Raw genomic sequence first — 50,220 nt, forward strand, 5'->3', positions numbered from 1 at the left:
GCCGGTCTCTTCCATCAGCAGACGGTCCAGGTCGCGCAACAGTGCGCCACCACCGGTCAGCATCATGCCTTTTTCAGCAATGTCCGCGCCCAGTTCCGGCGGGGTCTGCTCCAGCGCGTTCTTCACGGCGGACACGATGTTGTTCAGCGGGTCGGTCAGCGCTTCCAGGATTTCGTTGGACGAAATCGTGAACGAACGCGGGATACCTTCCGACAGGTTACGGCCCTTGACTTCCATTTCCTTGACTTCGGAGCCAGGGAAGGCGGAACCGATGGCTTTCTTGATGGCTTCCGCAGTCTGTTCGCCGATCAGCATGCCGTAGTTGCGGCGGATGTAGTTGACGATGGCTTCATCGAACTTGTCGCCGCCCACGCGCACGGAACCTTTGTACACCATGCCGCCCAGCGAAATGATGCCCACTTCCGTGGTGCCGCCGCCGATGTCGACCACCATCGAACCCGTTGCATCCGACACCGGCAAGCCGGCGCCGATCGCCGCCGCCATCGGCTCTTCGATCAGGTACACCTGCGACGCGCCCGCGCCCAGCGCGGATTCGCGGATCGCGCGGCGTTCCACCTGGGTCGAACCGCAAGGCACGCAAATGATGATGCGCGGGGAAGGACGGAAGAATTTCGAATCGTGCACCATGCGGATGAATTGCTTCAGCATTTGCTCGGTGACGGTAAAGTCGGCGATCACGCCGTCTTTCATCGGGCGGATCGCCTCGATGTTGCCAGGTACTTTACCCAGCATCTGCTTTGCTTCCTTACCGACTGCCTGGATCGTTTTCTTGCCGTTCGGGCCGCCTTCCTGGCGGATCGCAACGACCGACGGTTCATCCAGCACGATGCCGGAACCGCGTACATAAATCAGCGTGTTGGCAGTGCCCAAGTCAATTGCCAGATCGGAGGAAATATACCTGCGTAAAAAACCAAACATGAGTATCCTGTGGCGCGGCGCATGCGCGTATAAACAGTTATAGGGAGTATCCGTGGATGCGGCGGCCGCCGGTAGTCGGCGCCAGCCACGCATCAACCCGCCATTCTACCTTATAATTTGGATGGCATTTACCAAAAATCCATTCTAATGTGCGGCCGCACCAACGGTGAATTGCACGGGAATTACTGGATTTTCCCTGCGAAATAGCAGGAATTATAAGTTCTTTATCAATACTACAACGGCGCGCCCAGCGCGCAATCCCGCACTATGTCCCTGACACTATCCGACGTAAAACGTATTGCCAACCTGGCGCAACTGGAAATGAGCGAAACCCACGCCGCCACCGCCCTGGAAGAGCTGAACGGCATCTTCGCGCTGGCCGAGCAAATGCAGGCTGTGGACACCGGTGGCGTTGCCCCTTTGAGCCACCCGCTGGCCGCGCACATGAACGTGGCGCTGCGCCTCCGTGAAGATGCGGCAACGGAGCCTAATTTGCGTGAAGACTATCAAAAAGTCGCGCCAAAAACGGAAGACGGCCTGTATCTGGTGCCGAAGGTTATCGACTGATCATTCGCCCCGTCCGCACTCGCCTTGCGTCCGTACTTGAATATCCTGATTAAATCCCATGCATAACAAAACCATCAAAGAGCTGTCGCAGCTCCTGCAGAAGAAAGAAGTGAGCGCCGTACAACTGGCGACGCATTTCCTGGACCGTATCGAAAAAAGCGATCTGAATGCCTTCCTGCACGTCGACCGCGCCCTGACCCTGGCGGAAGCCGCCGAAGCGGATGCGCGCATCGCCGCCGGCACCGCCACCCCGCTGACGGGCGTGCCGATTGCCCACAAAGATATTTTCGTGACGAAAAACTGGCGCTCGACGGCGGGCTCGAAAATGCTGGCCAATTATGTCAGCCCGTTCGACGCGACCGTGGTGGCCAAATTCAAGGCCGCCGGCATGGTTTCGCTGGGCAAGCTCAATTGCGACGAATTCGCGATGGGTTCCGCCAATGAAAACTCCGCTTTCGGCCCGGTGAAAAACCCGTGGGACCACAAAGCCGTGCCGGGCGGTTCGTCCGGCGGTTCCGCCGCCGCTGTGGCGGCGCGCCTGGCGCCAGGCGTGACCGGCACCGACACGGGCGGCTCGATCCGCCAGCCGGCGTCGTTCTGCGGCATCACGGGGATCAAGCCGACCTATGGCCGCGTCTCGCGCTTCGGCATGATCGCGTTCGCGTCGTCGCTGGACCAGGGTGGTCCGATGGCGCAAACCGCGGAAGATTGCGCGTTGCTGCTGTCGGCCATGGCCGGCTTCGATGAACGCGACTCCACCAGCCTGATGCCGGAACAAGGCGGCATCGACGAAGATTTCAGCCGCGACCTGGACCAGCCTTTGACTGGTTTGCGCATCGGCGTGCCAAAAGAATACTTCGGCGAAGGCCTGGCGGCCGACGTGGCCGCCGCGGTAAAAGCCGCGCTGGACCAGTACGTGCAACTGGGCGCCACGCTGGTGGATATCTCGCTGCCAAACACCAAGCTGTCGATTCCCGCCTACTACATGATTGCGCCGGCGGAAGCGTCGTCCAACCTGTCGCGCTTTGACGGCGTCCGCTTCGGCCACCGCGCCGACGGCTACAAAGACTTGCAGGACATGTACAAGAAAACCCGCGCCGAAGGTTTCGGCCCGGAAGTACAGCGCCGCATCATGGTGGGCACCTATGTGCTGTGCCACGGCTACTACGACGCGTATTACCTGAAGGCGCAGCGTATCCGCCGCCTGATCCAGCAGGATTTTGAGGCGGTATTGAACGGTCCGGACGCTGTCTGCGACGTCATCATGGGCCCGGTGGCGCCGACTGTGGCGTGGGACCTGGGTTCCAAATCCGATCCGGTCGCCAACTACCTGGCCGACATTTATACGCTGTCGACCAGCCTGGCAGGTTTGCCGGGCATGTCGATTCCATGCGGCTTTGGCGCTAATCAGCGCCCGGTCGGCCTGCAAATCATCGGCAATTACTTTGCCGAAGCCAAGCTGCTGAACGTTGCCCACCAGTACCAACTGGCCACCGACTGGCACAAGCAAGCCCCCGCAGGCGTCTAAGCCCGGCGTGTAACCTAATAGCGAGATACAAATATGGAATGGGAAGTCGTCATCGGTATTGAGAACCACGTTCAGCTCACTACCGAATCCAAAATCTTCAGCGGTTCGCCAACCGCTTTCGGCGCCGAAGCCAATACGCAAGCGAGCCCGGTTGACCTGGCCCTGCCGGGCGTGCTGCCGGTCATGAACAAGAAAGCCGTGGACCGGGCCATCCGCTTCGGCCTGGCTGTGGGCGCAAAAATTGCGCCGCAATCGATCTTTGCGCGCAAGAATTACTTCTATCCGGATTTGCCAAAAGGCTATCAAATCAGCCAGTTCGAAGACCCGGTGGTACAGGGCGGCACGCTGACGTTCGGCTATGAAAAGGACGGCAAGTTCGTCACCAAGACGGTCAACCTGACCCGCGCGCACCTGGAAGAAGATGCCGGTAAATCCTTGCACGAGGATTATCATGGCATGTCCGGCATTGATTTGAATCGCGCCGGTACGCCATTACTGGAAATTGTTTCCGAGCCTGAAATGAGCAGCGCGGCGGAAGCTGTCGCTTATTGCAAGGCATTGCACGGCCTCGTCATGTGGCTGGGTATTTGCGACGGCAATATGCAGGAAGGTTCGTTCCGCTGCGATATTAACGTTTCCGTGCGTCCGAAAGGCCAAAAGGAATTCGGCACCCGCTGCGAAATCAAAAACCTGAATTCGTTCCGGTTTATTGAAGAAGCCGTCAATGTCGAAGTGCGCCGCCAGATTGAATTGATCGAAGATGGCGGCCAGGTGGTGCAGGCAACCCGCTTGTATGATCCGGATAAAAAAGAAACGCGCCAGATGCGCTCGAAAGAAGATGCGCAGGATTACCGCTATTTCCCGGATCCGGATTTGCCGCCATTGACGATTTCCGAACAATGGATTGCGGACGTCAAAGCCGATATGCCGGAATTGCCAGCAGTAAAACGCGACCGCTTCATCAATGAATTCAGCCTGCCGGAATATGATGCATTGATCCTGACGGCGTCGAAAGATATGGCGCTGTATTTTGAAGCCGTGGTGGCCAAAGCCGGCAAGGAAAATGCCAAGGCTGCCGCCAACTGGCTGATGGGCGATGTGTCGTCGACCTTGAATCGTGAAAACACGGACATCGGCGCCTCACCAGTGAAACCGGGCCAATTGGCCAACATGCTGAAGCGTATTGCCGATGGCACGATTTCCAACAAGATTGCCAAGGAAATCTTTGGCGATATGTGGGCAGAAAACTCGGATGATGAAAACCTGGTCGATGCGATTATCGACAAGAAGGGTCTGAAACAGATTTCCGATACCGGCGCACTGGAAGCCATCGTAGTGGAAGTGCTGGCAAACAATGCCAAATCTGTCGAGCAATACCGTGCCGGCAAGGAAGCAGCCATTAATGCGCTGATCGGCCAGGCAATGAAAGCGTCGAAGGGTAAAGCGAATCCAGCCCAATTGACGGAACTGCTGAAAAAGAAATTGGCTGAAGGCTGATTGTTTCAATAGCGTGAGTCACGAACGGCGCCTGCGGGCGCCGTTTTTTTCGACTTTAACGTCAGAAACTGGCTTGATCACGCCAATTATTGGCATAAAATCCGCGAAATTACACCCCTAGGGCGGTTTGGCGCAGCCAAGCCGCCCTGCATGCGTTATCGAAACGCATGCATGAGAGATATCAATCAGGGAATTAAAAGAAAGAGATTAAGCTGCAATGCGCGGCTGCATCCAGCCCAGGATATCGGCAAAGATATCCGCGCGATTGGTCTCGTTGAAATTCTCGTGGTAATTCTGCGCCTCGAAGCGATAACGCAATAAATCGCCACCTATGGTTTTCAGCATGGATTCCGCCGCCTTGCTGTCGGCCAGCTTGTCATCCCCCGCCACCACGACATATAACGGCATGCGCCAGGTGGGAATTTGCGCCGCCAATCCTTTTTGCGCTTCGCTCAATGCATGGCCAAAACGCACCGTCAATTCCGATGCGCGGATGGCATCCTGCTCATCGACATGATGGCGCGCGGTAATCGCCGCATCATGCGTCAGCACATCGGTAAACGACGCGACCGGCACTTTCATTTTCGGCACCAGCTTCGCCAGCAAGCCCGACATTTTTTGCAGTACCGGTGAAATCTTGACGGCATTCACATAATACGGCGATGACAAAATAAACCCTTTGACGTCATCGTCACTGCGTTTCAACCGTTCCAGGCCAAATTTCGTGGCAATCAAACCGCCCATGGAATGGCCCATGATAAATATCGGCAATCCAGGATAATTCTTTTTCACCCATTGCAGGAACAATTCCGCATCATCGAGGAAAATATCGAAATCGGGAATATCGGCGCGCTTCTTTCCATCATGGCCGCACTGGTCATATCCGACCACCGCGACATCGTGATTGCGGAAATATAATCCCGGCATGACATAATCACCGGCATGCGCCAATGCGCCATGGAACGCCATAATCACTGCACGGGGTTGGGATGGCTCCCAGATGTGAATAGTGCGATCCGCACCATCTCGGCCTTTAAAGCGGGCCAGCCTGTCTTCGGAAAATCGCATGCTGCTCATGAGGTGATACTGAGGGTAATCCCCATTTCAATCAGCAGATTCAATTCAGCCAAAGAAAAATCGAGGGAAGGTACGCCGGCGGCTGCCGCGCCAGCGGTATAGGCGATGCGCAATTCAGCGGCAATCGGCGCCGCATTGAAATCAATCCCGCGCGCCTGGCATTCAGTTAAAAAACCATGCACTTGTTTGATCAGCATGGCCGGATCGGTTTCAGCCGCCAGGTTGACATAAAAGCCTGAATCTATGCGCACGCGTCCGTCCGGACGCACGTCGCCTTTTTTCCAGTCACTGTCCGGCTCGACTGGCAAACCGTCGCGGACGTCAGCCAGCGCATCGTCGTCTCCGTACACCTTTAACGTTGCAATGTTCATTCTTGCTCCAATTCCAATATTTCAGAAAAGCAAAACAAGTCTACACCAGCCGGCCGCCCGCAGCGCGCCACCGAGATGACCCGGCAGCGCATCGTGGGATTTATGCTACGCCATACTGACTACGGTATGCCGCGACCTTTTCTTTATATTCCTGCAAAGACGGGTCCGCTGCCGCACCGGACAGGTAGGTGAACAAGTCATCCAGGTTGCCGATGGAAATCACTGGAATGCCATAGTTTTTCGTCACTTCCTGCACGGCGGACAATTCCGACATCACGCCATCCTTCGCGCCCCGCTCCATGCGGTCCAGCGCGATCAGCACGGCGCACGGCTCGGCACCGGCGGCGCGGATCATTTGCACGGATTCACGCACGGACGTGCCGGCGGAAATCACGTCGTCGATGATGACGACCTTGCCTTGCAGTTTGGCACCCACGATGGTGCCGCCTTCGCCGTGGTCCTTGGCTTCCTTGCGGTTGAAGGCAAACGAGGTGTTGCGGCCTTTGCCGGCCAGCGCCACGGCGGTGGCCGATGCCAGGGTGATGCCTTTGTAGGCCGGACCGAACAGCATGTCGAATTCGATGCCGGAGTCGAGCAGCGTTTGCGCATAGAATTGCGCCAGTTGCGCCAAAGTGGCGCCGTCGTGGAACAAGCCCGCATTGAAGAAGTACGGGGATGGGCGGCCCGCCTTGGTGGTGAATTCACCAAAACGCAACACTCCCGTCGCCACTGAAAACGCGATAAACTCTTGCCGTAAATTTTTCACAGTTGCCTCTTAATATAGTAAGTGCCTGTATTTTAATCCGCAGGCACGGCCAACACACCCCCCTTCCCTAATCTTCACCATGCCAAAAATCATTTCCGCGAACTTGAACGGGATCCGTTCCGCATCCAAAAAAGGCTTTTTCACCTGGATGGCGGCCCAGGATGCCGACTTCGTCTGTGTACAGGAGCTCAAGGCGCAAGCCGACGACATGACGGAAGAATTCCTGAATCCGGGCGGCTACCACGGCCATTTCCATTACGCAGTGAAGAAGGGTTACTCCGGCACGGGCGTCTACAGCAAGATCGCGCCGGATGCGGTGCTGATCGGCTTTGGCAATGAGGAATTCGATGCGGAAGGCCGCTATGTGCGCTGTGACTTCGGCCCGCTGACGGTGATTTCCGTGTATTGCCCGTCCGGTTCGTCCGGCCCCGAGCGCCAGGAAGCCAAGTTCCGCTTCATGGATGCGTTTATCGTGCATTTACAACAATTGCACGCGGAAGGCCGTGAAGTCGTCATTTGCGGCGACTGGAACATCGCCCATAAAGAAATCGACTTGAAGAACTGGAAAGGTAACAAAAAGAATTCCGGCTTCCTGCCGGAAGAGCGCGAGTGGCTGACGCGCGTGTTCGATGAAGTAGGCTTCGTCGACGTGCACCGGGGACTCGACCCGCGCGAAGAACAATATACGTGGTGGAGCAACCGCGGCCAGGCCTGGGCCAAAAACGTGGGGTGGCGTATTGACTATCATGTTGCAACGCCCGGAATCGCCGGCAAGGCGCACCAGGTGGCCATCTATAAGGAAGAACGCTTTTCCGACCATGCGCCCCTGATCATCGACTATCACCCGTTGATCGCCGCATAACGACCAGGTCTCCACCGCCCCGCCCGGGGCGGTTTGTGTATTCAAGTAGTTAAAAAAGTGAAATATTGATTTCCATTGCGCAAACATTGGCGCTTCTTTGATACTATACGATACCGCTTCTGTCCCTTCCGAGTTGACCATGTCCGTTTCGACTGCGCTGCCCACGATTACTCCCACCTATTCGAACAGCACCGGCGCCGCCAGCGCCAGCCTGGTACTTGATTTCAATAAAATCATTGCCGCCGGCACGGGCCTGATCACCATCACCGACGGTGCGACGCAGACATATATGGGCAAGGACGGCACGTTGCGTACGCGCCTGATTGGCGCCACGGATACCCGCACCGTCGATATCACGGATACGTCCAAGGTCACGATCTCCGGCGATACGGTCACCATCCGTCTGGATACGAATCTGTCACCGGGTAAAAGCTACAGCGTGCAAATGGCGGCGGGCGTCTTGCAGGACGAGGATGGCAATGCGTATTCTGGCCTGACGGACACCAGCAAGCTCCAATTCGCGACGTCCGCCACGGCTGTACCGTCCGCAGTGGTCGACAGCGGCATCACACTGTCGGCGGACACGGGCGCCAGCGCCACCGATTTCATCACGAAGAGCGCCGCCCAAACCGTCAGCGGCAAATACAGCGGTACGCTGGCGGCCGGCGACAGCATCAAGGTATCGCTGGACAATGGCGGCACGTGGATCGACGCCACAGTCGATGCCGACAGCCATACATGGAGCGCTGCGGGCACCCTGACCGGCAGCAGCACCGTCGTGGCGCGCGTCACCGATGCCGCCGGCCACTTTTCGCAGGCGGCGCGCCAGGCTTATACCTTTGATACCGACGCGCCCACGGTGGCATCGATCACCGTGGCCGATGCCGACCTGGTGGCGGGTGAAACCACGACCGTGACCATCGCCTTCAATGAAGCCGTCACGGGGCTGAAGATTGCCGACTTCGCTGTCACGGGCGGCGAACTGTCCGACCTGGCCATGTCCGTCGATTGCAAAACCTGGACCGCCAAGCTGACGCCGACCATGGGCGTCGCCAATAGCACGGGCCAGATTACGCTGAAGGCTGGCAGCGGCGTCGATGTGGCAGGCAACAGTGGTCCGGCCAACGATAGCAGCCAGTCGTTCAACTACAGCACCGTGCCGGATGCGCCAACTGCCACGGTCGCCACCGTCAGCATGAAGGATTCGGGTTCCAGCGCCAGCGATTTCATTACCAACGTCACCGCGCAAACCATCTCCGGCACCTATACCGGCACCCTGGCCGGCAGTGAATATGTCGAAGTGTCGCTGGACAATGGCGCGACATGGACTAAAGCCACATCGGCCGGCGGCGAATGGAGCATCCCCGCCACGACGATCAGCGCCAGCAATACACTGAAAGCCCGCGTCACCAATGGCTACACGTACAGCAATCCAGTGTCCGAGGAATACACGTTGGACCAGGCCGCACCGACCGCGACGGTCACGTTGGCCGACAGTGCACTGGCCGCCGGTGAAACATCGCTGGTGACGATCAAATTTGGCGAAGCCGTGACCGGCTTCACCAATGACGACATCACCGTAGCCAACGGTACGCTGTCCACCGTCAGTTCGACGGACGGTGGCATCACGTGGACCGCGACGTTCACGCCGAGCGCATCGACCACGGACGCCACCAATGTCATCACGGTGAACAAGGCCGGCGTGACCGACATCGCGGGCAACGCGGGTTCGGGTAGCGCCACGTCGGCAAACTACACCGTTGACACGGTGCGTCCAACCGCCTCCATTGCCATCGCGGATACGGCGCTGCTTGCCGGCGAAACCACCACGGTGACATTCACCTTCAGCGAAGCTGTAACCGGCTTCACGACCGCCGACGTGACGATAGGCAACGGCACATTGTCGTCGCTGAGCTCGGCCGACGGCGGCACCACGTGGACCGCCACGCTGACGCCAACGGCGCACGTGCATGACAGCACGAACGGCATCACGCTGGACAATACCGGCATCGCGGACCTGGCCGGCAATGCCGGTACCGGCGCCACATCGTCGGATAATTACACGGTGTCCACCAAGCGGCCGACCGCCACCATTGCCATTGCCGACACGGCATTGGCAGCGGGTGACTCCACCACCGTGACCATCACCTTCAGCGAAGCGGTGACGGAATTGCCCACTTCCGCCCTGTCGGCGGGTCACGGCGCACTGTCATCGTTCTCCAGTTCCGATGGCGGTATCACGTGGACCGGTACATTGACGCCGTCGGCCTCCACTCATGCCACGACCAACGTCATTACGCTGAGCAATAGCGTTATCAAGAATGCGTCGGGCAATGCCGGCGCCGGCACCACCACGTCGGACAATTACACGGTCGCCACCGTGCGCCCCACCGCTACCATTAGCGTGGCCGACACGGCGTTGAAAGTGGGCGACACGCCTGCCGTCACCATCACGTTCTCGGAAGCGGTAACGGGACTGACCGCCGCCGATTTCAGCGTGGAGCACGGCTCACTGTCGACACCGGTGACCAGCGATAACGGCATCACGTGGACCGCCACGCTGACGCCAACGTCCGGCATCGAAGACACCACCAACATCATCACGCTGGACAATACCGGCGTGGCCAATTCGTCAGGCAACAGCGGTTCCGGCAGCACCAGTTCGGCCAACTATACGGTCGACACGGAACGCCCCACCGCCGCCATTACCATCGCGGACAGCGCGCTGACGGCAGGTGAAACCACCACCGTGACGTTCACCTTCAGCGAAGCAGTGACCGGGTTTTCCACGGCCGATGTGACTGTGGCCAACGGCACGCTGTCGGCGCTCAGCTCGTCCGACAATATCACGTGGACCGCCACGCTGACGCCATCGGGCTCCGTGGACGACAGCACCAACGTCGTCACGCTGGACAATACCGCCATCACGGACTCCGCAGGCAACGCCGGTACTGGCGCCACCTCGTCGGACAATTACACGGTGGCCACCGTGCGTCCGACCGCAACGATCGCGCTGTCGGATACAGCGCTGAAAGCAGGCGAAACTGCGACCGTCACGATTACCTTCAGCGAAGCCGTAACGGGCCTGACTTCCGCCGATCTGACCGTGGCCAATGGCACGGTATCGTCGCTCACGTCGAGCGATGGCATCACGTGGACCGGCACGTTCACGCCGTCCACCAGCATCGAGGACACGACCAACACCATCACGCTGGACAACACAGGCGTGCAGGATGCGTCGGGCAATACCGGCAGCGGCACCACGTCGTCGTCGAACTATTCAGTCGATACCGCAGCACCGACTGCAACCATCACGCTGTCGGATGCCGTGCTGATCACGGGTGAAACCGCCACTGTCACCATCACGTTCAGCGAAGCGGTGACGGGACTGACCACGGCGGATTTCAAGTCCAGCGGCACGCTCAGCGGCCTGGCAAGCAGCGATGGCGGCATCACATGGACGGCGACGTTGACACCGTCCAGCAATGGCTCGGGCGAAGTGCAACTGTATTCGTCCAGCGTCACCGATAGCGCCGGTAACAGCGGTCCGGACAGTTCGGTCAGCGTCAACTTCACCTATAACGCGGCGCCGACCGCCGTGGTCGATTCGATCGACATGTCCAATGACGCCGGCAACAGCACCAGTGACTTCATCACCAACCTGACGTCGCAAGACATTACCGGCACGCTGTCGGCCGCATTGGCCAGCGGTGAAAAAGTGCAGGTATCGCTCAACGGCGGCGATACCTGGACCGATGCCACCACCAGCGGCACAAGCTGGACATTGTCCGGCCAGACCATCAGCGCCAGCAGCACACTGATGGCGCGCGTGACGAACGGCGTCACCACCAGCACTACTTACAGCCAGATCTACACGCTGGACCAGTCCGCGCCAACCCTGTCGTCGATCGGCCTGAGCGACTCGTCGCTGACCGCCGGGGAAACCGCCACCGTGACACTGGTCTTCAGTGAACAGGTGACGGGACTGGTAACCACCGACTTCACTGTCAGCGGCGGTACGCTGAGCAGCCTGTCCTCCACCGACAACATCACCTGGACCGGCACGCTGACGCCCACCGCGTCCGGCGGCATCGCGCTGGCCGCAGCCAGCGTGACCGATCTGGCGGGCAACAGCGGCCCCGCCAGTGCCTCGGTGTCGCAGGAGTTCAGTTACCGCGCCGACGCCACGGCGCCCAGCGCCACGCTGTCGCTGAACGACACCACGCTGATCAGCGGCCAGACCGCCACCTTGACCCTGACCTTGTCCGAGGCCGTCACGGATACGCCGCTGGCCAGCGACTTCACCGTATCGGGCGGCAGCCTGGGCGCCTTTACCAGCGCGGATGGCGGCACCACCTGGACCGCAACGCTGACGCCGACGGCCAGCGCCAGCGGTTCCGGCAGCGTCACCTTGAATGCCCTGAGTATTTCCGACCCCAGCGGCAACGCCGGTCCAACGCAGTCCACGCTGCTTGCGTTCTCCTATGACACGCAAGTCCCGGGCTCGCTGGCCAGCAAAACGCCGGACCTGTACAGCGAAAGCGATTCGTACAATTCCGCTGCGGAAGGCACTTCTTTCGACAATATCACCAAGGATGACACGCCGACCATCACATTCAGCCTGGCCAGCTCCGGCCTGACGGCAGGCGATTATGTCGACGTGCTCGATACGTCCAACAGTAACGCCATCCTCGGCACGTACACGATTGAAAGCGCGGCGCTGGGCGCCTACGGCAGTTCGATCTTTGTGACGCCAACCAGTGTACTGACCGAAGGCACGCATGCGCTGGTGCTGCGCGCACGCGATGCGGCCGGCAATACCGGGACGCAAAGCTCGTCGCTCAGCATCACGATCGACAAGACCATCGCGTCGATGTCCGGCAAAACGCTGGACCTGGCTGCCGCCAGCGACAGCGGCACCAGCAGCACGGACAACATCACCAACGACAGCACGCCGACCGTCACCTTCAATGTCGCCAATACCAGCGGCCTGGCGGCGGGCGATGTCCTGCAAATCATCGACACGTCCAATGGCAATGCTGTCGTGGGATCGCACACGGTCATCGCATCCGACTACGGCGCCTCGGCCGCGGACATTTCCATTGAATTGACTTCGCTGACGGACGCCACCCATACGCTGGCATTGCAGGCGGTGGACAAGGCGGGCAATACCGGCACGTCCAGCAGCGCCCTGTCGGTCACCATCGACACGACGGCGCCGACCCTGTCGTCCAGTTCACCGTCGGGCAGTGCCAGCAGCATCGGCATCGACACCAGTTCGATTACGCTGACATTCAGTGAAGCGCTGGTCACCAATTCGCAGACCGGCTTCAAGATCAGCAATAGCGGCACCACGCAGGATCTCCGTGAAATCGTGTTCGAAGCCCTCAGCGGCAACACGGGCACTTACAACCCCACCACGCATACCGTCACGCTATCGCTGTCGGGCTCGCTGCAATACAGCGACAGCTATGGCGTGGCTGTATACAACGCGCCGCTGGCCGATACGGCGGGCAACAGCCTGTCGATCGGCACGTCGCTGCTGACTTTCACGACCGAGTCGGAACCGGTTCCCGTGACACCGTCCGCCGTGACGCTGTCGCTGACGGAATCGACTTACGCCAGCCACAGCGGCACGGACGACGATCACTTCACGAACAATAATACGCTGACCATTTCCGGCATTACCGCAAGCTACTTGCAGTACAAGCTGACCAGCGACGACGTCAGTTGGACCACATTGGCGGTGCCGTCGAATGCGACGACGTATTCGTTCGAACTGCCGGACGACACGTATTACGCCGGAGGCATCCAGTTCCGGCAATACGATGTGGCGGGCTATGAAAGCACGTCCACCACGATAAGCGACGACTGGACCATCGACACCGAAGCGCCAACCGGTCACTCCAGCACGTCGTCCTTCCCGTCCTTCTTCGGCCTGGGTACCGTCATCCCGCTCACCCTCATCAGTGGCTACATGGACGGCGAATTCAACCTGGACGAGGAATTCTTCGAATACACCACGGACGGCAGCACGTGGAAAAAGGCGGATTCCACCACCTATCAGGGCTGGACCATTAACAGTGTCGCGATTGCCGAAGGGGGCGAAATCGGCTTGCGCGCGACGGACAAGGCCGGCAACCTCGGCACGAATGACGGCGTGTCCGGCTACACCGTCTATTATGGCGACGGCTATGCGGGCAACCACACGGCCACCGGCAGCAAGGTGCTGTATACGCTGCTGGGCAACGACACGGTCGACGTCAGCGGCACTGAAAACACGGTCTATACAGGCTACGGCAACGACGCGGTAAACATCCAGAGCGGCAGCACGTACAACAAGGTGTACGGCGAAGGCGGCAGCGACACGATCAACGTCAACGGCAGCCACAACACGGTCGATGCAGGGACGGATGGCGACACCATTACGATTTCCGGGGCCAGCAATACCGTGCACGGCGGCGATGGCGGCGATGAGTTCACCGTCAGCACGCTGGGCAGCTCGCTGTATGGTGAGAATGGCAGTGACAAGTTCACAGTGAACGCCAGCCTGTCCGGCACGCTGAGCGGACTGATTGACGGCGGCACGGACGGCACCGATGAATTGATCCTGGGCGTATCCAGCCAGACGCTGACGCTGGCCAATTTGACGTCGAACGTGACCAGCATTGAAAAGATCTCGCTCGGCACCAGCAACACATTGACCATCTCGGGTGCGGCAATCCAGGCCATGTCCGATACGGACAATATCCGCTTCGAAGGCGACAGCACGGACACGCTGTATTACGACAGCTCGCTGTGGGAATCCGCCACCTGGATCCAGATCCTCGGCTACAACAAGTACCAGTTGAAGTCCGACACCAGCATCACGTTCATACTGGACAACGACATCCAGCTGCTCGGGATTGCCTCCTGACCCAGGCTCGATCCGGCCTGGTTCGGCTTACAGCGTACGGCGGCTTTCAAAGCGCCGTATCTCATCCGTCAGCGGATCGGCAAACGAAATCGCCCGCGCCAGCAGTTTTAACGGCGACGACACATCGTCCTGCTTGCACGGCAACGCGACCGGATAAAACGCGTCGTTGACGATGGGGATGCCCAGCGACGCCAGGTGCAGGCGCAACTGGTGCTGGCGGCCCGTGTGCGGCCACAGGCGGTACAAGGTGGTGCCATCGTCCCGGTGTTCGATCACGTCGATCACGGTTTCCGAATTCGGTTCGCCCGGCTCTTCTTTCATGACGAAGAATTTGTCGCCGTCCACCATGCGGCTGCGGTACGTGAACGGAAAATCCACGCCTTCCAGCCGTGGCGCCAGCGCTTCATATTCCTTTTGCACCACGCGCTTCTGGAACATCGACTGGTAGCGCCCCCGGCTGGCGATATTCGACGAAAAAATCACCACGCCGGCGGTTTCGCGGTCGAGGCGGTGGATCGGCGTCAACTCTTCGATACCGAGTTTTTTCCGCAGCCGCACCAGCAAGGTCTCATGCAGGAAGCGGCCCGACGGAATCATGGGCAGGAAATGCGGTTTGTCGACGACCACCAGGTGGTCGTCCTGGAACAGGATTTCCTCTTCAAACGGAATCGGCGTTTCCGGCTGTTCCAGTTCGCGGTAATAAAAGATGCGCATGCCGCGCTGGTAGCGCGACTCGGGCGCCAACGGGCGGCCATCGTTGTCGACCACCTCGCCTTTGGCCATCCGTTCGCGCCACGCGCTTTCGGACACGGCCGGATAGTAGTCGACGAGAAAGGCCAGCATGTTCGGCCACTGCCCTTCCGGCAGCCACAAGTAACTGGGAGCGACGCCGTCGCGCATCGGCAGCGGCGCCTCTTCCCGCACGCGCGGGCGGGGCATGTTATTTCACGCCGGGCACGGGCAGCGTGCGGTAGGGCGGCAACTGGTCCGCATCCACGCCCTTGGTGCGGGCAAACACCGGCAGCACCAGCGGCAGCGCTTTTTCCATGCGCTCGATGCGCTCCTTGCCGGCCGGGTGGGTCGACAGGAAGGCTGGCGGCGCGCCCTTGCTTTGCGTGGCCATCTTTTCCCACAGCACGCGGCCGGCGCGCGGATCGTAGCCGGCGCGGGCGGCCAGGTCCATGCCCACCAGGTCGGCGTCGCGCTCATCGTCGCGCGAGAATTTCAGCGCGGCGCCCTTGGTCACCAGGTTGCCGCCCAGTTCGCCGAGGCGCGGGTCGACACCGAAATACGCGGCGGCGCCGGCGCCCGCCAGGCGGCTCAGGAAGCCCGTGACGGCCGTCTTGCCGGCCTGTTCGCGCGCATGTTCGCGCAGCGCGTGGGCGATTTCATGGCCCATGACCATGGCCACTTCATCGTCCGTCAAATTCAGCTTGGCCAGGATACCGGTGTAAAACGCAATGCGCCCACCCGGCATGCAAAACGCGTTGACGGTCGGTGAATTCAGCAGGTTGACTTGCCAGCCCCATTTCGCCGCTTCCGGATTCCAGCGCGGCGCAAACGGCACGATGCGGCGCGCGATATTGCGCAGGCGCTGCACTTGCGGATCACTGTCCGGCATCAGCGCACCTTTTTGCTGCGCCTGGCTCATCAATTGCAGGTATTGCTGTTTCGATTGCGCGTCGAACGCGGCGGCGTCGCCGGCAATGCCGCGCAGCGGCGACAGGTCATCGACAGGAATGCCGTCCTGCTCGCCCTTGTGAGGCGCCGCGACGGCAAGGGTGCTGACCGCCAGCGCCAGTGCGGCCAGGGTCAGTTTCAGCGGTTTCAGCGGTTTCATTTCGTTGAATTCCATGGTGCAATTTTGGGCAACATCATCATGGCGGGGAACGCCAGGACAAAGCAGATAATAAAGAAGTTGAACCAGCCCGTTTCCGCCACGATGTAGCCGACCGACGCATTGATGAACGTGCGCGGCACGGCAGCCAGGCTGGAAAACAGTGCATATTGGGTGGCAGTGTAACGCGGGTCGGTGCAGCGCGAGATAAATGCCACCAGTGCGGCCGTGCCCAGGCCGGTGCTGGTGAACGATTCGAAACCATAGACGCCGGCCAGCAAGACCGGATCGGCGCCCGCCCTGGCCAGCCACGCAAAGCCGAGGATGGCCAGCGCCTGCAGCACGCCAAACACCCACAACGCCCGGTTGATGCCCAGTTTCACCATCCACACGCCGCCGACGACGCCGCCGGCCAGGCTGGCCCACAGCACGGTGGCGTTGGCGGCCAGGCCGATCTGCGTGGTGGTAAAGCCGAGGTCGAGGAAAAACTTGGTGGCCAGCGCGGTGGCCATGGAATCGCCGATCTTGTACAGCAGGATGAAGGCGACGATCCACAACGCCCGCCGCCAGCCGTCGCGCTGGATGAATTCGCGGAACGGCAGCACGATGGCTTGCTGCAAGTTTTTCGGCGGGTCGCCATACACCTTCGGTTCTTTCACCAGCAAGGTGCAGGCCAGCCCCGGCAACATGAACGCGGCCACGATCCAGAACACCGTTGCCCACGGATAACTGTCGGCTAGCACCAGCCCCAGCGAACCGGGCACCAGTTGCGCGGCCTTGTAGGCGCTGACGATGGCGGCCGCGCCCAGGCCCTGTTCGTTATCTTCCAGCACTTCGCGGCGGTAGGCATCGATCACCACGTCCTGGCTGGCCGACACGAAAGCGACCAGGCCGACGCTGACCGCCACCAGCCCGACCTGGCCGACGGGATCGAGCAAGCCCATGCCGCCGATCAGCAGGAACAGCGCCAGCTGGCTCAACGCCATCCAGCCGCGCCGGCGCCCCAGCGGCAGCGCATAGCGGTCCATCAGCGGCGACCACAGGAATTTGAACGTATAGGAAAACATGACGACCGAGAACAGGCCCAGCGTCTTGAGGTTCATGCCCGACTTGGACAGCCAGGCCTGGGTCAATGACAGCAGCGTGTACAGCGGCAGGCCGGAGCTGAACCCGAAAAACAGGATGGCCAGGATGCGGCCATTCAGATAGGAGCGCCAGCCCGCCGCCGCCATCAGTGCGCCGCCTTCTTGCGCAGGCGGAACACGGCAAGTTCGCCGCGCAGGTTGGGCAAGACTTCGACGATCTTGCCTTCGGCCAGCGCCACGCATTCCACCACGTCCAGCCCCACTTCCTCCGCCAGTTCGCGGAAATCCGTGATGGTGGCGCAGCGCACGTTCGGCGTATCGTACCACTGGTACGGCAAGGTTTTCGACACCGGCATGCGGCCTTTCAGCAAGGCCACGCGATGCGGCCAGTACGCGAAGTTGGGGAATGAAACGATGACTTCCTTGCCGACGCGGACGATGTCGCGCAACAGCTCTTCCACTTGCTTCATCATTTGCAGCGACGACAGGCACAGCACCGTATCGAACGAATTGTCGCGGAACAGGCCCAGGCCGTTTTCCATATCCTGCTGGATCACGCGCACGCCACGCTGCGTGCTTTCCAGCACCTTGTCGTCAGCAATCTCGATGCCGTAACCGGTGCACTGCTTGCCCGCTTGCAGGTATTCCATCATGACGCCATCGCCACAGCCCACGTCCAGCACGTGCGAGCCGGCTTTTACCCAGTGCGCGATGAACGCCAGGTCCGGGCGCGCGCTGCTCAAATCTTCAAAGGTCAACGTCACTTATTTACTCCTTGCGTCAATCCCTTCCAAACGCGATCGTAATACGCGCGCACCATGTTCATGTAGCGCGCATCTTCCAGCAGGAACGCATCGTGGCCGTGCGGCGCATCGATTTCCGCGTACGTGACGGCGCGCCGGTTGGCGATCAGCGCATCGACGATTTCACGGGAACGCTCCGGCGAAAAACGCCAGTCCGTGGTGAACGACGCCAGGAAAAATTCCGCCTTGGTACCCGCCAGCGCCTTGGCCAGGTCACCGCCATGGTTACGGGCCGGATCGAAGTAATCCAGCGCCTTGGTGATCAGCAGGTACGTGTTGGCATCGAAGTACGAGGAAAACTTGTCGCCCTGGTAGCGCAGGTACGATTCGATTTCAAAGTCCACGCCGAAGCCGAATTTGTATTCCTCCGCATCGCGCAGCTTGCGGCCGAATTTCTCGCCCATCGAATCGTCCGACAGGTACGTGATATGGCCGATCATGCGCGCGACTTTCAAGCCGTTTTTCGGCACCACGCCATGTTCGTAAAAATCGCCGCCATGGTAATCGGGGTCCGTCAGGATCGATTGGCGCGCCACGTCGTTGAAGGCGATATTTTGCGTCGACAGTTTCGGCGTCGACGCGATGACGAGGCAGTGGCCCAGGCGGTCCGGATACATGATGGACCAGGCCAGCGCCTGCATGCCGCCCAGCGAACCGCCCATGACGGCGGCAAAGCGGGCGATGCCCAGCTGGTCCGCCAGGCGCGCCTGCGCATTGACCCAGTCTTCCACCGTCACCACGGGGAAGGCTGCGCCATAGGGCTTGCCGGTGGCGGGATTGGTGTGCATCGGGCCCGTCGAGCCGAAGCACGAACCGGGGTTGTTGACCCCGATGACAAAGAATTTATCGGTGTCGAGCGGCTTGCCCGGTCCCACCATGTTGTCCCACCAGCCCACGTTATTCGGCTGGTCGGCATAGACGCCGGCCACGTGGTGGGACGCATTCAGGGCATGGCACACCAGCACGGCATTGGATTTGTCCGCGTTCAGGGTGCCATAGGTTTCATACATCAGCATATAGTCGCGCAGCTGCGCACCGCTTTGCAGTGGCAGCGGCTCCGCGAAATGCATGGTTTTCGGCGTTACGATTCCTATCGAAGGCATGGGTTTTCAGAAAAGCACGGCCCCACGGGCCATTGGTCAATGCGGCGCCCCAATGATAGGCGCCGCAAACTGCCGGAAATGCAATTTTACAAAGCTTGCAATGCCTGTACGGCATCGGCGATGGCGTTCGGCTCCACCGCGCGCAGGATCTTGCGCGTCTGCGGCATGATGAGGCCGAGGTCGCTGTTCAGGATTTCCTGCTTGACCGCCAGGAGCTGCGCAGGATGCATGGAGAATTCGCGCAGTCCCATGCCCAGCAACAGGCGGGTCAGCTTGACGTCACCTGCCATTTCACCGCAGACCGCCACGTCGATGCCGGCCTTGTGGCCGGCCGCAATAGTCATGGCAATGAGCTGGAGCACGGCGGGATGCAGGGGATTGTAAAGGTGCGCCACCTCATAATCAACCCGGTCGATTGCCAGCGTATATTGGATCAGGTCATTGGTGCCGATCGACAGGAAGTCCATGCGCTTGACGAACATCGGCAGCGACAGGGCCGCCGCCGGGATTTCAATCATGGCGCCCACTTCCACCGCAGCGTCGTACGGGATGCCCGCTTCGCGCAACTGCCCCTTCGCTTGCTCGATCATGGCCAGCGCCTGGTCGATCTCGAACGCGTGGGCCAGCATCGGGATCAGGATGCGCACCTTGCCGTACACGGACGCGCGCAGGATCGCGCGCAACTGCGACAGGAACAGTTGCGGCTCGGCCAGGCAATAGCGGATCGCGCGCAATCCCAGCGCCGGGTTCAGCGCCGTGTGTTCGGCCTGGTCCAGCGGCTTGTCCGCCCCCAGGTCCAGCGTGCGGATGGTGACCACCCGCCCTTTCATCATTTCCACGGCCTTGCGGTATTGCTCGAACTGCTCGTCTTCCGACGGAATCGATGCGGCGCGGCCCATGAACAGGAATTCCGAGCGGAACAGGCCGACGCCATGGGCGCCCGACTCCAGCGCCGCCTCGCAATCTTCCGGCAATTCGATATTGGCCAGCAGCGTAATCGGCGTGCCGTCTTTCGTGACGGACGCGGTCTTTTTGAGTTTTTGCAGCTTCTTGCGGGCGCGCTGCTGTTGCAGCTGGCGCTCGCGGTATTGTTCCAGCACCAGCGCGCTGGGGTTGGCGATCACCACGCCGGTGTCGCCATCGATGATGACCCAGTCGTCCTGCTCGATCAGGGTGGATGCCTGCGACATGCCGACCGCCGCCGGGATGTCGAGGCTGCGGGCCACGATGGCCGTGTGCGAGTTCTGGCCGCCCACGTCGGTGATGAAACCGATGAAGGAACGGTCGCGGAACTTCAGCATGTCGGCCGGCGAGATATCGTGCGCCACCACGATCATCTGGGCCTGGAAGCCGTCCGGGTCGGGTTCAACCTGCAGCGGCAGCGGCTCGCTGCCCATCAACACTTTCAAGACCCGCTCCGCCACCTGCTGGATGTCGGCTTTGCGCTCGCGCAGGTAGGGGTCTTCGATTTCATCGAATTGCGCCGACAGTTCGTCGATTTGCGTCAGCAGCGCCCATTCGGCGTTGTAGTGGCGCGTGCGGATGATGTCCAGCGGTGCTTCCGAAATCATCGGGTCCGACAGGATCAGCGCATGCACGTCGATGAACGCGCCCAGTTCGGTCGGCGCATCCTTCGGCAAATCATTCCACAAGGTCTGCAATTCACGGTGCACGGTGGCCAGCGCTTCGCGCAGGCGCGTGACTTCCGCTTCCAGGTGCTCTTCCTGCACCAGGTAATGTTTAACGTCCAGTGCTGCCGGCGCCAGCATATGTGCGCGGCCAATTGCGATGCCGCGTGAAACCGGGATACCGTGGAGGGAGAACGACGCCATATTTTTCAGTGTTGTGTGTGGGCGGCGGTCATCCGGCATTACTCGCCTTCGCCGAACTTGTCATTGACCAGCGCGGTCAGCGCCGTGATGCAATCCTGTTCATCGGGACCATCCGCTTCCAGCACCACCTTGGCGCCCTTGCCGGCCGCCAGCATCATCACGCCCATGATGGACTTGGCATTGATGCGGCGGGCATTGCGGGTCAGGAAAACGTCGCTTTTGTACTTGGCCGCCAGCTGCGTGAACTTGGCGGAGGCCCGTGCATGCAGGCCCAGCTTGTTAATGATTTCGAGTTCTTGCTGGATCATAAAGGTTCTCAGTTGGTTACACCACGCGGATACGGTTATCGACCCGCACCGCGCCGTTTTGCGCGCCGGCCAGGGCCATTTCAACCACCACATCCAGCGTGTCGCGGCGGTAGGTGATCGCACGCAACAGCATCGGCAGGCTGATACCGGCAATCACTTCCACGCGGCCGGCATCGGCCAGCTTGTTGCAGCAATTGGCGGGGGTACCGCCTTTGATATCGGTGATGACCAGCACACCGGCGCCGCTGTCGAGGCGCTTGATGGCCGCCTGCGCCAGCGCCTGTACTTCATTCAAATCCTGGTCCGCCAGCACGTCGATGGCTTCCAGCTTTTCCGTCTCGCCACGGAAGACGTGGTTGCACGCGGCAATAAATGCCTGGCCCAACGGTGCGTGCGTCATGAGCAAAATGCCGACCATGCTTACCCCTGCGCCGCCTGGGCCGCGCGTGCTTCCACCGCGTCGATGAACATGGCGGCCACCTGGAAGCCCGTCTGCTGCGTGATCTCCTGGAAGCAGGTGGGGCTGGTGACGTTCACTTCTGTCAAGTTTTCACCAATAACATCCAATCCTACCAGCAACAAACCGCGTGCCGCCAGTACAGGGCCGAGGCTTTCCGCAATTTCGCGGTCACGGGGCGACAGTGGCTGCGCCATACCCGTGCCGCCGGCGGCCAGGTTGCCCCGCACTTCGCCCGCCTGGGGAATACGCGCCAGCGCGAACGGCACCGGTTTGCCATCGATCAGCAAGATGCGCTTGTCGCCTTTGACGATGTCCGGGATAAAGCGCTGCGCCATGATGGTGCGCGTACCCAGCACCGTCAGCGTTTCAATGATGGAGCCCAGGTTCAGGCCATCATCCTTGACGCGGAAAATGCCGGCGCCGCCCATGCCGTCCAGCGGCTTGAAAATCACGTCGCGGTGCTGGCGGTGGAATTCACGCAGGCGCTGTTCCGACGAGCTGACCAGGGTGGGCGCGGTGAATTGCGGGAATTGCGCAATCGACAATTTTTCATTGTGATCGCGGATCGCGGACGGCTTGTTGAATACGCGGGCGCCCTGCTGCTCCGCCAGTTGGAGCAGGTACGTGCCGTACACGTATTCCATGTCGAACGGCGGATCCTTGCGCTGGATGACGGCGTCGAATGCATCGAGGCGCGATTCGTGCACGTCGGTGGCGCGGTACCAGTCGTCGCCATCGCCGGTCAGCGTGATCCTGGCCACGCGCGCCGTGACCACGCCGTCCAGCAACACCATGTCATGCTGTTCGAACGCATAGACGTCATGGCCGCGGCGCGCCGCCTCGGCCATCATCGCGTAGGTCGAATCCTTGTAGGTTTTAAAACTGGCCAGCGGATCGGCAAGGAAAGCTATTTTCATGGTGGAGCTCTATAGAGGGAATGTATCGATTTTAGCCGACTTCGCCTGAACGCACCGGGCGTCTCCCGGCGAGAAGGGCTGTCTAATACACTTCCGGATTCGGGTCCGTCCGCTCCATTTCCAGCGATGCCGCCAGCAAAGCCAGGCGCGCCACCACGCCATACACGTAGAAGCGGTTCGGCGCCGCCGTGCCCGGCTTGGCTTTCACGTCCGGCACCGCGTGCTGCTGCGCGAACGCCAGCGGCATGTATTGCGAACCGGGCGCGTTGAGATTTTGCTCCACGCCGCGCTCCGCGTGCACACGGTAAAAGCCGCCCACGACGTAGCGGTCGATCATGTACACCACCGGTTCCGCCACCGAATCCTTGATGCTCTCAAAGGTCGGCACGCCTTCCTGCACGTTCAGGTCAGACACCACTTTGCCATCCTTGATGATCGACATGCGCTCGCGCTGCGCGGCCGTCAATTCCTTCAATTCGGCCGCGTCGCGCACGGAAATGATGCCCTTGCCATAGGTGCCCGCGTCGGGCTTGATGATGACAAACGGCTTCTGGTCCTTGATGCCGTATTCCTTGTACTTCTTGCGGATTTTCGCCAGCAGCGCATCGACATTGGTGGCCAGGCAATCCAGGCCGTCGCCGCTGTGCACGTCGACTTCGCCGCACTTGGCGTGGAACGGGTTCAACATCCACGGGTCGACGCCAATCAGCTTGCCGAACTTCTTCGCCACTTCATCATAAGCGGTCAGGTGGTTGCTCTTGCGGCGCAACGCCCAGCCCGCATGCAGCGGCGGCAGCAAGCTTTGCTCGTGGATGTTTTGCAAAATGTCGGGGATCCCCGCCGACAAATCGTTATTGATCAAAATGGTGCACGGATCGAAATCCTTCAGGCCCAGGCGGCGCCCGTTCGGCGAACGCACCAGCGGTTCGATCACCAGCATATTGCCGTCTTGCAGCGCCAGCGGCGTCGGCTGGGTAATCTCCGGCGACAGCGAGCCCAGGCGTACATGCAGCCCGGTCTGGCGGAAAATCTGCATCAGGCGCGCAATATTTTCCAGGTAGCGCGGATGGCGGTCCTTCACCTCGGGGATCAGCAGCAGGTTGCGCGCGTCCGGGCAATACTTGTCGATGGCGGCCATCGCGGCTTGCACCGACAGCGGCAGCATTTCCGTGGCCAGGTAATTGAAACCGGCGGGGAACAGGTTGGTATCGACCGGCGCCAGCTTGTAGCCGGCATTGCGCAAATCAACGGAGCAATAGAATGGCGGCGTATGTTCCTGCCATTCCAGGCGGAACCAGCGTTCGATGGCCGGCGTGGCGGCGATGATCTTTTCTTCGAGGTCGAGCAGCGGTCCAGTCAGGGCCGTGACGAGGTGGGGGACCATGATTGCTTCCTTAACAACTATAGAAAAACAGTCTTATATTACCGTGCAATCTCACCAAATCGGGGCAAAAGTGGCATTTTAAAGGTTAAGAGATAGAAAAAAGGTGCCCTTAGGCACCCTCATCTCAGGCAACACAGCTTTCCATGCAAAAAGGCGCCGTTTTCGGCGCCTTTTTGCAGCAGGACGGTGCGCTTGCGCGCCGCCCTACGTTCTCAGCAATTAAGCGTGGTAAGCCTGTTCACCATGGCTGGTGATATCCAGGCCTTCGCGCTCTTCCTCTTCAGGAACACGCAGGCCGATGACGATATCCACCAGTTTGTAGGCGATCACGGAAACCACGGCCGACCACACGATGGTGATGCCGACAGCGGTTGCCTGGGTCGTCACCTGGGCGCCGATCGAATACGCATCGGCCGACATCTTGTTGGTCACGTAGTCGAAGATGCCCTGGCCGCCCAGCGATGGCGCAGCGAACACGCCGGTCAACAGTGCACCCAGGATACCGCCCACGCCGTGTACGCCGAACACGTCCAGCGAGTCGTCCGCGCCGATCAGGCGTTTCAGGCCGTTCACGCCCCACAGGCAGACCACACCAGCCAGCAGGCCGATGGCCAGTGCGCCCATCGGGCCCACATAACCGCAGGCAGGGGTGATGGCAACCAGGCCAGCCACCGCGCCGGACGCGCCGCCCAGCATCGAAGGTTTGCCCTTCATCATCCACTCGCCAACCACCCACGATACGGTGGCGACAGCGGTTGCCAGCAGCGTGTTGACGAAGGCCAGGGCCGCCACGTCGCCGGCTTCCAGTGCGGAACCGGCATTGAAACCGAACCAGCCCACCCACAGCAGCGATGCGCCGATCATGGTCATCGTCAGCGAGTGCGGAGCCATCGATTCGCGGCCATAGCCAACGCGTTTGCCGATGATGATGGCGCCAACCAGGCCGGCCACGGCGGCATTGATGTGCACCACGGTGCCGCCGGCGAAGTCCAGCGCGCCTTTTTGCCAGATGTAGCCGGCTTTGGCGGTTTCCGCGGCCAGGGTCGCGGCATCCTTGATCGCGTCAGGACCGGTCCAGAACCAGACCATGTGGGCGATCGGCAGGTACGAGAACGTGAACCACAGGACCACGAACGCAACCACGGCGGAGAATTTCGCACGCTCGGCGAAAGCACCGACGATCAGGCCGCAAGTGATGGCGGCAAACGTGCCCTGGAACGCGACGTAGATGAACTCAGGAATCACCACGCCTTTGCTGAACGTGGCCGCAGTCGTGAACGACGCCTTGACCGGATCCCAGATACCGTTCAGGAACAGGCGGTCGAATTTACCGTAGAACGCGCCGCCTTCCGTGAACGCCAGCGAGTAGCCATAAATGCACCACAGCGTAATGATCAGCGCAAAAATGAAGAACACTTGCAACAGCACGGACAGCATGTTCTTCGAGCGTACCAGGCCGCCGTAGAACAGGGCCAGGCCAGGGATCGTCATCAGGATCACCAGCAGCGTGGCGACAAACATCCAGGCAGTGTCGCCCTTGTTGGCGACGGGCGCCGGTGCGGCAGCCGCATCGGCAGGTGCAGCGGCGGCAGCGGCTGGTGCTGGTGCTGGTGCCGCATCAGCAGGTGCGGCGGCAGGCGCGCTGGCAGCCGGTGCGGCGGCGGCAGCGGAAGCCACCGCGGCTTCGGCAGGTTTGGCATCCTGCGCCTGCACCGGCAGTGCGGCGCCGAAGGCGAACAGCATCGCCGCCCCGGCCAGCATTTTCGTTATGGTTTTTTTCATGGCTATCATCCCCAATTTGATTGCATCAGAGTGCGTCGTTGCCGGTTTCGCCGGTACGGATACGAACGACCTGTTCCAGGTTATAGACGAAAATCTTGCCGTCGCCGATCTTGCCGGTACGGGCAGCTTTCTCAATGGCTTCGATGGCTTGATCGACAACAGCATCGTCGACGGCCGCTTCGATTTTAGTTTTTGGCAAGAAATCCACCACGTATTCCGCGCCACGGTACAGCTCGGTGTGGCCCTTCTGACGGCCGAAGCCCTTCACTTCCGTCACGGTAATGCCCTGGACATTGATGGCCGACAGGGCTTCGCGAACTTCGTCCAGTTTGAACGGCTTGATAATTGCAGTAATCAGTTTCATGGCATGCCTCGCTATCAGAAGACTTTGGAAACAGTCAGCACGGCGCCGGTTTTCGCCAGATCCTTGCCGCCCGCGCCAACGTAGGCGTCGGAGTTCGCTTTGATCACGGCCAGCGACACGGCGGCAACGCCGAAGTCCTTGGTCACGCCGATCTTGTAATCGGTGTAGCTGGCGGCGCTGTTATGGCTGACTTTCTGGTGGCCCACGTGCAGGTTCAGCACCAGGCCTTCGGCCAGTTCCTGGTTGATCTGGGCGTCCAGGTAACCGGAATGCTTACTGTCGGCAAAGCCGAACAGGTTGGTGGTCGACGACGAATACTTCAGCGTGGCCGGGCCATAGCCCACCTGGCCGTACACTTCAAACGTATTGGCGCTTGGCTTCAGGCCGTTCGACGGGTAGAAGTAGTACAGGCCGCCAACGTCATAGGTGACGCCAGGGGCGATCTCGCCGCGCTTGCCGCCATAGATATCCCATTCGAGATTGGTGTCGCCGCCGCCATCCTTGATCCACTTGATCGACGAGGCCCACGTCCCCACATACAGGCCAGTCGGGTTGTGCGTGTAATCGGCGCCGGCTTGCAGGGCAGGCTTCAGGCGCGATTGGGAAATGCCGCGATAGCGGTAGTCGGAGGTGACTGCTGCATTGAAGGACACCTCGTGATCCGGCTTGGCTTCTTCTGCGTGCGCAAGTCCCGCTCCCATTGCGGCAACCGCCAACGCAACTGCGGCTGCTACAGACGAGGGCTTGGTCATGTATTTCATAGCGATATCCTTTAGTTTGAACTTGATGAGCTATTGCGGTTTAAAATCCAGGCTGAGCCTAAACGTTCATTACCTCTTTAGCAGAATGCGTGCCAGCGCACCGTCCAGGCACCGTTATGAAGCGGCTACCGTATAGTCGATAGTGTTCAGCACATATAGTTATCCGGCTGCACCACGCCTTGCACCATCTCGTGGCATAGTAAGACGACATCGCACCAGATTGGTGCGTTTTTAGAGACATTTCAAAAAGATCAAGGAACCCCTCATGGACATGAACAGTTTTTTCAATGACATGCAAAGCAAGATCAACCAGGCGATTGAAAACTCGCCTGCGAAGGACATCGAAAAGAATGTCAAAGCCATGATGACGCAGGGCTTTGCCAAGCTGGACCTGGTTACGCGGGAAGAATTCGATGTACAGGCGCAAGTACTGGCCAAGACGCGCGCCAAGCTGGAAGCGCTGGAAGCGCGGCTGGTGGAACTGGAAGCGAAGTTCGCTGCCGACAAGGATTGAACGGAGCGTTATTCCTGTACGGGCGCGTCCGTAGCGTGGCGGGCGGCGCCGTAATCCCCCAGCTCCGGATTCCAGCCGTAGATGGCCACGGCACTGTGCCCTTTTAACGGGTGTTCGCCCTGCGGCAGCAGGAAGTCCGGCAAACCCACGCGCTGCGCCACCGCATCAGAACAAATCACGGGATAGCCGAACTGCTTGCACATCCCCTCCAGCCGCGACGCCACGTTGACCGTGTCGCCGATCGCCGTATATTCGTGGCGGTCGCTGGAGCCGATATAACCGATCACGGCCGGCCCGCTGTGCAGGCCGATGCCCATCGCCAGCGGCGGCCACCCTTCCTGTTCCAGTTCGCGGTTCAATTCCGCCAGTTCCGCCAGCATGTCGCGCGCCGCTTCCAGGCCCGCTTTTTCCGGACTTGGCAGGGGATTGGGCGCACCAAAGAACGCCATCATGCCGTCGCCGATGAATTTATCGACGGTGCCGCCATGCCGGTGCACCATGGCGGTGATGCGCGCAAAGTACCGGTTCAATAACGACACGACCTGTTCCGCCTCCATGCGCTCGCTCATGGCGGTGAAATTGCGGATGTCGGAAAACAGCACGCACACCTCGGTTTTCACGCCGCGCCGCCCCGCATCGAGGTCGCCGCTCATGATTTGCTGCATCACGTGCGGGCTGACATAGCCGGAAAAACTGCGCCGCAACCGCTGCTTTTCACGGAAGTTGCGCCACGCCTGCCATGCGGAGCGCGACAGCGCCGCCGCCCACATGGCCAGCAATGCCGCCCCCGGCGCAGCCCACCAGCCGGACTGCAGCCACAGGGCGCTGCCCGCCAGCAGCGCCACCGACAGCATGGCCGCCAGCAACAGCTTGCGCGCCACGGCGGGATGGAACCAGAACAGCGCGCCCAGCAGCGCCATCAGCCCCTGCAAACCGGGCGACACGGGCTGCACCATACCCTGGTTCAACATGCTGCGCACCGCTTGCGCATGGGCCAGGACACCCGGCTGGCGCTTGACGCCAGGCCGCCAGCCGGCCAGCGCCACCGGCAGGTTCACCAGGTCGGTGTCGTCCTGCACCGTGCCCAGCAGCACGGCGCGCTTGTCGAAGATGCTGCGCAGGCGCTCGGTATTGCCATCGCGCGCCAGTTGCAGCACTTCGCCCAGCGGCAGGTAATGGAATTCCGCGCCGATCTGGTAATTGATCAATCCCCGCCATTCGCTCCGCACCCCCATCGCCGCCGCGATTTCGCTGGACAGCGTATGGGGGCTGCGGTCAGGCAGGCAATTCCAGCCCGGGTCGGGGTAGCGCCGCACGCGCGTATCGTCATCGCTGCAAAACAGCGCGGACGCCAGCGCCTGGGGTTCCTGCTGGGATGCCAGCACGGCCGCGTAATCGATCTGGATATCGCGGTAATGGCCGCGCTGGAAATCCCATACCTTGGCCAGCACCAGTTTGGTCTTCGGCAAGGTGCGCAGCAGCCCGGTCAACAAGGTGCGGTGGAAATCCAGTTCGGGATTGCGCACGGAGACCAGCGTGTCGAAACGCTTTTCCGGCAATACCAGGTCCAGGCCGATAACAGTGGCGCCCGCGTCGCTGGCGGCGCCCAGGAATTCCGCCAGATAGCGGTGGCTCAGGCTCAGCGGCTCGTCGACGGTATCGAGAAACGCTTCATCGATGCCGACCAGCACTACGTCATTGGCGACCGGTTGCGGGAAGTATTGCCGGTTGAATTCAAACTGGGCGTCGAGCAGGCGCGCGTCGAAGACCGGCGCCGCCAGCATGGACAGCGCCGCCAGCGCGGTGGCCGCCAGCAATCCCAGCGCCATGCCGGTATTGCGTCTGCCACGTCCGCCGCCGCCCGATAAATCCATCCCCCCGGTCCTCCGCTCAGCGCGCCAGTGGATTGGCGCTGCTTAAATCCGGACGCTGGCTGGCAATGATGCGCCACACGTCGCGCGCTTCGTCCACCATGCCACGGTCGCGCAGGATTGCCACGTACAGCACCCATTCCTCGACGGCCGCGCCGGAAGACGGACGCAAGCCCAGCACGCTGTCCGCTTCGGCCTGCGTGGCCATGGAAAATTCCGCCGACGCGCTGCGCTGCTGGCCATCCGGCGCGGCGCCGCTGACACTCCAGCGGTAATCCTTGCCCTGGGCCAGTTTGGCGCCGGCAGGCAATTCCCACACCATGCCATCGACGGTGGCGCGCTGCACCACGGTGTCAGGCAATTCCGTGACCGTGACGTCGAAGGTGCCCGGCTCCGGCGCGCTCCACTGGAAGCGGGGACGGGGATTGACTTGCTTGCTGCGGTTCGATGGCGACAGCATGGCGATATCCTGTCCCAGCGCCCGCATCTTGAAGGCGGCGGCGCCCAGGTTCGGGTTGACGGCGGCCTGCACGATTTTTTCCGCCAGCGACTTCGTCACGGGCGGCTTGCCGCTGATGACTTTCAAGCCATCGGCGCTGACTTCCGCCATCACCGGGCCGGTCATCTGGTAAATCAGCTTCGCCCCATAGTGCGACACGGACGCCTTGCTGACGGCGTCCAGCTTGATTTTCGCGCCGGCTTTCACGTAGCCCAGCAATTGCAGCTTGCCGACCGTTTCCTTGTTGTCGCGGTCTTTCTGCAGCACTTCGCCGCTGCCCTGCACGTCGAGCACCATGCCAACCACGTCGGCCGGGCCCGCCGCGAATGCCGGCTGCGCGATCGCCGCGCAAGCGAGCAGGAACGCCGCTCCGAACCACTTCCACGCTTTATTTATCATGACTCCCTCCCCTGTTTTCACTGCGATGTCTGATCCTGTGGCAAGGCACCCAGCGCGGCCTCGATGTCTTTGACGGCGGCAGTCTTGCCCGCTGCCTGCGCAACCGCCAGCGCGCGCCGCCAATAACGGCGCTGCGCCGCCACGTCGCTGCCCGCATGCCCCAGCAACTGCAAGTCCTGCAACACCTTGTCCGGCAACCCGCCCTCCTTGTCCAGCGCCAGCGCCTGCAACAGCGCAGCCTCCGCCGCCGCCTTTTGTCCCAGCGCCAGTTGCGCCGCGCCCTGCAGGCGCAAGGCATTGGCTTTTTCCACCGCGTCGTCGCCGCTTTTCGCCAGCGCTTCACCGGCGCTTTTCAATGCGTCCTCGGCGTTGCCCCGTTGCAGCGCCAGCCGCGCAGCCAGGCCGTTCAATTTGCCGGCCAGCGCGCAATCGCCGCACAAGGCGGCGCCCTCGCGCTGCCATTTGTCGGCCGCGCCGGCGTCATTGCGCTGCAGCGCCAGCAGCGCATGCTGCAATGCCGCTTCCGCCCGCCGCTGCGGACTGAATACAACGCCGCCGCCATCGAGCAACCGGTCCAGCATGGCGGCCGCCAGCTCCGGCTTGCCCAGCCGCTGGTAGCACTGCGCCAGATTCAGCAAATTAAGGGCAATGCCCTCTTCGTTTTCCACCGCCCGTTCCAGCTGCAACGCCGCCTCGAACGCATGCAGCGCGCGCACGGTGTCGCCCGCCGCAAAACTGTCCATGCCCTGGCGGTTCAGCGCCACCGCCTGCGCCTGGCTCGGCGACAGCACTTTCTGCGTGCCGCACGCTGCCAGCAGCGCCATGCACAGCACCGCCATCAGCAGCGCCCGCATCGTGGCCGGCAAGCAGGGGCCGTTCATTTCTGATCCTTCACTGGCGGCTGCGGTGGTTGCTGCGGCTGCGCCGGCTGGGGCATCAACGGCAACGGCAAATCCTGCTGGCTGTCGATGGCCACGCCGCGCGCTTGCGGCGGCGGCAGCCACAAGCGCATCGGCCAGCTCTTGGTCGCGCCCTGCATCAGGCGCGTGCCATCCGCGCCGATCTGCTGCGCATCCTGCAGCAAGCCTGGCGCCGCCTGTTCCGTGTCCCCGGTGATGCGTTTGACGCTGGCGCCCGCCGCCTGCAAATCCGTCACGGTCTTGTCGGCCTTGTCCAGCAGGACGGGCAACTTGCTGTTGACCGCGTCCAGCGCACGGTCAGTCTTGTCCAGGCTGCGTTCGGTCCGCACTTCCAGCTGATGCATGTCGTCGCCCGCGCGCCGCACCGTCTGTTCCAACCGCTCGGCCGTGGCCGGCAGCGTTTCCATGGCATTGGCCGCCGCGCTGATCGCGCCCTGGAATTTACCTTTCGGGTCATTCAGGCTGGCGCCCAGCGTGGTCGCGTGTTCGATCACCGGCGCCAGCGTTTCCTGGAAATGCGTGGCGATTTCCGCCAGGCCCGGCGTGCGCTCATAGGCCAGCACGTCGCCCGCGCCGACCGGCCGTGCATCGTAGCGCTGCGGGTGCAGTTCGATGACGTTCGGCCCCAGCATGCCTTCCTGCGTCAGCTTGGCGATCGTGGTGCGGGGAATGTAACCCATGTAATTGCGGTAAATGCCCAGCTCCACGCGCACCCGCAAGTTCGATTGCACGGTGGGCGGCAGCAATGCGATGCGGTCGACCGCACCAACGATAAAACCATTGAGCTTGACCGGCATGCCCGGCGTCATGCCGGCCGCTGTCGGCGCCAGAAAGTGGATGCGCTCCTTGCTGCTCAACATGCCCTGCTGCGACGCGGTGTACACGAACCATGCCGCCAGCGCCAGCAGCGCGGGCATGGCCAGCAGCCACGCCCTGCGCGCCAGCGGCGGCGCCGCCGTGGAAAATGGCAGGTGCTTGCTCACAGGTGCACCACGTCGGTCACGCCCAGGCCGGCGGGCAAGGGGCCGCGCTGCAAATAGCAGACGGCGCGCAGCGGAAAGCGGCGCCGGTACAGCGCAGGCAAGTGCAGCAAATTATCCGCATCGTCATGTTCATAAACCCGGTCGAACAGCAGGCATTCCGGATGGCGCAGCCACATTTGCAGGAAGTTGATTTCCACCTGCATATGCCACGGCAAGCCGGACACCAGGTAGCCCGGACTCACACCGGACAATAAACCGGTGTCGTCCAGCGCCTGGTCCACCGCGCGCCAGAAGCGCTTGCGGGCCGGCCCCGCCGGTTCCAGCAATGCGATATTGTCGCGCACGCTGAGCTGGCTCAGCACCGTGGCCTTGCGCGACACGAGGCCGATCTGGTGCACCGCCACCTTGCGCCGCACACGGTGCCGGCCAACATGGAATTCCGTATGGTCTTCATGTTCCGGCAACAGCAACTGGTCGACGAAGGCGCCGCAGTCCGTGCGGCGCGCGCACGCGATGGAACTGATCCGTCCCTGCATCAGCGCATGCTCGCTGCCATCGTCGCCGGTGAATTCTATCAACGGATACATCAGGTCCCCGCCGCCAACGGGCCGTACAGCAGCACGGCCGCTACGATATTCAACAGCAGCAGGCCGAACACGCTTTGCATGACGGCGCGGCCCACCGTGTCGGGCAAGCTGGTATGGTCGCTGCGGCCCAGCCCATGCCATGCCGCCACGCTGGCAATCACCAGGCCGAAGCCCATGCTTTTCACGGCCACGTAGGCCACGTCGCGCGGCGACAGCACCAGCGCCAGGTGCGTGAACAATTCGCGCGCAGGCAATTCCAGCAGCACGGCGGCAATCACGATGCCACCCGCGACGGCGGCCGCCTCCACATACACGGTCAGCAATACGCACGCGCAGATACAGGCCAGCACCATCGGCACGGCCAGGTAATCGCGCGTCGACAACCCCAGCAGGCGCAGGCTGCGCGCTTCGCCATCGTGCTGCATGCTACCGAGCCGCGCGGTCATCATGGTGCCTGTGCGCAGCAGCACGGGAATGGCCACCAGCATCGGGCCCGCTTCCCGCACCAGCAGCACGGCCAGCAGGCGCACCGCCAGTTCCGGGCTGGCGGTTATGGTGCGCACCAGCAGAGCGATCAGCAACGTGCCCGCCACGGCGGCGGCCAGGCTGGTGCTGGCCAGCCCCCGCGCGCCCATGTCCAGCAACAGGCGCAGGAAGCGGCTGCGGTGCGGCGGGCGGCCCAGCACGTGGATGTGGCGCAGCGCATAGCCGGCCATCGCCAGCGCGCCGGCGGCGTCGGACCACAGCGGACGGGCCGGATGCGACATCACGCCCCCTGCCCGGTCAGGTAAAACGCGGCCCAGTAGCGGGGTTCGGGGAATTTCTTCCACAGCGCCTGCTGCGCTTCCTGCAGCGCCTGCGCCTTGCCCTGTCCGGCGCGCAGCTTTTCATAAAACGTCACCATCAAATCCGCCGTCGCCTCATCGTCCACTTCCCACAAGCTGGCAATGATATTGCTACTGCCCGCATACAGGAAGCCCCGCGTCATGCCGATCAAGTCATCGCCGCTCATTGCGCGGTTCAAACCTGTCTCGCAGGCGGACAGGGTCACCAGGTCCGCGTCCAGCTGCAAGCCATAGATTTCCGATACGGTCAGCGAGCCGTCGTTCTTTTTGTCGGCGGCCAGCGCCAGCCGCGATTGCAGCGGCACGTCGGCGCGGAACTGGCCATGGGCGGCCACGTGCAGGAAACGGAATTGCGGCGCGACGTCCTTGAACGCGGATTCCGACGCCACGGCGCGCGTCAGCAAACGGCTGCCGGGCAGCATGGTGGAAATCTTGCGCGCTTCCTCTTCCGCGGCGGGCAAATCCAGTTGTGGATTGCCCAGGTCCGGATTGCCGAACACCAACATGCTGTCCATTTTCGCGGCGCGCGGCGCGCGCAGGTATTGCTGCACGCTGGCGCTGGGCAGGAAGCGCAGCTGGTGCGCCGCCGGCAGGTAATCCTTGCCGTCATGAAGTGCGGCAAACGGCAGATAGTGCAGCGGGCCGTGCGGCACGATGACCAGGTGCCGGCCCGCGATCAGGCCCGAGACGGGCGCCAGCAGCTTGTTGTACAGCGCCTGGCCCGCCGCCAGCGCAGCCGCCTGCTGCGCCTCGATCTGGCTGCGGAAGGCGCGCACTTCGCGCTCCAGGCCGGCGCCATCGATCACCGCCGACTGGACCTGGTCCGCGCTGACGGCCACGATGGCCAACTGGCCGCCGTGCTGGTAATACTCGACCAGGACTTCGTTGGGACGCAAATAGCGCCGCACGTCGGCCAGCGACAATGCACCCACGCTGACCAGCGACGCCAGCGCGGGATCGGCTGCCTTCAACTGCAATACCTGCTGGCGCGCGGCGCTGCGCGATTCCGCGTTGCCGGCGCGCGCCATGTCCACCGGCAGTTGGGCCGCCGCCTGTTCGGCCGCCTGCTGGTACGACTTCAGCAGGCGCGCGCTGTCCGCGCTGCGCCCGGCCAGGGGCGTGCCGCCGCTGCGCCCGGCCAGCAGATCGACCAGCGCGCGGGACTTGCCCCGCTCCATCAATTCATAGGCCGTATCGGCCTGCTTCAGCGCCAATGCCAGCGTAATGGCGCGCGCATAAATCGCCTGCTTGTCGCCGACGAAGCCGATCTTGCTGGTTTCCGTATTGATGCTGGCGCGCTGTTCTTCCACCGTATCGATGGCCTGCTTCAGCCATGCCAGCGCGGACGCCTTGTCGCCCGCCTGCTCCGCAATGCGAGCCCGCTCCGACAGCAGCATCCAGTAAATTTCGCCGTTTTCCTTTACCTGCGGCAGCGCCAGTACACGGTCGAATCCTGCCTTCGCCTGGTCCAGCCGCCCCGTCTCCAGCAGCGCCTTGTTCAGCATGAAGGCGCGCGGCAATTCCACCCACACCCAGTTGTTCACACCGGTCAGGAAGCCGCCGGAAAACAGCTTGTCGAGGAAGATATTGACGGCAAACAGCTTGTCGCTGTTGAGCGCATCGAGCACGCCCTGCCAGTCGCCCAGCGCCATGCGCGCGCGCGCGATGGCCAACGCCTTGGCGCTGCTGTAGGCGGAAAACATGCTGCCCTGGCCCTTGACCATGCGGTCGACGATCTCCTGGCCCCTGGCCTTGTCGCCATTCAGCGCGTGGCCGATTGCGACCGCCGCCATGCTGTTGTACAGCATGTCGAGATCGTCGCTCTGGTCTTCTTCCAGCCACGCGACATTGGCCCGTGCAATCTTGATGGCGGCGTCGTACTGGCCCAGGTCCAGCAGCGCTTCGGCGCGCATCTGCCCCAGCGCCGGGGTCGCGTCGTCCAGCGCGAACAGGCGCGTGCTTTTATCGCCGCCTTTTTGCAGTTGCACGGCCAACTGGTCGAGGCACGCCATCAACTGCGTATAGCGTTTGGTCTTGGAATAGGCGTAGCACAGCGCATGGCGGTCGCGCGTATCCAGCGGTCCCCGCGCCGCCTGTTCTTCCAGCGCTTTCTCCAGCTGGTCGAAGCGGCCGCTGGCCGCCATGGCCACCTGGTCGGTGGTGCGGTCGGCCCACGCCGGCGCGCACAGCGCCAGCGCAAGCACCACCGCGGCTTTTTTCACAGAAATCACATTATCAGAACCAGTAACCGATATTGATGGTCACGCCCTTGGTTGCCTTGCCATGCACGTACGACAGGCCGCCACGCAGGAAACTGCGCGCATTGGCGGCATTGCGGTTGGTGCCAACCGTGACGCCGATTTCCTGGGTGTTATCGACGAATGGCTTGTCGCCCAGGTAACGGGTATCGATCAGCGAGAATTCCGCCGCCATTTTGCCCCCCATCATGGACGTCGGCATCGAATACATGATGCCGTTACGCGCCATGGTCAGCGCGATATCCGGGTCGAACGAGAAATCGCGGCTGGAGAACTTGCCGGTCTTGTAGTAGCCCAGCATATTGCCGACGGCGATCGCCTGGTTGCCGCCCAGCGCGAACACATAGGTGCTCATCAGGCTGGCCGACGCGATGGTGGACACGGTGGCGCGGTCTTTCGATGCGACGATCGAATACTTGCCGCCCGGCGTCAGCGTCCAGCGGTCATTCATCGGGTAGCGGTAAGAGATGCCGAAGCCGCCATGGTAGGTATCCGCCTCGCCCACTTTGACCAGCGCCAGCGGCAACGCAAACACCAGTTGGCGGCGCGGATCGATGTCATTGCGGATCGTGTACGACAGCGGCAGCGTCATGGAACGCACGCGGTCCGCGCTGCCATCGATATTGAAACTGGAATAACCGAGGCCCACGCCGATCAGGTTATTGCTGCCCGTGTCCATGCCGGCCGGGCCGGTGACGATCTGGCTCATCGGATCGAAGCTGGCGGCAAAATCGGCCTGTCCCGCCATCGGGATGGCCCCGCCCATGCCGGTGATCGCGCTGGTGGCCGAGTGCATGGCTTGGTAATTCATGATCTTGCCGATCAGGTCGGACTTTTTCACGAAGTCGATGAATTGTTCTTCGCTGTCGTCGCGGCTACTGCCGGTGAATTGGCCGGAAATACGCAGCTCCGGGAAGTTGTACGTCAGTGTGCGCGAATTGCTCGCATAGTTGAGGAAGACGCCCACATCATTGAAACGGCCCTGCACGTTGGCGGGCGACGTCTGGGTATAGCCGAGATTACTCAGCGTGAAATTGCGCACTGCGTCGATGAACACGTCAGAGCTGGATGCGCACAGCTGCTGACCGACGTTGGTGCCGACGTCGGCACGGAAGGAGTACGAGCGGTCGCAACCATTCACAGTGGAAAACTGGGCCATCGCTGGCGCCATGCAACCGCTGGCGACTGCCAGCGCAATGACTTTGCCTAATCTCATGCGGATACCCTTTCTTTATTGACAGAACCAGTGGTGAAAGTTCAAGAGACAGCGTATGCCGGACAACATTTACTTGCAATCAATTTTCCCCGGCTGTTGTATTCAAGTTCAGGGCTGGACAAGCGATGCCGGATTCCATATTAATTCCCTCGTGTTAATATTTATTTTTTAATATTTGGAGACTGTCGATGGGTGCCGCCGGCTGGATAAAATCAGCGCTGCTGGGCAGCGTCACGGCCACTTCGCCATGCGCCCCTGTCACGCCGCTGACGCTGCAACGGCCCGAAGGTCCGCGCCATTGCCTGCTGGGTATTCCCACTGCCGCACCAGCAGGCAAACGCCCGCTCGTGATCATCTTGCACGGCGCGGGCGCGTCGGCGGAACAAGTGCTGGGCCAGGCGTTTCCACCGTCGCCGTTATCCGTGTGGCTGGAAATCGCCGAACGCGAACACGTCATCATCGCCGCGCCGGATGCGGGCAAAGGCGGCTGGAATGAATGCTTTGCCAGCGCCGCGCGCGTGGCCAGGAAAGACGACGTGGCGCTGGTCGGCGCGCTGATCGACCATGCAGTTGTCGCCCATGGCGCGGACGAGGAGCGCGTGTACGTGATCGGCGTATCGCGCGGTGGCTGGATGGCGTACCGCATCGCAATGGAAATTCCGCACCGGCTGGCCGCGTTTTCCGCCGTGCTGGCCAGCATGCCGCCGCGCAGCCATCCGATGCAGCCACGCGCGCCATTGCCGGCGCTGATCGTGGGCGGGACCGCCGATCCACTGATGCCTTATGGTGGCGGCAAATACTGGTACACGCTGGGTTTCTCGAACCCCGTCAACAGTTTCGACGACAGCGCCCGTGTATGGCGCGAATTGGCCGGGCTGCCGGACACGCCGGACGTGACGCAACTGCCAGGCCGCCATGCGTGGGATAAAACCCGCGCCACCTTTACGTTGTGGGGCGAAGAGTCTGGGCAGTTACAAGTGGGACTGGTCCGCATCGATGGCGGCGGCCACGCGGAGCCCAGCGCCAGCCGCCGTTATCCGGACCTCATCAACAAGCTGGTGGGCGCGCAAAACGCCGACTTTGACATCGCGGAAACCGCGTGGGATTTCTTCCGCGACAAGCGCCTGGCGCGCCCGGCCGCACAGGGATTGCGCAGCGCATAATCGCCGCCCGGCTGTGCCTGCGCAACAGGCGTGTGGGCCGACGGCGTGACAATGCTCATTCCCCTGTCACAGCAAGGATTCCCTATGAGCCTGGCCGTCCTGAAAAGCCGCGCGCTGGCGGGCATGGAAGCCCCGGAAGTGAATGTGGAAGTCCACCTGGCCAACGGATTGCCGGCGTTCGCCATCGTTGGCTTGCCCGACACGGAAGTCAAGGAAGCGCGCCACCGCGTGCAAGCCGCCATCATGTCGTGCGGCTATGAAATGCCGGCCCAGCGCATCACCGTCAACCTGGCGCCGGCGGATTTACCCAAGGAGTCGGGCCGCTTTGATTTACCCATCGCGCTCGGCATCCTGGCCGCCTCTGGCCAGATTCCCACGTCGCCGCTGGATGATTACGAATTTGCCGGCGAGCTGTCGCTGACGGGTGAATTGCGCGCGATTCCCGGTGTGCTGGCGATGGCGTTTGCCATGCGGCGCAACGCCGCCCGCAAGCGGCGCGCCTTTATCCTGCCGCTGGCCAATGCGGCGGAAGCGGCGCTGGTGCAGGGCATGTCGATTTATCCCGCGCCTTCGCTGATCCAGGTGTGCGCGCATTTCTCCAGCTCGGATGGCAGCGCGCTGCTGCCGCGTCACGTTGTTACGCCGGAACTGGAGGCCGAAAATTACCCGGACCTGTCCGACGTCAAGGGACAGCAGGAAGCCAAGCGGGTGCTGGAAATTGCCGCGGCAGGTCGGCATAACCTGTTGCTGGTCGGGCCGCCGGGCGCCGGTAAAAGTATGCTGGCGCTGCGGCTGGGCGGCTTGCTGCCACCCATGACCGATGACGAAGCGCTGGAGTCAGCCGCCGTGCAATCGCTGGCAGGCTGCTTCAATACGGCGCGCTGGATGCGCAGGCCATTCCGGGCGCCGCACCACACGGCGTCCGGGCCGTCATTGGTCGGCGGTGGCGGCACGCCCCGTCCGGGCGAAATTTCGCTGGCGCACGGCGGCGTATTGTTCCTCGATGAACTGGCGGAATTCGACCGCCGCGTGCTGGACGTGCTGCGCCAGCCGATGGAGACGGGCACCATCACGGTGTCGCGCGCGTCGCACCATGTGGACTTTCCCGCCCGTTTCCAGCTGGTGGCCGCCATGAATGCCTGCCCTTGCGGTTACCACGGCCATCCCAGCGCCAAATGCAAATGCGCGCCCGACACCATCAACCGCTACCAGGGCAGGATTTCCGGCCCGTTGCTGGACCGCATGGATTTGCTGGTGTCCGTCAATCCGCTGACGGCCGATGAACTGGAGGCGGCGCCCGCCACCGATGCGTCGCCGATGGTGGCGCAGCGGGTGGCGCAGGCTTACAGCCGCCAACTGGAGCGGCAGGGCAAATCCAACCAGTTGCTGGGGACGCGCGAAGTGGAACGGTTGTGCAAACTGGACGCGCCCAGCCAGGCCCACCTGCGGGACAGCATGAAGCGGTTCGACTGGTCGGCGCGCGCCTATCACCGCGTATTGCGGGTGGCGCGCACCATCGCCGATCTCGACGCCTCGAAGGCCATCAAATTGAAGCACCTGACCGAAGCGATTCAATACCGGCGCGCGCTGGTGCTTACCACGTGAAGTCGTCGGGGATCTTGAAGTCGGCGTACGGATCGTCTTCCACCGGTGCGGCGCTGGCCTTGGCCCGCACCACGCGCGCTTCGTCGCGCTCGGCGATTTTGTCGGCAATCACGCGCGGCACCAGCTCGAAATGGTCGCCCATGCCGACGATCGCCAGGCGGCCCGCCACCAAGTGTTCCTGCACGGCGGCCGAGACATAAATCCGTTCGACCTTGGCGCCGTAAGTGAAGTTGTAGGCGATATCGCCGTTGCCCTTGTTCTGGCGATTTTTCTGCACCAGCTGGACGATTTGCGCCTGCACGGCTTTTTGTGCGGCCGCCGCGTCGCGCTGCGCATTGAGTTCGCGCGCCCGCTCGGCATTTTTACGCTGCAACTCCTGGGCCGCCAGTTTCGCTTCATCAACGCTTTGCTGGCCCGTGCGGCGTTCTTCCTTCTTTTGCTTGCTCTTGTCCTGGTTGACCTTGGTGACCTTCTTTTTGTCGACCAGACCGGCCTTCATTAATTGCTCTTGCAGCGAAACCATGCTGACTGACTCCATCACGGATACAAAAACGCCAGCATAGCAGATGGGCACTGCGTGCTAACATTTACGCATGAAAATCCGTTCCCTGCCCCTTGCCATACCGGCTGCGTTGACGACAGCCATCCTGCTGGCCGCATGCAGCCCGAAATTCGACTGGCGCGATTATCGCGGTCCGGTGACACCATATTCAGCCCTGTTCCCCAGCAAGCCCGCGACACAAACCCGCCAGGTCAACCTGGGCGAAGACAAAGTCGATATGCATATGGCGGCGGCGGAAATCGACGGCGTCACCTTTGCCGTCGGCAGCGCGGAACTGCCGGATGCGGCCCGCGCCCAGGCTGCCATCACGGCAATGAAAGGCACGATGGTGAAAAACCTGAACGCCACCGTCACGTCGGAAAAACAGGAGAGCAGTTCGGCGGGCGGCGCGCAGCGCTCCACGATCGCAGTGGAAGCCAAAGGTTCGCGCAATGGTGAAGCCATGGTGCTGTACGGGCGCTTTGTCGCCAAAGACAAACGCGTGTACCAAGCCATCGTGGCCGGACGGGAAAAACACGTGGATAAAGAAGCTGTCGATATGTTCCTGACATCGTTTAAAACCGATTAAGCGGCCCAGCTAACCGGACAGTAAAGACTGTTAGTGTGCAAGTCCGTAAGTCGTGCTATCTTTTCAGCACGGACAACAACAGGACAGGACAGTGCCATGATCACGTTTAAATCCAAATCCTCTCCGGCAGTCATGATGTACCAGGAGCACGCGGAACGCATTCTTGAAGTATTGAACAAGAGTCCGGCGCGTGGCGTGATCACCGCAGCAGAAGCGCCCGGCGTGCTGGCGCTGCTGGAAAAAGAAGTCCAGCTCAGCAAACAGCACATCGAAGACCTGGATATCGAACACCATAAAGACACCACGCATAACGTGGATGCACTCGACGGTGACGGGTCGGAACTGGCGGAAAAACAGCATGTCGGCTTCGGCCAGCGGGTCTATCCGCTGCTGCAGATGCTGCGTTCGTCAGTGGCGGAAGGCCACGACATCCTCTGGGGCGTGTAGGCCGGCATTGTCCCTGAATACCCGGCTGCGCACGTCGCGGCCGGAGTTCCTGCGCCTGCGCGGCGCAAAGCCGTTTCACAGCCCTGTTCGAGATGGTGATCAGGCAATGCCTAGCTCGCGGGCCTTATGGATTAACTGCACCACGTTGTTCACTGACAATTTACGCATCAAGTTTTCCCGATGCTTGTCCACGGTCTTGGCCGACAGGTGCAACTGTTCAGCCACCTCCGCTGTCGCCAGCCCCTGGTAGATCAGTTGCAGGATTTGCCGCTCACGCGGCGTGAGCCCATGATCGACCGCATCGGCCTGCCGCTGCACGGCCTCCGGCACCACGGTTTTGCCGGACATTACATCGGATATACAACGCAGCAACTCGGGCGCAGTCGCGTCCTTGAGCAGCACCGCATCCGCGCGCGCATCGATCAGTTGCCGATACGCCATTCCCGACTGCGCGCCCGTCAGCGCAATCACCTTCAAGCCGGGATCGCGCTGCTTGCAATACGCCAGCACGGCGCTCGATTCCCCGCCCGGCATGTGGTAATCAAGGATTAACAGGTCTGGCTTGTGCAGCTGCACAAGCTGGGGCAAGCCTTCCAGCCGGTCGGCTTCCGCCACGACGGCATAGCCGGGCTGCGCCTGCAGCAGCATGGCCAGTCCCTGGCGAAAAATAGCGTGGTCGTCAGCAAGGATGATTTGCATGGGGAGATGATAAAATTTCCGAATAGCATTACATCTTACAGGACAGCCCGCTGTGTTATTGCTGCTGCGCGCCTTGCTGGCGTATTTACTGCTGGCGCCGGTATGGCAAGCCCGGGCCTACGATTGCGTGGCCATTCATGCTGCGCCATTGGTCCTGGAGCCATGCATGCGAGCCGCCAGCGCCCCTCCCGGGGCGCCGGCCGGTTTGCGCTGGCACCATATCACGGCAACGCCGGCCGCCGCCAATTCCCTGCTCGACCTCGGTTTGCCGGACGCCTTCGAACTGGTGGTGTTGCAACGCAGCGGCGGCAGCTGGCAAACGCTGGCCAGGCTCGACGAACACAGCCGGTACCGCGACCGCCCCTTGCGCCATAGAAAACTGGTGGTACCCCTGGCGCCTGGCAGTGGACAGGTGGAGGTGCTGGTGGGTTTTCGCACCCATGGCACCACGCCGCTGACGCCGCGCCTGCTGACGCGGGAACAATTGATCGACGACGATACCCGCGCCGACCTCGCCAACGGTATTATTTTCGGCATCATGCTGGTCCTGGTCCCCCTGCTGGCTGTCGGGCTGGGGACACACCAAAACAACAGTTACCGGATTTATGCGGGTCTGGTGGTCACCAGTGTCTTGTTCATCGCCCAGACCGAAGGCTATTGGCTGCAATTTGCGTGGCCCGATTCGCCCGCATGGAACATGGCCATCCCGGAAATACTGGCCCTGATGATGATGGGCTGGCACGGCGCCTTCGCCATCAGCCTGCTGCAAATGCGCTGGCGCATGCCGCGCCTGTACTTCGGCAACCTGGTGCTGCTGGCGGCGGCAGGGCTGACCATGGTCGTGCACTGGTTCCACCCCATGACCATCTGGGCGCTGGCCCTGACCTCCACTTATGGCTTGCTGGCCCTGGCCTGCGCCTGGGAAGCCGTGCGTCAAAACGTGCCGGCAGCCCGTTTTTACCTGCTCGGCGTATTGTCGCTGTGTATCTGCAGCATCTTGATGACCGGCATGACCATGCTCTGGTTCAACCCGTTCCCTGGCGTGCCTATGCTGGCCTTCCCCAAGTTTGGCTACCTGGGTGAAACCTTTTTCTTTGGCGCCGCCGTGCTCAGCCAACTCCGGCTGCAAAGCGAGCAGCGCGCGGCGTTGCGCCTGCAGCGGCTGGCGGAAAACGAACAATTGCTGCAAGCGGAACAAACGCGCTTCGCCGCCATGGCCGAGGCAGAACAGCACAAGCTCCGCCTGGCTTCCGCCAGCCACGACATTTCCCAGCCGCTGGCGTCCATCCGCTACGCAATCGCGGCGCTGCGCCAGCACCAGGACAACCTGCCTATCGCCACCCATATCGACAACACGCTCAATTACGCGCAAACCCTGTTGAACGACATGATGGCGCAATGCCGGCGCGATGCAGTGGGGCCGGAACCCATCCAACTTGCCGACCTGTTTATCCAACTGCAACAGGAATTCGCGGCGGCGGCTCGCCACAAGGGATTGCGCCTGCGCGTCCACCCGCCCGGCGGGCATGCGGCCGGCTCCGCCCTGCTGCTGTACCGCATCCTGAACAACTTGCTGGCCAACGCCATCCGCTACACGCCGCACGGCGCCGTGCTGCTGGGCGCGCGACGGCGCGCCAATGGCATTGAAATCCAGGTCTGGGACACCGGTCCCGGCATTGCCCCTGCCATGCAGCGCAAGCTGATGGCGCCCTGGCAGCAAGGCGACGGAGCCAGCCAGGGGTTCGGCCTGGGCTTGTTCATTGTCCGCAACCTGTGCGAACAATGCGGATACGCATTCACGATCCATTCCATCCCCGGCCGCGGCACCGGCTTCTGCATCCACTTGCCCAACTGACAAATTACGGTGTTTTCCGTATGTTCCCACCCGGTGCGGGTGCCTAGACTGCGTGGCATTGTTGATCACCACGGAGCACACCATGTTTGCAGCTATCCGCGTCGCGCTGTGGCGCGCGCTATGCCACCTGGCCGACTGGCGGGGCCACTGGCGCTACCTGACGGGATGCCCGGCCATCGATGTTGCCATCATCACCAATGTGCGCGATGACGCCGAGCGCCATTTGTTCTGGGGCCGCTGGCGCCCCCGCAGCGGCCACGCCAACGGCGCCCGCATTTACCTGAACGGCGTGGCCGGCCGCGTGCGCGGCCTCGATGTCACCGCCGCAGAACTGATGACCAAGGAAGGGCGCCAGCGGGGCCGCGCCCTGTTCATGGACGCCGTGCGCTGGTCCCATGCGCGCGGCGCGCGCGTGGTGTTGCTGGCGGCATCGACCAAGCGCCTGTTTGGCCGCGATGGCGCCGCCCTGAAGGCAGCCTTCCCCGACGTGCTGTTCACCATCGGTGACAACGGGACCGCCCTGCTGCTGTGCCAGGATGTCCAGCGCGCGCTGGACAATGCCGGCATCGGTCGAGGCGCGCGCGTGCTGGTGATCGGCCCCTATGGCATTCTCGGCACGGAAGTCACCTGCTATTTGCAAGCCCAGGGCTACCGCGTGGCCGGCTTTGGCACCACGCGCGCCCTGCTGGCCGATTTCGGCCGGCGCTTTCCCGGCATCGCCCTGTTCCGCGATGTATGCAATGTGGGTGAGGTGGATGCGGTGGTTGCCTGCACCCATAGCGCGGAAGCCAAACTGGACTTGATGGCCATCAGCAAACTGCGGCGCACCGGCCGCAAATTGCTGGTGGTCGATGTGGCGGAACCGGCCAACCTGGATGCCGCCACCTATGCCAACTGCCACCGCGCGGTGGTGCGCCAGGATGCCGGCAATGCCAGTTCTCCCATGGTCACCTATGTGCTGGGCTCGCTTTCGTCGGGCATGCTGAAACTGGCGCACCGCACTGTGTTTGGCTGCTTTGCCGAAGCCCTGACCCTGCATCACGCGATCTACCGCGAACAGCAATACCAGCGCCTGAACCAGGACTGGTTTACTGTCAGCAACGCCAACATGGCGGTGCTGGCGCAGGCATTCCAGTCGGTCAGCGTCACGGTGGCGGCGCCCCACTGCTTTGGACAGCCACTCCCCAATTTCAACCTGAAACTGGCGGGCGACACCCGCATCGCTGCCGTGCGGGGGCGCACGGCGCAAGTGGAAAGGAACGTGGCATGACACTGCTTCCAACACGCAGCCGCGCCGCCCTGGTGCTGGCCATTGCCACTGCCGTGCTGGCGATCTTTACCTGGCTGAACTTGCGGGTCCCGGCAGCCGGCATCGTGCAGGATGCGCTGCTGGACCAGCAAAACGCCTACTACCTGGCGCAGAAACAGGTCGATCGCATCGGCGGCTTGCGCCAGGGCGATCCCATGAGTTTTGTGCTGTCGTTCCCGCAAGGGCTCGACGAACAAGGCATGGCACAGTTGATCCGCATGACCCGGGAATTGCGCCAGCGCTTCCCGCAAGCCGTGGTCTGGAGCCTGGCCGCGGACAGTTACGCCTATCGCGCCGATGCGGGTGAACTGGCCAGTACGCCGCACCTGGATCCGGCCTGGCTGCGGCCTGACGGCCAACTGCAAATGCCGGTGCCGATGGCGCAGTGGCGTGCACAGGTGGCTGCCGATCCCACTGCATCCGGCCTGCTGGTCGGCAAGGACTTCCGTTACGCGCAAATCCTGCTGTTCACGCCGGAGCAAACCAATGAGCTGGACCTGGTGCGCCAAGTAGCCGAGTACCTTGAACAGCGCCCGATCCACGCCCTCGAATGGCTGCTGCTGAAGGGCGACATCAAGCCGGCGTCGCCCTACGCCAATGTGTCGCTGGGCGGCTGGTCGGTCGGACGCGGCCTGATGCACTTCGCGCTGATGTCCGACGTGCTGTTTTACTCGACCATCGGCCTGGTGATTGCCACGCTGGCGGCGCTGCTGGCCTTGAAATCGCTGAAACAGGCACTGTACAGCTCCACCTGCATTTTCGCGTCGTTCGTGCTGGTGCGCGGAACCGTTGCCCTGTGCGGCTTACTGGGCCTGGACTTCTTCGGCGCACCGCTGGCCGAGCGCGTGTATTTCCTGCTGGTGCTGTCGGCCATGATCGTGGCCGGCATTTCCTTCAATACCCGCGCCCTCGAGCGCTACAACGAATTGCAGGCGCGCCAACCCGGCGCCGCCCCGGCCGCGCTGTGGCGCCAGGTAGGCCGCCACAGCTTGCCGCTGAACGTGGCGGCGCTGGTTGCCATCCTCAATTTCGCCACGCTGCCGCAAATCGGCATCCGCGGCATCATGGAAGTGGGTGTCTTGTCGGCTATCGGCATCGTCTACCAGCGTGTACTGGTCAGCATGCTGTTGCCCGCGTTGCACATCACATTCGGCGGCACGCCCGGCGCCGTGAATACGGGCCATGCCAGCCTGGCGCAGCGCCAGTGGGAACGCATGATCCACGCCTTGCCGCGCGCCTGCCACCGGCTGATCGTGCGTCTCGACCGGTCCGCGCCCGGCCGTGCCGCCATGGCATCGCTGCTGGCCTGCGCCGTCACAGTCGGCGGCGCCATGGCGGTGGTGGTGCATGACTGGCTGGCGGACGAAAAATGGATCGTGGTGCAGGAAAAGCCGATCGATTACCTGCCCAACACCATTGTCGACCGTGGCCGTGCATTGCTGAACAGTACCGGCCACACGGGCTTCGGCCGCTTGTCGTACCTGGTCGTGCCAGCGGCACAATACGCCGGGGCGGCCGTGGAACGACCCGAATTCCTGCAGCGCGCCTGGGAATTGCAGCGCAAGCTGGCCGCCCTGCCGGAAGCGCGCGGCGCCAACTCCGTCCTCGACACGCTCGCCTACATGCAGCAGCAGGAAGCTGGCGGCGCCGGCAGGGACGCCATGCCTGGCACCATTCAACAAGCGCACGACCGCTTGCAGCAAATCCGCTGGGACCTGACGCAACCTGCGCTGGCGCGCTACCTGTGGGCCGATGCCGGCGTGGCGCTGTACCTGTCCCACCCGGCCGACAATTCGACCAGCCTGCGCGTATTTGCCGCCCATGCCGAGGCGGTGGCCGCGCGCGACTTCCCCGACTTGCGCATGCTGCCCTACGGCCCGCTGCACAGCTATCACCAGACCGACTTGTATATCAGCCAGGGCAAACCGCTGAATGTACTGCTGTCCTTCCCGCTGGTGATCGTCAGCTGCGCGCTGTGGCTGGGGTGGCTGGCGCGCCGCGCCCCGCGCCTCGCAGCCTTGCGTCCCTGGGCCACGGCATGCGCCATGACGGTGCCGTTCCTGTTTGCGTATGCCGCCATTGTCTTGCTGATGGCCGCATTCCACATCCCGCTGGACCAGGCCACGGCATGCGCCACGGCGCTGGGCATCAATGCGGCCATCGACTTCGACCTGTACCTGATCGACGACTATCGCGCCGCCCTTGAACAGGGACTGGACCGCAACCAGGCATTGCAGCGCGCCCTTGCTGAGCGTGGCTATATCACCCTGACGGATGCGGCCCTGAATGGCATTTGCTTCAGCTTCCTGATGCTGTCGCCCTTCCTGCCGATCCAGCGCCTCGGCGTAATCATGCTGGTGATGCTGGCCACCTGCGCACTGGGCGCCATCCTGCTGATGCCTGCCTTGCTGCCGCTGTGCAGTCGCGCGCCGCGTGCGCAGGCTTCCCAGCCACAACCTCAATTAATGGAGCAACACGAATGAAAACATGGATCGCCACGACACTGCTGGCTTGCGCAGCCATCTACCCGGCGGCATGCGGCGCGGCGGAACAGGATGCGCGCGGCGCCATTGCGCACGCCTGGCAGCAATACCAGGCCGGCGTGCAAACAGAACGGGAACTGGTGGAAGTCCAGGTCACGCAAGCGGGCCAGGCGCTGCCTTCCAAACTGCTGTGGCGCCGCATACGGTATGGGGAGCAGGGGCAGCGCGTGTCGGTAAAATTCCTCGAACCGCTGGCCGACCTGGGGCTGGCCCTGCTCATCGAGCGCAATATCAGCGCGCCCGACCAGATCTGGCTGCGCCAGCCTTCGTGGAGCGCTGCGCGCAAGGTGGCGGGCAACCGCGAAACCCGCTATTTCGCCGATACGGCGTTCACATTCGAAGACAACAAGCAATTGATCGGCGAGCAAACCGCGTTGTTCGAATACCGCTATGCCAGCCAGGGCGCGGGCGGCGCCGTTGTAACGGCCACGCCCAAGGCCGGCACGGTCAGCGGCTACAGCCGGCGCGACATCGCGCTTAACAGCCAGGGCGTGCCAGTCCGCATCGACTACTTTGACGAAGGCGCGCAAGCCCTGAAGACCCTGACCTTTGAAGAATTGAGCTACCCCGCCCCGGGCCGCTGGCGTGCCGACCGCATCGTGCTGCGCCAGCGCGACGGCAGCCAGACCGTGCTCAAGGTACGCAAGCGCCTGTTCAACGACGCGCTGGGCGAACGGGTATTCAGCCAGCCATACATGATGGAGAACGATAGTGTCCGTGGTGATTAAACGCAGTGTCCTGGCGCTGCTGGCCACACTGCCAACGCTGGCGCAAGCGATGGAGCAGCATGGAGAAATCGTATGGTGGCAAGCGGCCGCACGCGGATCGCCGCTGGAATTGCGCTGGACGCATGAAGCGGGTGGCGACACGGGTGACGGGATGGAATGGAAGATGGAACCGGAACTGATGCTGCGCGAAAGCGTGGGCAGGCCCGCGTGGTGGAACAATGGTCAGGGCACACCTGTCGCCAGCCTGCGGCGTGCTTATGCAGGCCTGCGCGGAGCCGACTGGCAAATCAGGCTGGGCAAGCAGGTATTCGACTGGAGCCAGACCGATATCGTCAGTCCTGCGGACTTGCTTAACCCTCGCGACTGGTCCGACATCACGCGTGTACGCAAACTGGCTGCGCCTGCGGCCAGTTTGCGTTATGGCGGGCAGACCAGCGTGGAAGTGGTATGGCTGCCGCAACAACAGCCGTCACACCTGCCGGCCGGAGCATGGCTGCCGCCGGCTGCAGCCGGGTTGCAGGCGCCGCAACACGCCAATGGGTCGCAGACTGGAGTGCGTCTGGCGGGCAACTGGATGCAAGCCGACTGGAGCGCTGTAGTGTACCGGGGCCACAGCACGGCGCCCGCCATCGCGCTGGAACCGGGGCCAAGGTTGCACGCCTGGTTCCAGCCACTGCGCGCGGCCGCGTTGACGCTGGCCCGCCAGGCTGGCGACAGTCAGGTGGCCCGGCTGGAAGTGGCGCGCTACCAGCAAGCCGGTGGCAGCTTTATCCAATATGTGGCCAGCATCGACAAGGAAGCCGGTGACTGGCTGCATGCGGGCGACACACTGTATGCGATCGTGCAATATGCCGGCAGCACTCAGCGCGCGCAAGCCGTGGACCGCCTGGGATGGCCGGATTTCCGCCGCGTGCTCGAGCAGAACATCATGTTCAAGGCCAGTTATGATCCGGATTCCAACCAGCGCAGCCTGGTGGAATTGTCCGGCGTCTGGAATACGCAGGCGCACGACAGCTATTGGCGCGCCAGTTGGCAGCGGCGTGCTGGCAATGCGCTGACCATGACCATCGCAGGCCTTGCCATGCGCGGCCAGCCACACACTTTCTGGGGTGCCTACCGCGGCAACAACCGCATTACGCTGGAATTGAGCTGGAAGTATTAACGCGCAGCAGGCCCAAGCTCAAAGCAAAAAACCCCGCCAGAGCTAACTGACGGGGTTTTTCTATATAACTAGCCTGACGATAACCTACTTTCACACTGGTTGCAGCACTATCATCGGCGCAAAGTCGTTTCACGGTCCTGTTCGGGATGGGAAGGGGTGGGACCGACTTGCTATGGTCATCAGGCTTTGACTTGTCGCGTTACTGGCTATGGCCAGCAACTGCAATCCGGAAGAAGTAAATTTGGGTAACTCATCATCGAGTAAATGCGTATAACCGGCAAGGTTATAGGGACAAGCCGTACGGGCAATTAGTACTGGTTAGCTTAAT

42 protein-coding genes and 1 rRNA gene (1 of these 43 only partly in view) are annotated in these 50,220 nt (G+C 62.0%); 15 read left to right on the plus strand and 28 right to left on the minus strand.

All coding sequences use genetic code 11. The features are described 5' to 3' along the window. A protein-coding gene (locus tag GJ700_RS16300) for a rod shape-determining protein (RefSeq protein ID WP_050409489.1) crosses the window boundary here: on the minus strand, nt 1–939 show its 5' portion. It extends 105 nt beyond the left edge of the window; 939 of the gene's 1,044 nt are visible here — the first part of the coding sequence; the start codon lies at nt 937–939; the stop codon falls past the left edge of the window. 267 nt (nt 940–1,206) lie between these two features. Here GJ700_RS16300 and gatC point away from each other — a divergent pair, with 267 nt between their 5' ends. From gatC to gatB, 3 genes are read left to right on the plus strand one after another with little or no spacing between them, the layout of a single operon-like run. After that, complete coding sequence (gatC, locus tag GJ700_RS16305; protein WP_154375662.1) at nt 1,207–1,506, plus strand: Asp-tRNA(Asn)/Glu-tRNA(Gln) amidotransferase subunit GatC; 300 nt, start codon at nt 1,207–1,209, stop codon at nt 1,504–1,506. A gap of 58 nt (nt 1,507–1,564) precedes the next feature. Next, nucleotides 1,565–3,034 carry an Asp-tRNA(Asn)/Glu-tRNA(Gln) amidotransferase subunit GatA gene (gene gatA / locus GJ700_RS16310; RefSeq protein WP_154375664.1) on the plus strand — a complete coding sequence of 490 codons (1,470 nt, stop codon included), beginning with the start codon at nt 1,565–1,567 and terminating at the stop codon, nt 3,032–3,034. A 33-nt stretch (nt 3,035–3,067) separates the two neighbouring features. Next, complete coding sequence (gene gatB, locus GJ700_RS16315; RefSeq protein WP_154375666.1) at nt 3,068–4,531, plus strand: Asp-tRNA(Asn)/Glu-tRNA(Gln) amidotransferase subunit GatB; 1,464 nt, start codon at nt 3,068–3,070, stop codon at nt 4,529–4,531. Between the two features lie 207 nt (nt 4,532–4,738). On the opposite strand, the gene GJ700_RS16320 is transcribed toward gatB, so the two are convergent. The 3 genes from GJ700_RS16320 to pyrE all read right to left on the minus strand — a co-directional run bounded on the left by GJ700_RS16320 (nt 4,739) and on the right by pyrE (nt 6,745). Beyond that, nucleotides 4,739–5,599 (minus strand): alpha/beta fold hydrolase, encoded by an 861-nt coding sequence (locus tag GJ700_RS16320; RefSeq protein ID WP_154375668.1) that lies wholly within the window; start codon nt 5,597–5,599, stop codon nt 4,739–4,741. Between the two features lie 5 nt (nt 5,600–5,604). Further along, nucleotides 5,605–5,979: a DUF4279 domain-containing protein gene (locus GJ700_RS16325; protein ID WP_154375670.1), complete on the minus strand. Its 375-nt coding sequence runs from the start codon at nt 5,977–5,979 to the stop codon at nt 5,605–5,607. 100 nt (nt 5,980–6,079) lie between these two features. Continuing rightward, complete coding sequence (gene pyrE / locus GJ700_RS16330) at nt 6,080–6,745, minus strand: orotate phosphoribosyltransferase (protein ID WP_371867989.1); 666 nt, start codon at nt 6,743–6,745, stop codon at nt 6,080–6,082. A gap of 79 nt (nt 6,746–6,824) precedes the next feature. On the opposite strand from pyrE, the gene GJ700_RS16335 reads away from it, so the two are divergent. Both GJ700_RS16335 and GJ700_RS16340 read left to right on the plus strand, forming a co-directional pair. Further along, complete coding sequence (locus GJ700_RS16335) at nt 6,825–7,607, plus strand: exodeoxyribonuclease III (protein WP_154375672.1); 783 nt, start codon at nt 6,825–6,827, stop codon at nt 7,605–7,607. Between the two features lie 139 nt (nt 7,608–7,746). Then, the gene (locus tag GJ700_RS16340; protein WP_154375674.1) at nt 7,747–14,523 is read left to right on the plus strand and encodes an Ig-like domain-containing protein; all 6,777 of its coding nucleotides are present in this window, start codon (nt 7,747–7,749) and stop codon (nt 14,521–14,523) included. A gap of 27 nt (nt 14,524–14,550) precedes the next feature. Here the strand turns inward: GJ700_RS16340 and GJ700_RS16345 are convergent, their stop codons facing one another. The 13 genes from GJ700_RS16345 to GJ700_RS16405 form a co-directional block, all read right to left on the minus strand. Then, a complete protein-coding gene (locus GJ700_RS16345) occupies nt 14,551–15,462 on the minus strand; it encodes a pseudouridine synthase (RefSeq protein ID WP_229507037.1) in 912 nt (303 codons plus the stop codon). Between the two features lies 1 nt (nt 15,463). Next, entirely contained in the window at nt 15,464–16,363 is a 900-nt protein-coding gene (locus tag GJ700_RS16350) for a M48 family metallopeptidase (RefSeq protein ID WP_154375676.1), read from the minus strand. Next, nucleotides 16,360–17,592 carry an AmpG family muropeptide MFS transporter gene (locus tag GJ700_RS16355; protein WP_154375678.1) on the minus strand — a complete coding sequence of 411 codons (1,233 nt, stop codon included), beginning with the start codon at nt 17,590–17,592 and terminating at the stop codon, nt 16,360–16,362. The genes GJ700_RS16350 and GJ700_RS16355 overlap by 4 nt, the downstream gene beginning before the upstream one ends. Further along, on the minus strand, nt 17,592–18,203 hold the full coding sequence (gene metW, locus GJ700_RS16360; protein WP_154375793.1) for a methionine biosynthesis protein MetW: 612 nt from the start codon (nt 18,201–18,203) through the stop codon (nt 17,592–17,594). Before metW ends, GJ700_RS16355 begins: the two co-directional genes overlap by 1 nt. Nucleotides 18,204–18,205: 2 nt before the next feature. Next, on the minus strand, nt 18,206–19,351 hold the full coding sequence (gene metX / locus GJ700_RS16365) for a homoserine O-succinyltransferase MetX (RefSeq protein ID WP_154375680.1): 1,146 nt from the start codon (nt 19,349–19,351) through the stop codon (nt 18,206–18,208). A gap of 86 nt (nt 19,352–19,437) precedes the next feature. Further along, the gene (ptsP, locus tag GJ700_RS16370) at nt 19,438–21,183 is read right to left on the minus strand and encodes a phosphoenolpyruvate--protein phosphotransferase (RefSeq protein WP_154375682.1); all 1,746 of its coding nucleotides are present in this window, start codon (nt 21,181–21,183) and stop codon (nt 19,438–19,440) included. Nucleotides 21,184–21,221: 38 nt separating this feature from the next. Beyond that, the gene (locus GJ700_RS16375; RefSeq protein ID WP_154375684.1) at nt 21,222–21,491 is read right to left on the minus strand and encodes an HPr family phosphocarrier protein; all 270 of its coding nucleotides are present in this window, start codon (nt 21,489–21,491) and stop codon (nt 21,222–21,224) included. 16 nt (nt 21,492–21,507) lie between these two features. Beyond that, entirely contained in the window at nt 21,508–21,909 is a 402-nt protein-coding gene (locus GJ700_RS16380) for a PTS sugar transporter subunit IIA (protein WP_154375686.1), read from the minus strand. Nucleotides 21,910–21,911: 2 nt separating this feature from the next. Further along, nucleotides 21,912–22,868: a glutathione synthase gene (gshB, locus tag GJ700_RS16385; protein WP_154375688.1), complete on the minus strand. Its 957-nt coding sequence runs from the start codon at nt 22,866–22,868 to the stop codon at nt 21,912–21,914. Nucleotides 22,869–22,950: 82 nt separating this feature from the next. Then, nucleotides 22,951–24,252 (minus strand): glutamate--cysteine ligase, encoded by a 1,302-nt coding sequence (gshA, locus tag GJ700_RS16390; RefSeq protein WP_154375690.1) that lies wholly within the window; start codon nt 24,250–24,252, stop codon nt 22,951–22,953. Between the two features lie 219 nt (nt 24,253–24,471). Continuing rightward, the gene (locus GJ700_RS16395; protein WP_154375692.1) at nt 24,472–26,034 is read right to left on the minus strand and encodes an ammonium transporter; all 1,563 of its coding nucleotides are present in this window, start codon (nt 26,032–26,034) and stop codon (nt 24,472–24,474) included. A gap of 25 nt (nt 26,035–26,059) precedes the next feature. Next, entirely contained in the window at nt 26,060–26,398 is a 339-nt protein-coding gene (locus tag GJ700_RS16400; protein ID WP_154375701.1) for a P-II family nitrogen regulator, read from the minus strand. Between the two features lie 14 nt (nt 26,399–26,412). After that, nucleotides 26,413–27,159, minus strand: coding sequence for a TorF family putative porin (locus tag GJ700_RS16405; protein ID WP_154375703.1), 747 nt, complete (start codon nt 27,157–27,159; stop codon nt 26,413–26,415). Nucleotides 27,160–27,424: 265 nt separating this feature from the next. On the opposite strand from GJ700_RS16405, the gene GJ700_RS16410 reads away from it, so the two are divergent. Next, nucleotides 27,425–27,673: an accessory factor UbiK family protein gene (locus GJ700_RS16410; RefSeq protein ID WP_154375705.1), complete on the plus strand. Its 249-nt coding sequence runs from the start codon at nt 27,425–27,427 to the stop codon at nt 27,671–27,673. An 8-nt stretch (nt 27,674–27,681) separates the two neighbouring features. Here the strand turns inward: GJ700_RS16410 and GJ700_RS16415 are convergent, their stop codons facing one another. From GJ700_RS16415 to GJ700_RS16450, 8 genes are read right to left on the minus strand one after another with little or no spacing between them, the layout of a single operon-like run. After that, on the minus strand, nt 27,682–29,547 hold the full coding sequence (locus GJ700_RS16415) for an adenylate/guanylate cyclase domain-containing protein (RefSeq protein ID WP_154375707.1): 1,866 nt from the start codon (nt 29,545–29,547) through the stop codon (nt 27,682–27,684). Between the two features lie 16 nt (nt 29,548–29,563). Continuing rightward, a complete protein-coding gene (locus tag GJ700_RS16420) occupies nt 29,564–30,442 on the minus strand; it encodes a hypothetical protein (protein ID WP_154375708.1) in 879 nt (292 codons plus the stop codon). Between the two features lie 17 nt (nt 30,443–30,459). Next, a complete protein-coding gene (locus GJ700_RS16425; protein ID WP_154375709.1) occupies nt 30,460–31,323 on the minus strand; it encodes a tetratricopeptide repeat protein in 864 nt (287 codons plus the stop codon). Continuing rightward, nucleotides 31,320–32,345, minus strand: a complete 1,026-nt coding sequence (locus GJ700_RS16430; protein WP_154375711.1) for an MlaD family protein — start codon at nt 32,343–32,345, stop codon at nt 31,320–31,322. The genes GJ700_RS16425 and GJ700_RS16430 overlap by 4 nt, the downstream gene beginning before the upstream one ends. Beyond that, nucleotides 32,342–32,932 (minus strand): hypothetical protein, encoded by a 591-nt coding sequence (locus GJ700_RS16435; RefSeq protein ID WP_154375713.1) that lies wholly within the window; start codon nt 32,930–32,932, stop codon nt 32,342–32,344. The genes GJ700_RS16430 and GJ700_RS16435 overlap by 4 nt, the downstream gene beginning before the upstream one ends. Next, a complete protein-coding gene (locus GJ700_RS16440; RefSeq protein WP_154375715.1) occupies nt 32,932–33,699 on the minus strand; it encodes an ABC transporter permease in 768 nt (255 codons plus the stop codon). The genes GJ700_RS16435 and GJ700_RS16440 overlap by 1 nt, the downstream gene beginning before the upstream one ends. Further along, nucleotides 33,699–35,999, minus strand: a complete 2,301-nt coding sequence (locus tag GJ700_RS36115) for a CHAT domain-containing protein (RefSeq protein ID WP_154375717.1) — start codon at nt 35,997–35,999, stop codon at nt 33,699–33,701. The genes GJ700_RS16440 and GJ700_RS36115 overlap by 1 nt, the downstream gene beginning before the upstream one ends. A gap of 13 nt (nt 36,000–36,012) precedes the next feature. Beyond that, on the minus strand, nt 36,013–37,251 hold the full coding sequence (locus tag GJ700_RS16450) for a hypothetical protein (protein ID WP_154375719.1): 1,239 nt from the start codon (nt 37,249–37,251) through the stop codon (nt 36,013–36,015). A 188-nt stretch (nt 37,252–37,439) separates the two neighbouring features. Between GJ700_RS16450 and GJ700_RS16455 the strand changes: the two genes are divergently transcribed. Both GJ700_RS16455 and GJ700_RS16460 read left to right on the plus strand, forming a co-directional pair. After that, entirely contained in the window at nt 37,440–38,414 is a 975-nt protein-coding gene (locus GJ700_RS16455; protein ID WP_154375721.1) for a CE1 family esterase, read from the plus strand. A gap of 84 nt (nt 38,415–38,498) precedes the next feature. Continuing rightward, complete coding sequence (locus GJ700_RS16460) at nt 38,499–40,019, plus strand: YifB family Mg chelatase-like AAA ATPase (RefSeq protein WP_154375723.1); 1,521 nt, start codon at nt 38,499–38,501, stop codon at nt 40,017–40,019. Here GJ700_RS16460 and GJ700_RS16465 read toward each other — a convergent pair. Beyond that, entirely contained in the window at nt 40,009–40,542 is a 534-nt protein-coding gene (locus GJ700_RS16465; protein ID WP_154375725.1) for a DUF2058 domain-containing protein, read from the minus strand. The genes GJ700_RS16460 and GJ700_RS16465 overlap by 11 nt on opposite strands. A 70-nt stretch (nt 40,543–40,612) precedes the next feature. Between GJ700_RS16465 and GJ700_RS16470 the strand changes: the two genes are divergently transcribed. Continuing rightward, entirely contained in the window at nt 40,613–41,149 is a 537-nt protein-coding gene (locus GJ700_RS16470) for a hypothetical protein (RefSeq protein ID WP_154375727.1), read from the plus strand. A 96-nt stretch (nt 41,150–41,245) separates the two neighbouring features. Then, complete coding sequence (locus tag GJ700_RS16475; protein ID WP_154375729.1) at nt 41,246–41,596, plus strand: DUF1840 domain-containing protein; 351 nt, start codon at nt 41,246–41,248, stop codon at nt 41,594–41,596. Between the two features lie 99 nt (nt 41,597–41,695). On the opposite strand, the gene GJ700_RS16480 is transcribed toward GJ700_RS16475, so the two are convergent. Continuing rightward, nucleotides 41,696–42,295, minus strand: coding sequence for a LuxR C-terminal-related transcriptional regulator (locus GJ700_RS16480; RefSeq protein ID WP_154375731.1), 600 nt, complete (start codon nt 42,293–42,295; stop codon nt 41,696–41,698). Nucleotides 42,296–42,461: 166 nt separating this feature from the next. On the opposite strand from GJ700_RS16480, the gene GJ700_RS16485 reads away from it, so the two are divergent. The 5 genes from GJ700_RS16485 (at nt 42,462) to GJ700_RS16505 (ending at nt 49,892) form a co-directional block, all read left to right on the plus strand. Then, nucleotides 42,462–44,150: a sensor histidine kinase gene (locus GJ700_RS16485; RefSeq protein ID WP_154375733.1), complete on the plus strand. Its 1,689-nt coding sequence runs from the start codon at nt 42,462–42,464 to the stop codon at nt 44,148–44,150. Between the two features lie 82 nt (nt 44,151–44,232). After that, nucleotides 44,233–45,420 carry a Rossmann-fold NAD(P)-binding domain-containing protein gene (locus GJ700_RS16490; protein WP_154375735.1) on the plus strand — a complete coding sequence of 396 codons (1,188 nt, stop codon included), beginning with the start codon at nt 44,233–44,235 and terminating at the stop codon, nt 45,418–45,420. Beyond that, on the plus strand, nt 45,417–47,942 hold the full coding sequence (locus GJ700_RS16495; RefSeq protein ID WP_154375737.1) for an MMPL family transporter: 2,526 nt from the start codon (nt 45,417–45,419) through the stop codon (nt 47,940–47,942). Before GJ700_RS16490 ends, GJ700_RS16495 begins: the two co-directional genes overlap by 4 nt. Next, the gene (locus tag GJ700_RS16500) at nt 47,939–48,730 is read left to right on the plus strand and encodes an outer membrane lipoprotein-sorting protein (RefSeq protein ID WP_154375739.1); all 792 of its coding nucleotides are present in this window, start codon (nt 47,939–47,941) and stop codon (nt 48,728–48,730) included. Before GJ700_RS16495 ends, GJ700_RS16500 begins: the two co-directional genes overlap by 4 nt. Next, nucleotides 48,714–49,892 carry a hypothetical protein gene (locus GJ700_RS16505; protein ID WP_154375741.1) on the plus strand — a complete coding sequence of 393 codons (1,179 nt, stop codon included), beginning with the start codon at nt 48,714–48,716 and terminating at the stop codon, nt 49,890–49,892. Before GJ700_RS16500 ends, GJ700_RS16505 begins: the two co-directional genes overlap by 17 nt. A 71-nt stretch (nt 49,893–49,963) precedes the next feature. On the opposite strand, the gene rrf is transcribed toward GJ700_RS16505, so the two are convergent. After that, nucleotides 49,964–50,076, minus strand: a 5S ribosomal RNA gene (rrf, locus tag GJ700_RS16510). Nucleotides 50,077–50,220: the final 144 nt, after the last annotated feature.

The organism is Pseudoduganella rivuli (assembly GCF_009674485.1).
Taxonomy (GTDB): Bacteria; Pseudomonadota; Gammaproteobacteria; order Burkholderiales; family Burkholderiaceae_D; genus Rugamonas; species Rugamonas rivuli_B.

Coding starts and splice junctions, on each gene's coding strand:
- GJ700_RS16355 (WP_154375678.1), bottom strand. CDS start 17,592: ATGGCGGCGGCGGGCTGGCGCTCCTATCTGAATGGCCGCATCCTGGCC.
- GJ700_RS16420 (WP_154375708.1), bottom strand. CDS start 30,442: ATGATAAATAAAGCGTGGAAGTGGTTCGGAGCGGCGTTCCTGCTCGCT.
- metX (WP_154375680.1), bottom strand. CDS start 19,351: ATGCCTTCGATAGGAATCGTAACGCCGAAAACCATGCATTTCGCGGAG.
- GJ700_RS16440 (WP_154375715.1), bottom strand. CDS start 33,699: ATGTCGCATCCGGCCCGTCCGCTGTGGTCCGACGCCGCCGGCGCGCTG.
- GJ700_RS16425 (WP_154375709.1), bottom strand. CDS start 31,323: ATGAACGGCCCCTGCTTGCCGGCCACGATGCGGGCGCTGCTGATGGCG.
- GJ700_RS16455 (WP_154375721.1), top strand. CDS start 37,440: ATGGGTGCCGCCGGCTGGATAAAATCAGCGCTGCTGGGCAGCGTCACG.
- GJ700_RS16375 (WP_154375684.1), bottom strand. CDS start 21,491: ATGATCCAGCAAGAACTCGAAATCATTAACAAGCTGGGCCTGCATGCA.
- GJ700_RS16325 (WP_154375670.1), bottom strand. CDS start 5,979: ATGAACATTGCAACGTTAAAGGTGTACGGAGACGACGATGCGCTGGCT.
- gshB (WP_154375688.1), bottom strand. CDS start 22,868: ATGAAAATAGCTTTCCTTGCCGATCCGCTGGCCAGTTTTAAAACCTAC.
- GJ700_RS16405 (WP_154375703.1), bottom strand. CDS start 27,159: ATGAAATACATGACCAAGCCCTCGTCTGTAGCAGCCGCAGTTGCGTTG.
- GJ700_RS16415 (WP_154375707.1), bottom strand. CDS start 29,547: ATGGATTTATCGGGCGGCGGCGGACGTGGCAGACGCAATACCGGCATG.
- GJ700_RS16350 (WP_154375676.1), bottom strand. CDS start 16,363: ATGAAACCGCTGAAACCGCTGAAACTGACCCTGGCCGCACTGGCGCTG.
- GJ700_RS16345 (WP_229507037.1), bottom strand. CDS start 15,462: ATGCCCCGCCCGCGCGTGCGGGAAGAGGCGCCGCTGCCGATGCGCGAC.
- GJ700_RS16380 (WP_154375686.1), bottom strand. CDS start 21,909: ATGGTCGGCATTTTGCTCATGACGCACGCACCGTTGGGCCAGGCATTT.
- ptsP (WP_154375682.1), bottom strand. CDS start 21,183: ATGGCGTCGTTCTCCCTCCACGGTATCCCGGTTTCACGCGGCATCGCA.
- GJ700_RS16450 (WP_154375719.1), bottom strand. CDS start 37,251: ATGAGATTAGGCAAAGTCATTGCGCTGGCAGTCGCCAGCGGTTGCATG.
- GJ700_RS16495 (WP_154375737.1), top strand. CDS start 45,417: ATGACACTGCTTCCAACACGCAGCCGCGCCGCCCTGGTGCTGGCCATT.
- GJ700_RS16470 (WP_154375727.1), top strand. CDS start 40,613: ATGAAAATCCGTTCCCTGCCCCTTGCCATACCGGCTGCGTTGACGACA.
- GJ700_RS16485 (WP_154375733.1), top strand. CDS start 42,462: ATGCGAGCCGCCAGCGCCCCTCCCGGGGCGCCGGCCGGTTTGCGCTGG.
- GJ700_RS16340 (WP_154375674.1), top strand. CDS start 7,747: ATGTCCGTTTCGACTGCGCTGCCCACGATTACTCCCACCTATTCGAAC.
- GJ700_RS16335 (WP_154375672.1), top strand. CDS start 6,825: ATGCCAAAAATCATTTCCGCGAACTTGAACGGGATCCGTTCCGCATCC.
- GJ700_RS16500 (WP_154375739.1), top strand. CDS start 47,939: ATGAAAACATGGATCGCCACGACACTGCTGGCTTGCGCAGCCATCTAC.
- GJ700_RS16320 (WP_154375668.1), bottom strand. CDS start 5,599: ATGCGATTTTCCGAAGACAGGCTGGCCCGCTTTAAAGGCCGAGATGGT.
- GJ700_RS16400 (WP_154375701.1), bottom strand. CDS start 26,398: ATGAAACTGATTACTGCAATTATCAAGCCGTTCAAACTGGACGAAGTT.
- gatC (WP_154375662.1), top strand. CDS start 1,207: ATGTCCCTGACACTATCCGACGTAAAACGTATTGCCAACCTGGCGCAA.
- GJ700_RS16410 (WP_154375705.1), top strand. CDS start 27,425: ATGGACATGAACAGTTTTTTCAATGACATGCAAAGCAAGATCAACCAG.
- GJ700_RS16480 (WP_154375731.1), bottom strand. CDS start 42,295: ATGCAAATCATCCTTGCTGACGACCACGCTATTTTTCGCCAGGGACTG.
- GJ700_RS16435 (WP_154375713.1), bottom strand. CDS start 32,932: ATGTATCCGTTGATAGAATTCACCGGCGACGATGGCAGCGAGCATGCG.
- gatB (WP_154375666.1), top strand. CDS start 3,068: ATGGAATGGGAAGTCGTCATCGGTATTGAGAACCACGTTCAGCTCACT.
- GJ700_RS16475 (WP_154375729.1), top strand. CDS start 41,246: ATGATCACGTTTAAATCCAAATCCTCTCCGGCAGTCATGATGTACCAG.
- GJ700_RS16465 (WP_154375725.1), bottom strand. CDS start 40,542: ATGGTTTCGCTGCAAGAGCAATTAATGAAGGCCGGTCTGGTCGACAAA.
- gshA (WP_154375690.1), bottom strand. CDS start 24,252: ATGGTCCCCCACCTCGTCACGGCCCTGACTGGACCGCTGCTCGACCTC.
- gatA (WP_154375664.1), top strand. CDS start 1,565: ATGCATAACAAAACCATCAAAGAGCTGTCGCAGCTCCTGCAGAAGAAA.
- GJ700_RS16460 (WP_154375723.1), top strand. CDS start 38,499: ATGAGCCTGGCCGTCCTGAAAAGCCGCGCGCTGGCGGGCATGGAAGCC.
- GJ700_RS16395 (WP_154375692.1), bottom strand. CDS start 26,034: ATGAAAAAAACCATAACGAAAATGCTGGCCGGGGCGGCGATGCTGTTC.
- GJ700_RS16490 (WP_154375735.1), top strand. CDS start 44,233: ATGTTTGCAGCTATCCGCGTCGCGCTGTGGCGCGCGCTATGCCACCTG.